Annotated in this window: 44 protein-coding genes and 1 pseudogene (1 of these 45 running past the window's edge); 22 read left to right on the top strand and 23 right to left on the bottom strand. The window is 59.8% G+C overall.

All coding sequences use genetic code 11. The annotated features are described in order from the left end of the window. The 9 genes from gltB to QK293_RS19320 form a co-directional block, all read right to left on the bottom strand. Positions 1–2,266 carry the 5' portion of a glutamate synthase large subunit gene (gene gltB, locus QK293_RS19280; RefSeq protein ID WP_282379895.1) on the bottom strand. 2,180 nt of this gene lie to the left of the window's left edge, so 2,266 of the gene's 4,446 nt are visible here — the first part of the coding sequence; its start codon is at positions 2,264–2,266; its stop codon lies off the left edge, out of view. Between the two features lie 508 nt (positions 2,267–2,774). Further along, the gene (locus QK293_RS19285; RefSeq protein ID WP_282379897.1) at positions 2,775–4,358 is read right to left on the bottom strand and encodes an AAA family ATPase; all 1,584 of its coding nucleotides are present in this window, start codon (positions 4,356–4,358) and stop codon (positions 2,775–2,777) included. Positions 4,359–4,368: 10 nt separating this feature from the next. Next, positions 4,369–5,469, bottom strand: coding sequence for a 3-dehydroquinate synthase (gene aroB, locus QK293_RS19290; protein ID WP_282379899.1), 1,101 nt, complete (start codon positions 5,467–5,469; stop codon positions 4,369–4,371). A gap of 151 nt (positions 5,470–5,620) precedes the next feature. After that, positions 5,621–6,139, bottom strand: a complete 519-nt coding sequence (gene aroK / locus QK293_RS19295; RefSeq protein WP_010464421.1) for a shikimate kinase AroK — start codon at positions 6,137–6,139, stop codon at positions 5,621–5,623. Between the two features lie 4 nt (positions 6,140–6,143). Continuing rightward, positions 6,144–8,231 carry a type IV pilus secretin PilQ gene (gene pilQ, locus QK293_RS19300; protein WP_282379908.1) on the bottom strand — a complete coding sequence of 696 codons (2,088 nt, stop codon included), beginning with the start codon at positions 8,229–8,231 and terminating at the stop codon, positions 6,144–6,146. A 13-nt stretch (positions 8,232–8,244) separates the two neighbouring features. Next, positions 8,245–8,772 (bottom strand): pilus assembly protein PilP, encoded by a 528-nt coding sequence (locus QK293_RS19305; protein ID WP_282379910.1) that lies wholly within the window; start codon positions 8,770–8,772, stop codon positions 8,245–8,247. Next, positions 8,769–9,392 carry a type 4a pilus biogenesis protein PilO gene (gene pilO / locus QK293_RS19310; RefSeq protein WP_282379912.1) on the bottom strand — a complete coding sequence of 208 codons (624 nt, stop codon included), beginning with the start codon at positions 9,390–9,392 and terminating at the stop codon, positions 8,769–8,771. Before pilO ends, QK293_RS19305 begins: the two co-directional genes overlap by 4 nt. After that, positions 9,389–9,955: a PilN domain-containing protein gene (locus QK293_RS19315; RefSeq protein WP_282379914.1), complete on the bottom strand. Its 567-nt coding sequence runs from the start codon at positions 9,953–9,955 to the stop codon at positions 9,389–9,391. The genes pilO and QK293_RS19315 overlap by 4 nt, the downstream gene beginning before the upstream one ends. Then, entirely contained in the window at positions 9,955–11,019 is a 1,065-nt protein-coding gene (locus QK293_RS19320) for a pilus assembly protein PilM (RefSeq protein ID WP_282379916.1), read from the bottom strand. Before QK293_RS19320 ends, QK293_RS19315 begins: the two co-directional genes overlap by 1 nt. A 214-nt stretch (positions 11,020–11,233) precedes the next feature. On the opposite strand from QK293_RS19320, the gene QK293_RS19325 reads away from it, so the two are divergent. Next, positions 11,234–13,678 (top strand): penicillin-binding protein 1A, encoded by a 2,445-nt coding sequence (locus QK293_RS19325; RefSeq protein ID WP_282379918.1) that lies wholly within the window; start codon positions 11,234–11,236, stop codon positions 13,676–13,678. Between the two features lie 204 nt (positions 13,679–13,882). Here QK293_RS19325 and QK293_RS19330 read toward each other — a convergent pair whose 3' ends face one another. The 3 genes from QK293_RS19330 to rpmE form a co-directional block, all read right to left on the bottom strand. Next, a complete protein-coding gene (locus QK293_RS19330; protein ID WP_282379920.1) occupies positions 13,883–15,151 on the bottom strand; it encodes a malic enzyme-like NAD(P)-binding protein in 1,269 nt (422 codons plus the stop codon). Positions 15,152–15,334: 183 nt separating this feature from the next. Next, complete coding sequence (locus tag QK293_RS19335; RefSeq protein WP_282379921.1) at positions 15,335–16,135, bottom strand: thermonuclease family protein; 801 nt, start codon at positions 16,133–16,135, stop codon at positions 15,335–15,337. Between the two features lie 14 nt (positions 16,136–16,149). Further along, positions 16,150–16,383 (bottom strand): 50S ribosomal protein L31, encoded by a 234-nt coding sequence (gene rpmE, locus QK293_RS19340; protein ID WP_282379923.1) that lies wholly within the window; start codon positions 16,381–16,383, stop codon positions 16,150–16,152. Between the two features lie 170 nt (positions 16,384–16,553). On the opposite strand from rpmE, the gene QK293_RS19345 reads away from it, so the two are divergent. From QK293_RS19345 to QK293_RS19390, 10 genes are all read left to right on the top strand, one after another. Continuing rightward, complete coding sequence (locus QK293_RS19345; RefSeq protein ID WP_282379924.1) at positions 16,554–18,773, top strand: primosomal protein N'; 2,220 nt, start codon at positions 16,554–16,556, stop codon at positions 18,771–18,773. A gap of 265 nt (positions 18,774–19,038) precedes the next feature. Beyond that, positions 19,039–20,775 (top strand): arginine--tRNA ligase, encoded by a 1,737-nt coding sequence (gene argS / locus QK293_RS19350; RefSeq protein WP_282379926.1) that lies wholly within the window; start codon positions 19,039–19,041, stop codon positions 20,773–20,775. A gap of 1 nt (position 20,776) precedes the next feature. Then, complete coding sequence (locus QK293_RS19355) at positions 20,777–21,484, top strand: SPOR domain-containing protein (protein ID WP_282379929.1); 708 nt, start codon at positions 20,777–20,779, stop codon at positions 21,482–21,484. 231 nt (positions 21,485–21,715) lie between these two features. After that, entirely contained in the window at positions 21,716–22,246 is a 531-nt protein-coding gene (gene hslV, locus QK293_RS19360; protein ID WP_007899242.1) for an ATP-dependent protease subunit HslV, read from the top strand. 55 nt (positions 22,247–22,301) lie between these two features. Then, positions 22,302–23,642, top strand: coding sequence for an ATP-dependent protease ATPase subunit HslU (gene hslU, locus QK293_RS19365; RefSeq protein WP_282379934.1), 1,341 nt, complete (start codon positions 22,302–22,304; stop codon positions 23,640–23,642). A gap of 45 nt (positions 23,643–23,687) precedes the next feature. Further along, on the top strand, positions 23,688–24,068 hold the full coding sequence (locus QK293_RS19370) for a DUF971 domain-containing protein (protein ID WP_282379936.1): 381 nt from the start codon (positions 23,688–23,690) through the stop codon (positions 24,066–24,068). A 259-nt stretch (positions 24,069–24,327) separates the two neighbouring features. Then, positions 24,328–26,007, top strand: a complete 1,680-nt coding sequence (gene phaC, locus QK293_RS19375) for a class II poly(R)-hydroxyalkanoic acid synthase (RefSeq protein ID WP_282379939.1) — start codon at positions 24,328–24,330, stop codon at positions 26,005–26,007. 155 nt (positions 26,008–26,162) lie between these two features. Next, the gene (gene phaZ / locus QK293_RS19380; RefSeq protein ID WP_282379941.1) at positions 26,163–27,008 is read left to right on the top strand and encodes a poly(3-hydroxyalkanoate) depolymerase; all 846 of its coding nucleotides are present in this window, start codon (positions 26,163–26,165) and stop codon (positions 27,006–27,008) included. A gap of 139 nt (positions 27,009–27,147) precedes the next feature. Then, the gene (phaC, locus tag QK293_RS19385; RefSeq protein ID WP_282379942.1) at positions 27,148–28,830 is read left to right on the top strand and encodes a class II poly(R)-hydroxyalkanoic acid synthase; all 1,683 of its coding nucleotides are present in this window, start codon (positions 27,148–27,150) and stop codon (positions 28,828–28,830) included. Between the two features lie 27 nt (positions 28,831–28,857). Next, positions 28,858–29,478 (top strand): TetR/AcrR family transcriptional regulator, encoded by a 621-nt coding sequence (locus QK293_RS19390; protein ID WP_282379943.1) that lies wholly within the window; start codon positions 28,858–28,860, stop codon positions 29,476–29,478. Between the two features lie 102 nt (positions 29,479–29,580). Here the strand turns inward: QK293_RS19390 and QK293_RS19395 are convergent, their stop codons facing one another. The 3 genes from QK293_RS19395 to QK293_RS19405 form a co-directional block, all read right to left on the bottom strand. Then, on the bottom strand, positions 29,581–30,354 hold the full coding sequence (locus QK293_RS19395) for a phasin family protein (RefSeq protein ID WP_282379944.1): 774 nt from the start codon (positions 30,352–30,354) through the stop codon (positions 29,581–29,583). 10 nt (positions 30,355–30,364) lie between these two features. Next, complete coding sequence (locus QK293_RS19400) at positions 30,365–30,787, bottom strand: phasin family protein (protein WP_282379945.1); 423 nt, start codon at positions 30,785–30,787, stop codon at positions 30,365–30,367. A 146-nt stretch (positions 30,788–30,933) separates the two neighbouring features. Then, positions 30,934–31,209, bottom strand: coding sequence for a polyhydroxyalkanoic acid system family protein (locus tag QK293_RS19405; protein WP_282379946.1), 276 nt, complete (start codon positions 31,207–31,209; stop codon positions 30,934–30,936). Between the two features lie 155 nt (positions 31,210–31,364). Between QK293_RS19405 and ubiE the strand changes: the two genes are divergently transcribed. The 10 genes from ubiE (at position 31,365) to QK293_RS19455 (ending at position 39,574) form a co-directional block, all read left to right on the top strand. After that, positions 31,365–32,135, top strand: a complete 771-nt coding sequence (gene ubiE / locus QK293_RS19410) for a bifunctional demethylmenaquinone methyltransferase/2-methoxy-6-polyprenyl-1,4-benzoquinol methylase UbiE (RefSeq protein ID WP_007948968.1) — start codon at positions 31,365–31,367, stop codon at positions 32,133–32,135. Continuing rightward, complete coding sequence (locus QK293_RS19415; RefSeq protein WP_282379947.1) at positions 32,135–32,758, top strand: SCP2 domain-containing protein; 624 nt, start codon at positions 32,135–32,137, stop codon at positions 32,756–32,758. The genes ubiE and QK293_RS19415 overlap by 1 nt, the downstream gene beginning before the upstream one ends. Beyond that, positions 32,755–34,359, top strand: coding sequence for a ubiquinone biosynthesis regulatory protein kinase UbiB (gene ubiB / locus QK293_RS19420; RefSeq protein ID WP_282379948.1), 1,605 nt, complete (start codon positions 32,755–32,757; stop codon positions 34,357–34,359). The genes QK293_RS19415 and ubiB overlap by 4 nt, the downstream gene beginning before the upstream one ends. Before the next feature lie 90 nt (positions 34,360–34,449). Then, entirely contained in the window at positions 34,450–34,851 is a 402-nt protein-coding gene (hisI, locus tag QK293_RS19425; RefSeq protein ID WP_150796910.1) for a phosphoribosyl-AMP cyclohydrolase, read from the top strand. Further along, the gene (locus QK293_RS19430; protein ID WP_008047820.1) at positions 34,844–35,176 is read left to right on the top strand and encodes a phosphoribosyl-ATP diphosphatase; all 333 of its coding nucleotides are present in this window, start codon (positions 34,844–34,846) and stop codon (positions 35,174–35,176) included. Before hisI ends, QK293_RS19430 begins: the two co-directional genes overlap by 8 nt. A 24-nt stretch (positions 35,177–35,200) precedes the next feature. Next, entirely contained in the window at positions 35,201–35,479 is a 279-nt protein-coding gene (locus tag QK293_RS19435) for a twin-arginine translocase TatA/TatE family subunit (RefSeq protein WP_282379949.1), read from the top strand. 10 nt (positions 35,480–35,489) lie between these two features. After that, positions 35,490–35,912 carry a Sec-independent protein translocase protein TatB gene (gene tatB / locus QK293_RS19440; RefSeq protein WP_282379950.1) on the top strand — a complete coding sequence of 141 codons (423 nt, stop codon included), beginning with the start codon at positions 35,490–35,492 and terminating at the stop codon, positions 35,910–35,912. Then, positions 35,891–36,703, top strand: a complete 813-nt coding sequence (tatC, locus tag QK293_RS19445; RefSeq protein ID WP_282379966.1) for a twin-arginine translocase subunit TatC — start codon at positions 35,891–35,893, stop codon at positions 36,701–36,703. Before tatB ends, tatC begins: the two co-directional genes overlap by 22 nt. Beyond that, entirely contained in the window at positions 36,700–37,407 is a 708-nt protein-coding gene (locus tag QK293_RS19450) for a 16S rRNA (uracil(1498)-N(3))-methyltransferase (protein WP_282379951.1), read from the top strand. Before tatC ends, QK293_RS19450 begins: the two co-directional genes overlap by 4 nt. Before the next feature lie 250 nt (positions 37,408–37,657). Then, a complete protein-coding gene (locus QK293_RS19455) occupies positions 37,658–39,574 on the top strand; it encodes a methyl-accepting chemotaxis protein (protein ID WP_282379952.1) in 1,917 nt (638 codons plus the stop codon). Between the two features lie 51 nt (positions 39,575–39,625). Here QK293_RS19455 and mdoH read toward each other — a convergent pair whose 3' ends face one another. The 4 genes from mdoH to pip form a co-directional block, all read right to left on the bottom strand. Beyond that, the gene (gene mdoH, locus QK293_RS19460) at positions 39,626–42,196 is read right to left on the bottom strand and encodes a glucans biosynthesis glucosyltransferase MdoH (RefSeq protein ID WP_282379953.1); all 2,571 of its coding nucleotides are present in this window, start codon (positions 42,194–42,196) and stop codon (positions 39,626–39,628) included. After that, the gene (locus QK293_RS19465; protein WP_282379954.1) at positions 42,189–44,012 is read right to left on the bottom strand and encodes a glucan biosynthesis protein; all 1,824 of its coding nucleotides are present in this window, start codon (positions 44,010–44,012) and stop codon (positions 42,189–42,191) included. Before QK293_RS19465 ends, mdoH begins: the two co-directional genes overlap by 8 nt. 321 nt (positions 44,013–44,333) lie before the next feature. After that, positions 44,334–44,771, bottom strand: a complete 438-nt coding sequence (dtd, locus tag QK293_RS19470) for a D-aminoacyl-tRNA deacylase (RefSeq protein ID WP_282379955.1) — start codon at positions 44,769–44,771, stop codon at positions 44,334–44,336. After that, complete coding sequence (gene pip, locus QK293_RS19475; RefSeq protein ID WP_282379956.1) at positions 44,768–45,739, bottom strand: prolyl aminopeptidase; 972 nt, start codon at positions 45,737–45,739, stop codon at positions 44,768–44,770. Before pip ends, dtd begins: the two co-directional genes overlap by 4 nt. Positions 45,740–46,254: 515 nt before the next feature. Here pip and QK293_RS19480 point away from each other — a divergent pair. After that, positions 46,255–46,647 carry a DUF6124 family protein gene (locus tag QK293_RS19480; protein WP_282379957.1) on the top strand — a complete coding sequence of 131 codons (393 nt, stop codon included), beginning with the start codon at positions 46,255–46,257 and terminating at the stop codon, positions 46,645–46,647. 100 nt (positions 46,648–46,747) lie between these two features. Here QK293_RS19480 and QK293_RS19485 read toward each other — a convergent pair whose 3' ends face one another. The 4 genes and pseudogenes from QK293_RS19485 to QK293_RS19500 all read right to left on the bottom strand — a co-directional run. Continuing rightward, a complete protein-coding gene (locus QK293_RS19485) occupies positions 46,748–47,878 on the bottom strand; it encodes a hypothetical protein (protein ID WP_282379958.1) in 1,131 nt (376 codons plus the stop codon). Beyond that, complete coding sequence (locus tag QK293_RS19490; RefSeq protein ID WP_282379960.1) at positions 47,862–48,068, bottom strand: hypothetical protein; 207 nt, start codon at positions 48,066–48,068, stop codon at positions 47,862–47,864. The genes QK293_RS19485 and QK293_RS19490 overlap by 17 nt, the downstream gene beginning before the upstream one ends. Before the next feature lie 26 nt (positions 48,069–48,094). Next, complete coding sequence (locus QK293_RS19495; protein ID WP_282379962.1) at positions 48,095–48,844, bottom strand: hypothetical protein; 750 nt, start codon at positions 48,842–48,844, stop codon at positions 48,095–48,097. 364 nt (positions 48,845–49,208) lie between these two features. After that, a pseudogene (locus tag QK293_RS19500) lies at positions 49,209–51,325 on the bottom strand (hypothetical protein); the annotation flags it as partial.

Genomic DNA, 51,325 nt, shown 5'->3' on the forward strand with positions numbered 1-51,325 from the left:
AACGCGCACCTTTGATGCGGCTCGGTACGCCACGGAAGCTCAGCTCGCAGACTTCTTCAGACAGGCCGATGGCTTCGAACAGCTGCGCACCGCGGTACGACGTAATGGTCGAGATGCCCATCTTCGACAGGATCTTCAGCAGGCCTTTGGTGATGCCTTTGCGGTAGTTCTTGAACACCTCGTAGAGGTCGCCCAGTACTTCACCGGTACGGATCAGGTCGCCCAGCACTTCGTAGGCCAGGAACGGATAGACCGCCGAGGCGCCGAAACCGATCAACACCGCGAAGTGGTGCGGGTCGCGAGCCGTCGCGGTTTCCACGAGGATGTTGGAGTCGCAACGCAGGCCTTTTTCGGTCAGGCGGTGGTGCACCGCGCCGGTGGCCAGGGACGCGTGGATCGGCAACTTGCCCGGGGCAATGTGACGGTCACTCAGCACGACCTGGGTACGACCGGAGCGCACAGCCTCTTCAGCCTGATCGGCGACGTTGCGGATCGCCGCTTCGAGGCCGACGCTTTCGTCGTAGTTGAGGTCGATGATCGCGCGCTCGAAGCCCGGACGATCGAGGTTCATCAGCGAGCGCCACTTGGCCGGGGAAATGACCGGCGAGCTGAGGATCACGCGTGAGGCGTGTTCCGGCGACTCCTGGAAGATGTTGCGCTCGGCACCGAGGCAGATCTCCAGCGACATGACGATGGCTTCACGCAGCGGGTCGATCGGCGGGTTGGTGACCTGCGCGAACTGCTGGCGGAAATAGTCGTACGGCGTGCGCACACGCTGGGACAGCACGGCCATCGGCGTATCGTCGCCCATCGAGCCGACGGCTTCGTAGCCTTGCTCGCCAAGCGGACGCAGCACTTGGTCACGTTCTTCGAAAGTGACCTGGTACATCTTCATGTATTGCTTGAGCTGGTCGACGTCATAGAAAGCCGAACCATGGTCGTTGTCTTCCATGGTCGCCTGGATGCGCAGGGCGTTCTTGCGCAGCCATTGCTTGTACGGATGACGCGACTTCAGGCGGTTGTCGATGGCGTCGGTGTCGAGGATCTGACCGGTTTCGGTGTCCACGGCAAAAATCTGTCCCGGCCCGACGCGGCCCTTGGCGATCACGTCTTCAGGCTGGTAGTTCCAGACACCGATTTCAGACGCCAGGGTGATGAAACCGTTCTTGGTGGTGACCCAGCGCGCCGGACGCAGACCGTTACGGTCGAGCAGGCACACCGCGTAACGACCGTCGGTCATTACCACGCCGGCCGGGCCGTCCCACGGTTCCATGTGCATCGAGTTGTATTCGTAGAACGCACGCAGATCCGGGTCCATGGTTTCGACGTTCTGCCACGCAGGCGGAATGATCATCCGCACGCCACGGAACAGGTCGATGCCACCGGTAACCATCAGCTCAAGCATGTTGTCCATGCTGGAGGAGTCGGAACCAACGCGGTTGACCAGCGGGCCGAGTTCTTCCAGGTCCATCAAGTCGTTGGTGAACTTGGTGCGACGGGCCACGGCCCAGTTGCGGTTGCCGGTGATGGTGTTGATCTCGCCGTTGTGGGCGAGGAAGCGGAACGGCTGAGCCAGCGGCCATTTCGGCAGGGTGTTGGTGGAGAAGCGCTGGTGGAACACGCAGATCGAAGTTTGCAGGCGCTCATCGCTAAGGTCTGGATAGAAGGCGGTGAGATCCGCCGGCATCATCAGGCCTTTATAAATGATGGTCTTGTGCGAAAAGCTGCAGATGTAGTGATCGGCGTCGGCGGCGTTGGCCACGGACGAGCGACGACGAGAGGTGAACAGCTTGATCGCCATGTCCTGATCGCTCAGGCCTTCACCGCCGATGTACACCTGCTCGATCTGCGGCAGGCGCTCGAGGGCCAGGCGGCCGAGGACGCTGGTGTCGATCGGCACTTTGCGCCAGCCGACCAGTTGCAGACCGGCGGCCAGGATCTCGCGGTTCATGTTCTCGCGAGCGGCCTCGGCTTTAACCGGGTCCTGGTTGAAGAAGACCATGCCCACAGCGTATTGCTTGGGCAGTTCGACACCGAAGGTTTCCTGGGCGATCGCACGCAGGAATACATCCGGCTTTTGAATCAGCAGACCGCAACCGTCACCGGTCTTGCCGTCGGCGTTGATCCCACCGCGGTGGGTCATGCAGGTCAGGGCCTCGATGGCCGTTTGCAAAAGGGTATGACTGGGCTCGCCCTGCATATGGGCTATCAGGCCGAAACCGCAGTTATCCTTGAATTCATCTGGTTGGTACAGACCTGCTTTCATAGACACTTTCTCACCAGGCTGCCTCTTAACGAGGCAAATTTCTTTTCAATTCAACCACTTGCCATCCACGCCGAACGTTCGTCAGCTTTGCGGGGGCAAAAGGGAGGTCATTGTACACACCGACACAGAGGCTCACAAATTTGACGACGAAATGTCGCAAATCTATGTCGCATTTGTGAAAGGTTTAAAGCGATCTGCTGTGCTAGTCAAAACATTTTTAATGTTGACCGCAACGACTCAAAGACTACTGTGACGCAGACACCACAAGGCACGCGACCGAGGGTCTGTTGGTGCTTGCTGACGAACCGCGTTGTGATGCCAACGTGTGCGAGGCAAGGCGCGGGATGCCGCCAAGGGTGGTCCCCTTGGCAAATCCCGCAACGCAGCTTCGCACATGTTGGCGCGCAACGCGGTCGTCGGCAAGCGCCAACAGACCCTCTGAGGCGGCATGCGCTTGTAGAAATTTTGAGGTGCCGGGAGAGGCGGCCTGGGTAAGGCCGCCGAATCTTCAGCGAGTTGTTGCCAGTTCCTGTTGGACGCTGGCGACAGTGCGAGGCCAAGGTTTACCAGCCTGAACCTTCGCTGGCAAGGCCTTGATGGCGGTAAGGGCGGCATCGCGGTTGGCGAAGCTACCGTAAGTGATGACGTAAAGCGGCTTGCCGTTGAGGACTTTCTTGAAGTAACGGTACTCGCCGCCCTGCTCCTTGACGAAGGATTGCGCGGCCGCTTCAGAGCTGGTGCCAAGGATCTGCACCACGTAGTTACCCGGTGCTTGCCCTGCGTACCAGGTGCCACCGGCGGCCTTGGCCACGGTGGTTGGTTTCTCGGCGGGTTTGGTCACCGGCGCTGGCTTAACCACTGGCGCAGGCTTCACGGCAGGCACCGGGGCTGGCTTGGCCGTAGCGACCTGAGTCGGCGCAGGCACAGGCTTGGCGGCTGGCGTCGGTGCAGGACCGGCCGACAGACCTGCTGGAGGCGCGGTGGTGGTCACGGTTGGCGGCGTAGCGCTGGAACCTTCGACCGGCACGCCGTCGTCGCCTTCGGAGATGCCGCCGGCGGCTTCGGCCAGCGGACCGCGCATGACCGGCTGCGAGTTGCCGACCAGCGGCAATGGCATCGGTTGCGAGTTACCGGCGAATTCGACGGCTGGCGCGCCGCCGCTGTTAGGTTGTGGCGTGCCCTGGCCGAGCGGCAGTTGCGCCTGTTCGTTGGCAGGTGCACCCGTGGTCGGTGCTTTGCTGCGACCCGGCATCAACCAGGCGGCGGCTACCGCGACCACGACGACGGCGGAAATCGCCAATACGTGTTTCTTCGGCATGTTGAACCCCATACTTGGACGCTTGACCGCTGAGCGGCTGGCAATCATGGCTTCGATCATTGCATCGCGGGCGACCTGGTTGATGGTGCCAGGCCAACCGTCGGAGCTTTCGTGAATATCAGAGATCTGATCTGCGGTAAAAAGTTCGATGCCCCGACCGGCACCTTCGAGCCGCTGATCCAGATATTCGCGGGTTTCTTCTTCGGTGTAAGGCTGCAACTCGATGACGTGGAAACGCTCTTCCTCGAGGCTCAGCGCCTCCAGTTGAGCAATCAGCGACGACTCACCGAACAGGAACACATGCGGACGACCTTCCGGTGCACCGGCGGCCAGGGCCATCAAGGCTTCCAGCGCGGACTCGTCGAGTTGCTCGGCGTCATCCACCAGCAAATAGACTTCCTGCCCCGTGAGCGCAAGTTGCACCACTTGAGCCAGAATCGCGCCGATCTCGACCTGGGCCACGTTCAGCGCCTGAGCAACCTGACGCAGCAAACCCGCCGCATCGCCGGCACCACGGGCAGAAACCACCACGCTCTGCACCGATTGTTTGTTGGTGCTGGCCACCAGGGCCTGGCGCAACAGCGTCTTGCCACTGCCTTGCGGGCCCGTGACGACCAGCAGCAACTGGCTGTAGCGTGCCAGGTGATGCAGTTGTCCCAGCACCGGTTTGCGCTGGGCCGGGAAGAATTTGAAGCCAGGCACCCGTGGAGCAAAAGGGTCATGACTCAACTGGTAATGGCCGAGGAAAGCCTCGTCGGCGTGCAAACTAGTCATCGGGATCTTATTAACCTTTAAGCTGAGCCAGAGCGCGGTAATCCGCTCCCAGCGTGGCCTGTAAAACCTCTTTCGGATAATCGTCGGTCACCACCGCTTCGCCCATGTGGCGCAGCAGCACCAGGCGCAAACGACCGTCGATCACTTTCTTGTCAATTGCCATGTGTTCGAGAAAATCGACTTCAGTCATCTCTTCAGGCGGGATGACCGGCAGGCCGGCACGCTGGAACAGACGAATGCCGCGATCGCGCTCTTGCTCGCTGATCCAGCCCAGGCGCGCGGACATTTCCAAGGCCATTACGGTGCCAGCAGCGACCGCTTCACCATGCAACCACACACCATAGCCCATATGGGTTTCGATGGCGTGGCCGAAGGTGTGACCCAGATTGAGCGTGGCGCGAACACCGGTCTCCCGTTCGTCGGCACCGACCACCGCAGCCTTGGCCGCGCAAGAGCGCTCGATGGCGTAAGTCAGGGCGACCTGGTCCAGGGCGCGCAGGCGATCGACGTTTTCTTCAAGCCAGGTCAGGAACGGCTCGTCGCAGATCAGCCCGTACTTGATCACCTCGGCAAGCCCGGCGGACAGTTCGCGGGCCGGCAGGGTATTGAGGGTAGCGGTATCAATCAGCACCACATTCGGCTGATAGAAAGCGCCGACCATGTTCTTGCCCAGGGGATGGTTGATCCCGGTCTTGCCACCCACCGAAGAGTCGACTTGCGACAGCAGCGTGGTCGGGACCTGGATGAAATCGACACCACGCTGGTAGCAGGCGGCAGCAAAACCGGCCATGTCACCAATCACGCCACCACCAAGAGCGATCACCGTGGTACGGCGGTCGTGCCGTGCGGTCAGCAGACCGTCGAAAATCAGTTGCAGGGTTTCCCAGGTCTTGAAGGCTTCGCCGTCGGGCAGCACCACGGAAACCACCGAGAACTGTGCGAGGCTACGGGTCAGACGCTCGAGATAGAGCGGCGCAACGGTCTCGTTGGAGATGATCGCCACTTGCCGTCCGCGGATATGCGGGGCCAATAGCTCAGGCTGATCCAACAAATCTTCGCCAATATGAATCGGGTAGCTGCGCTCGCCTAGATCGACCTTGAGTGTCTGCATGTGTCCCCACAGTGAAGATGGAATCAGGCGTCCTGCCTTGAGTTAACGAATGTCCACGGCGTCGGCTGGTGTGACGCCGTTCGGTAGCCATCCGCCACAACCTTGAGCGGCTGTGGCAGGACGCCGAGGATAGCGCATTTCGCGCTACGCATTAACGGGGAGGTAGCTGCTGCAAGCGCTCGAGAATATCGAGTACCACCATTCGCGGCGGCCGCTCATCGGTTTCCACCACCAGATCGGCGATTTCCCGATAAAGCGGATCGCGAATCGCCAGCAGATCCCGAAGGGTCTTGGCCGGATCGGCAGTGCGCAACAGTGGTCGATTGCGATCGCGAGAAGTGCGGCCCACCTGCTGCTCGACTGACGCATGCAGATAGACCACCCGACCCCCGGCGTGCAGCGCCCGACGATTGGCCTCGCGCATCACCGCGCCGCCACCAGTCGCCAGCACCACGCCATCGCACCCGCACAGCTCGGCAATCATCGCCTGCTCGCGGTCACGAAAACCCGGTTCGCCTTCCTTATCGAAAATCCACGGGATATTGGCGCCCGTGCGCAATTCAATTTCCTTATCGGAATCTTTGAACGGCAGGCGTAGCTCTTTGGCCAGCAACCGGCCGATGGTGCTTTTTCCAGCCCCCATCGGTCCAACAAGAATCAAATTTCGCACAGAATCAATGACTCACAGCAATCGCCTGGTTATTCATGATACGCGGAGTGAGAAATACCAGCAGCTCGGATTTTTTCTCCGAAACCACGTCACGCCGGAAAAGGCGGCCAAGATACGGCACATCACCGAGAAATGGCACCTTATCTACAACCTTGCTCTGAGTATTTGAGAAAACTCCGCCAATCACGATGGTCTCGCCGTCGTTGACCAGGACCTTGGCATTGACCTCGTTTTTCTTGATGGGCGGTACATCCTGCACCTTGTTCAGGTAGTCCGGTTCATCTTTGGTAACCTTGACCTCCATGATGATCCGGTTGTCCGGGGTGATCTGCGGCGTCACCTCCAGAGACAGCGAGGCTTCCTTGAACGACACCGAGGTCGCGCCGCTGGAGCTGGCTTCCTGGTAGGGAATCTCCGTGCCCTTGAGGATTTTCGCGGTTTCCTTGTCCGACGTGACCACTTTGGGCTGCGAGACGATTTCGCCGTTGCCGGTTTTCTCCATGGCCGTCAGCTCAAGATCGAGCAGTACATTGTCGGTGATGAACGCGATGCCGAGCCCCGAGGTATTGGAGGCGGCGCCCAGGTCGACGAACGGCGAGTTGGTGCTGGTGCTGCCGGGCGTACCGATGGTCGACGAAGCGTTAGCCCCGTTGCTGACGCCTGAGGCGTTCCAGTTGCCCTTGTTCTGCAACGAACCGCCCCAACGCACACCGAGGCTTTTGTCATAGTCGACGTTGGCTTCGACGATACGCGCCTCGATCATCACCTGACGCACCGGGATATCCAGTTGCGCGACGATACGGCGGAGTTCGTCAAGGCGATCCTGGGTCTGGTAGGCAATGATGTTGTTGGTCCGCTCATCAACCGTGATCGAGCCCCGCTCATCGGCCTTTGCCTCGGCACTGGTCACCGACTGGAACAGCTTGGCGATATCGGCAGCTTTGGCGTAGTTGACCTGCAACAGTTCCCGACGCAGGGGCGCCAGGTCGGCAATCTGCTTCTGCGACTCAAGCTCCTGGCGCTCGCGAGCGGCGATTTCATCGGCCGGCGCCACGAGTAAAACGTTACCGATCTTGCGTTTATCCAGACCCTTGGTTTTCAACACCAGATCCAGTGCCTGATCCCACGGTACGTTCTGCAAACGCAGCGTGATGCCGCCCTGCACGGTGTCGCTGGCGACCAGATTGAGATTGGTGAAATCGGCGATCAGTTGCAGCACCGAACGCACATCGATGTCCTGGAAATTCAACGAGAGTTTTTCACCGGTGTAGGCAAAACGTTCAGTGTTGCGCTTCTGCAAGTCATCGACGGTCATCGGCCGGATGCTGACGGTCAGCTTGTTGTCGGTCTGGTAAGTCGAATAATCGAATGCGCCGCTGGGCTCAATGCTGATCGTGGCCCGATCACCGGTAGCGCTGGCGTTGACGAACTGCACCGGCGTGGCGAAATCCTTGACGTCCAGACGTACACGCAACGGCTCAGGCAATTGGGTCCTGGCGAAACCGAGGATGATCTTGCCGTCGCGCTCCTGAATGTCCGGGGCGATAGAAGGATCCGACAGATCGATGACCACATTGCCTTCGCCCTGAGTGCCGCGCTGGAAATCCACACCCCGAATGGCCTTGCCTACCGGCGCATAGGCTTTCGCCGGGGCGGGCGTTGCAGTCGCGGCGCGCTGCGTTTTTGGCGCTGGGCTGGAGGCCGTTTTGTTGGCTCCTTGCCCGACCACCACAAACAGATTGTTGCCTTCGACCCGTGCGTTATACGGGGTCAACTGGGTCAGATTGATGATCAGTCGCGTACGGTCCTTGGCTTCCACCACCGTGGCGCTGCGGGCATTCCCACCGCCCAGGTCACGATTTTTGCTTTTTAGCTGACTGACTACGCCGGGCAGATCCAGCGCAATCCGAGCCGGTTGTTCCGTGGTGTAACCGTGGGGCGGCGGTGGCGGCCCATCGAACGACAACTTCAACTCGATGCGGTCCCCCGGCAGCGCTGCAACATCCAGCGCTTTGAGGTTAGCCGCTTGTACCATCGGCGACAGCAACGCTATCCATAGCGAAATACCGAAGGTTGAGAAAATCCTGTTCATTATTCGAGTTCCACTATGAGTGCTCTTTCAAAGGGATGGTCCGCGGCCGCTCCAGCCAGGCGCCTTGGCCGTCGGGAACGATTTCGACCACATCGACCTGCGAGCCGCTGATAGCGACGATCCGCCCATCGTTACGCCCCAGGTAATCGCCGACTTTCAACCGATGCACCCCACCCGCCCCGCGCACCAGCGCAAAGGAGCCGGTCGCATTAGCGATCGTACCGACCATTTCAAACTGCTCGATGTTGAAACCTTCGAGGTATTGCTTGACCCGATCAGGGTCAGGTTTGACGTTGCGTGAGCCGTGCTTCTGGCCGGCCAGGTCGACCCTTATCTGTCGGGAAAACGGACTTCGCAGGTTGGCGGCGTTGTACGTGAATGTTGGGTAAGACCGAAATGTCGGTGTTGGTTCAATCTTGCCGGGCGCACGCAAACGCATTTCATTCATGTAGGCGTCCAGGTCGCTGAAGTCACTGTCGCTGCCACAACCGGCCAGGCCGGCGACCAACACAACCATCGAAAAGCAACGAATCGGGCTCATTTTTGCAGCCCCTTGTCGTTGTAGCGGTAGGTCTTGGCAAGAATGCTCATGCGCAACTTCGGACCACCTTCCGGGTTAGCCGGCGCAAGGTCGAAGTCATGCAAGGTGACGATCCGTGGCAGCCCGGCCACGCCGCTGACGAAGGTGGCCAGGTCGTGATAGGCACCGGTGACGGTGATCTGGATCGGCAGCTCGATGTAGAACGGCTGCGTGACCTCTGGCAGCAGTTTGATCTCTTCGAATTCCAGGCCACTGCCCAGGCCGGTGCGAGTGATGTCCTCCAGCAGACCAGGCACTTCGGTGTCACTGGGCAATTGCCGCAGCAGCACGCCAAAGGAGTTCTCCATTTGCTTCATCTGCTGGGTATACAGCTCGAGATTCGCCGCCATGTGGGCTTTGTTGGCGAATTGCTCCTTGAGGGTCGACTCTTCCTCGCGCTTGAGATTGAGATGGCTCTGAAGGTCGCTGACGGAAAAACTGTAGCCCAGTGAAAGCACCAGGACCATCAGCAGAATACCCGCCAGCGCCTTGATGGCTGGCGGCCAGGAACCCATGTTATTGGTGTCCAGGTCGTTGATGTCGATCTTGCGCAGCCCCTCAAACCATTCAGACGGAGTCATTGACCGCCCTCCGCAGCGGCTGGCTGAGTCTGACGAACGGTTAATTGAAAGACGTTGGCCTGGTCCAGCTGACTAGCAGTGGTCGCTTTGACTTCCGTCAGGGTCGGCACATTGAACCAGTCCGACGCATCCAGATTACGCATCAGATCCGAAACACGATGGTTGGAGTCTGCGGCGCCGGTAATGGACAGGGTTTTGCCAGCCATTTTCACTTCGGTGAAATACACTCCGTCCGGCAAGGTACGCGCTAACTGATCGAAGATCCGCCCGCTGATCGGACGGTTGCCTTGCAGGTCCTGGATGATGCGCATGCGCTCGACCAGTTGCTGGCGACGGGCCTTCAAATCGCTGATCTGTTTAATCCGCTCGTCGACCACAGCAATCTGTTTTCCGATGTAGTCATTACGAGCAACTTGCCGATCGATGGCGCCATTGATGGCCTGGTTTGCGATCAACACCGCGCCCACTGCCCCCACCATCACACCGACCAGCGCCAGCAAAAAGCGTTTGCGGCGCGCTTCACGCTGCTCTTCACGCCAAGGTAAAAGATTGATCCGTGCCATCAGTCGAAACTCCTGAGGGCCAGCCCGCAAGCGATCATCAGTGCCGGCGCATCGCTGGCCAGGGCACCGGCGTTGACCTTACTGCTCAGGGCCATGTTGGAGAATGGGTTGGCTACTTGCGTCGGCGTGCCCAATCGCTGCTCGATCAACCGATCCAGCCCCGAGACCGACGCGGTACCTCCGGCCAGCAGGATGTGATCAACCGAGTTGTACTGACCGGAGGCGAAGAAAAACTGCAACGAACGCGACACCTGCTGCACCAGCGCATCGCGAAACGGCTGCAACACCTCGTTGACGTAATCGTCCGGCAAACCGCCCTGCTTCTTCGCCAACCCGGCCTGCTCGAGCGTCAGCCCATAACGTCGCTGGATTTCCTCCGTCAGTTGACGACCGCCGAACAATTGTTCGCGGGTGTAAATGATTCGTCCGTTGTGCAGCACGCTCAGGGTGGTCATGGTCGCGCCGATGTCGACCACCGCTACCGTCAGACTCTCCTGAGAAGCAGCCAGTTGCCCCGCCAGTAATCCGAAAGAACGCTCCAGCGCATAGGCCTCGACGTCAACCACGCGCGCCGTCAGGCCGGCCAGAGCCAGGGCCGCTTCCCGGACCTCGACGTTTTCCTTGCGACAGGCCGCCAGCAGCACATTGACTCGCTCGGGGTTGCGCGCGGAAACACCCTGGACCTCAAAGTCGATGGCCACTTCGTCCAATGGATAAGGGATGTACTGATCGGCCTCGATCTTCAGCTGGTTTTCCATCTCGTCGTCGGAAAGACCGGCATCCATCTCGATGGTCTTGGTGATCACCGCCGAACCGGCCACGGCCACGGCCACGTTCTTGAGGCTGGTTCTGGCCTTGACTAGTACGCGCGCGAGTGCCAGCCCCACGCCTTCGAGCTCGGCGATATTTTTCTCGACCACCGCATTGGCGGGCAAAGGCTCCACCGCATAGGTCTCGACCCGATAACGGTCGCCCTGGCGGCTTAGCTCCAGAAGCTTTACCGACGTGGAGCTGATGTCGATCCCCAGAAGCGTATTGGCCTTTTTATTGAAGAGTCCTAGCACTACCAATTCCCTATGACTATCCGTGTCTTACGGACTCTGTAATATCAGTTGCGTTCAAACCACCCGTCTTGACAGCAGCGCAAATGACGCCCTCGACGGAAAAATGCTTATAATGCCCAGCGTTTTTTTCCGGTTTTTACTTCAAGCGCGGGTCGTTCCCTGTTATCCGAACCCTGATGCCTCATTCATTCTTTGCCCTGGATGTCCAAAAGCCTTGATTCGTCTGCTGAAATTTTTCGGATGGTCCATCGTCGCCGTTTTCTGCGGACTGCTCCTCGGTCTTAGCGGCGCGTTTCTCTACCTTAGTCCGGGATTACCGTCCGTGGAGGCGCTGAGAAGCATTCAGTTGCAGATCCCTTTGCGGGTGTACAGCAGCGACAACAAGTTGATCGCAGAATTTGGCGAAATGCGCCGTACACCGATCCGTTTCGCCGACATTCCCCCCAATTTCATTAATGCGTTACTAAGTGCTGAAGACGACAACTTCGCCAACCACTACGGCGTCGACCCTGGCAGCTTGATGCGCGCGGCCACCCAGTTGGTAAAAAGCGGACACATTCAGTCCGGCGGCAGCACCATCACCATGCAGGTGGCGAAGAACTTCTTCCTGACCAGCGAACGCAGTTTCTCGCGCAAGACCACCGAAATTCTCCTCGCCCTGCAGATCGAACGGCAGCTGACCAAGGACGAGATCCTTGAGTTATACGTCAATAAAATTTATCTGGGTAACCGCGCGTATGGCATCGAGGCGGCGGCGCAGGTCTATTACGGCAAATCGATTCGTGACGTCAGCCTCGCGCAGATGGCGATGATCGCCGGTCTGCCAAAGGCCCCTTCGCGTTTTAACCCGCTGGCCAACCCGGCCCGCAGCAAGGAACGTCGCGACTGGATCCTTGGACGCATGTACAAGCTCGGCAAGATCACCGAAGCCGACTACACCATGGCGATCAACGAGCCGCTGAACGCCAGCTATCACGTGCCGACCCCGGAAGTGAACGCGCCGTACATTGCTGAAATGGCCCGCGCCGAAATGGTCGGCCGTTATGGCAGCGATGCGTATACCGAAGGTTTCCGCGTCACCACCACAGTGCCGAGCAACCTGCAGGAAATGGCCAACACCGCGGTCCACGAAGGTTTGATGTCCTACGACCAGCGTCATGGTTATCGCGGCCCGGAGTCGCGCCTGCCGGGCAAGACTCGCGAGGCCTGGACAACCGAGTTGACCAAACAGCGCACCATCAGCAGCCTTGAGCCTGCCATCGTCACCCAGGTCGACAAGACGGGCCTACAGGTGCTGACCCGTACCGGTGACGAACACGTCGGTTGGGACAGCATGAAATGGGCGCGTCCGTTCCTGAACACCAACAGCATGGGTGCCAATCCGAAGCAGCCGTCGGACGTCGCCCAGGTCGGCGACCTGATTCGGGTACAGCGTCAGCCAGACAATTCGCTGAAATTCAGCCAGATCCCGCAGGCTCAGGGCGCACTGGTTTCCCTCGACCCGCAGAATGGCGCCATTCGTTCCCTGGTCGGCGGTTTCGCCTTTGAACAGAGCAACTACAACCGCGCCATGCAGGCCAAGCGCCAACCGGGCTCGAGCTTCAAGCCGTTCGTCTACAGTGCCGCGCTGGATAACGGCTACACCGCCGCCAGCCTGGTGAACGATGCACCGATCGTGTTCGTTGACGAGTACCTGGACAAAGTCTGGCGTCCGAAGAACGACACCAACACCTTCCTCGGCCCGATCCGTATGCGTGAAGCGCTCTACAAGTCGCGCAACCTGGTGTCGATCCGCTTGCTGCAGGCGCTGGGCGTCGACCGCACCATTGATTACATCAGCAAGTTCGGCTTCAACAAGCAGGACTTGCCACGCAACTTGTCCCTGGCCCTGGGCACCGCGACACTGACGCCAATGGAAATCGCCACGGGCTGGAGCACCTTCGCCAATGGCGGCTACAAGATCACTCCCTACATCATCGACAAGATCGAAAGCCGCAATGGCGACACGCTGTTCGTCGCCAACCCGCCGAGCGTCCCGAAAGGCGACGTCGCCACCGACGGCATCGCCGCCCCTGTCGCGGCCAACGCCTTCACCGTCAACGCAACCCCGGGCGAAACCCTGACTGCCCAGCCAGCACCACAAACGCCGGCCGTGGCCGAGCGCATCGTCGATGGCCGCACCACGTACATCCTCAACAGCATGCTCGAGGACGTGATCAAACTCGGCACCGGTCGCCGCGCCCTCGCCTTGGGCCGCACCGACATCGCGGGCAAGACCGGTACCACCAACGAATCCAAGGACGCCTGGTTTTCGGGTTACAACGCCGATTATGTAACGACCGTCTGGACCGGTTTCGACCAGCCTGAAAGCCTGGGTCGCAAGGAGTTCGGCGGCACCGTCGCCCTGCCGATCTGGATGAGTTACATGGGCGCCGCACTCAAAGACATGCCGCCCCATACGCAGCAAGAGCCCGAAGGCATCCTCAGCCTGCGAGTCGACCCGGTCAGCGGCCGTGCAGCCACCCCAGGCACGCCAGGCGCCTACTTCGAGCTGTTCAAGGCTGAAGACACGCCGCCGTCGGCGAATGAGCTGGGTAACGGCACTGCGCCGGGCAGCCCACTGCCAGCGGATGAAGCGGCGCCGATCGATTTGTTCTGATCGTGTAGCAACACTTTTTCGTTACTGATCGTTCCCACGCTCTGCGTGGGAACGCAGCCCGGGACGCTCCGCGTCCCTTCCCACAGCCGAACGCGGAGCGTCCGTAGAGGCATTCCCACGCAGAGCGTGGGAACGATCATCGACGGTAATAAAAAAGCCCCGACTCACAAGAGCCGGGGCTTTCTGTTGAAGCGCTACAACGACTTAGCCGTTGAACACGTCATCCACGCTTTTCAGCGGGTAGTTCTTCGGATACGGCAGGGTCGCTACGCCGGTCTCGATCGCGGCCTTGGCCACAGCATCGGAGATCAGGGTGATCAGACGCGCATCCATTGGTTTCGGAATGATGTACTCACGACCGAATTCCAGTTTGATGCCGCCGTAGGCGTCGCACACTTCCTGAGGAACCGGCAGCTTGGCCAGTTCACGCAGGGCGTTGGCGGCAGCCACTTTCATTTCTTCGTTGATGCGCTTGGCGCGAACGTCCAGGGCACCGCGGAAGATGAACGGGAAGCCCAGCACGTTGTTAACCTGGTTCGGGTAGTCCGAACGGCCGGTGGCCATGATCACGTCGTCACGGGTGGCGTGAGCCAGTTCCGGGGAAATTTCCGGATCAGGGTTTGAGCACGCGAACACGATCGGGTTGGCTGCCATGGATTTCAGGCCTTCAGCGCTCAGCAGGTTCGGGCCGGACAGGCCCACGAACACGTCTGCATCGGTCAGGGCGTCAGCCAGGGTGCGCTTGTCGGTCGCGTGAGCGAAGACAGCCTTGTACTGGTTCAGGTCGTCACGGCCGGAGTGGATCACACCGGTACGGTCAACCATGAAGATGTTTTCGATGTTGGCGCCCATGCTCACCAGCAATTTCATGCAGGAGATGGCGGCCGCACCGGCGCCCAGGCAGACGATCTTGGCGTCAGCGAGGGTTTTGCCAGCGATTTCCAGGGCGTTGATCATGCCGGCCGCCGTAACGATCGCGGTGCCGTGCTGGTCATCGTGGAATACCGGAATGTCGCACTGCTCGATCAGAGCGCGTTCGATCTCAAAGCACTCAGGTGCCTTGATGTCTTCCAGGTTGATGCCACCGAAGGTGATGGAGATGCGCTTGACAGTGTCGATGAAGGCTTGCGGGCTTTCGGAATCGACTTCGATGTCGAATACGTCAATGCCGGCGAAGCGCTTGAACAGCACGCCTTTACCTTCCATCACTGGCTTGGAAGCCAATGGGCCGAGGTTACCCAGGCCGAGAATTGCGGTGCCATCGGAAATGACTGCAACCAGGTTGCCCTTGCCGGTGTACTTGTAGGCCAGTTCAGGATCGCGGGCGATTTCGCGTACTGGTTCGGCTACGCCGGGGCTGTAGGCCAGCGACAGGTCGCGGGCGGTAGCGGTGGCCTTGGTGAGCTCGACACTCAGCTTCCCTGGACGAGGATAGGCGTGATATTCGAGAGCGGCAGTTTTCAAATCAGACATGTGGGCATTCCGCTTTTTACTGTTGGACAGACGGACCGCCGAGGATACGCGTGTCGCAAAGTCCCCACAAGACTGACCGGTCACCCCTGTCAAGCGCCCGGCCCTACGACTTTGGACCAAGAGCCGCGGAATACAAGGGATGAACTGTTCACAATCTACGAAACAAATGTCTACAGTTTTTTCTCATGGCGCCGCTTGCAGCATCGCCGGGTCGGTCAATGGCAGAAGCCAGCGCGCCTGCCCTTGTTTAAGTCCACCGCGCCGCGAACGGTCCAGCACCCAGCCACGCGCCTCAATCTGCCTGCCCTTCAGCCGCTCAAGCGTCGCAACATCGAACTGTTCCAACATATTGGGTGCAACGCGCAATACAACCGACTCCTGCAACTCGATCCAAACCCCACCGCGATTGCGCTGAACCTTGCTCACACGACCGCTGAGCACAGCAAAACCAGACGTGCTGATCTGCTCTGCCTTGAGCACAGGGGATTGGCGCCACAACCCGAGTCCGGCCTGACGGGCACTGTGTTCCGCCGCTTGCTGGCAGTCGACCAGATCGACATTCGGCGCGACCGCCACCTGAAAACCGAGCCCCTCAGCGAGCAACTGCGCTTCGAGGTTGGCGCCATCGGCGCCATAGACATGGGCCAGCGTGCGACCGTAATGATCTTTGCTCTCTTTGCCCGGCAGTAAACCGACCCGCCCATCGCTGGCGGCCACCAGAGCTTCCAGGCGTCGGCGCGCCGTCACCGCGAAGGGCTCGTCGGAGCGGCCTTTCTTGCCCAGCTCCGGCGTATTCAAACCGATCATGCGCACGCTGCGGCCATCGTTCAGGCGCAGCGTGTCACCATCCACCACCCGCTGCACCGCGACGGATGTCAACCCGCTCGGCGCCGGGCAGAAGGCCTGGGCACCGGACAGCCAAATCGCGGACACAAAAAAGGCGCCCGCAAGGGACGCCTTTTTCATCAGCAAGGTAAAGCCCATCGGGCTTTGCAACCTTACTCTGCAGCAGCAGGAGCTTTGGCTTTGCCAAAAGCACCAAAACGGTCTGCGAAGCGCTGTACACGGCCGCCAGTATCCAGAGTCTTCTGCTTACCGGTGTAGAACGGGTGGCACTCGTTGCATACGTCAGTACCCAGTGGCTTGCACAGGTTCGAACGAGTTTCGAACTTGTTGCCGCAGCTGCAAGTTACTGCAATGGTTTCGTACGCTGGATGGATATCGGCTTTCATGGTGTATTCCTCAGGCTAGCGTGCCGCCACTCAACACTATTGTTGAATACCGCACGTAATTAGGCCGCGGATTCTACCAGACCTTTGCAATCACGCAAGCTGTCGCTTCTACCGACCGTCTGCTAGGCTCCCGGCCTTCTTCACCGTCCCATCATCGAGTAAACCATCGCGTGCCCGACGCCATTTTGCGCCTCGCCCTGCCTTCGCCCCTGCGCCGCCTGTTCGATTACCGTGCCCCGGCCGGGGTCCTGCGCGCCCAGTTGCAACCGGGCATGCGCCTGCGGGTGCCGTTCGGCCGGAGGGAGATGATCGGGATTCTGGTGGAGGTCACCGACACCAGCGAAGTCCCGGCAGAGAAGCTCAAACCGGCTCTGGCCTTGCTCGATGCCACGCCGCCGCTGCCGCCGGCGCTGTTCAAACTGTGCCTGTGGACGTCTCAGTATTATCAGCACAGTCTCGGTGACACCTTGAGCTGGGCGCTGCCGGTGTTGCTGCGCCAGGGCGAACTGGCCGAAGCACGGCAGGAGCGCTTCTGGTCCGCCGCGCCGGGCGCCCGCCTTGATGACCCGCGCATCGCTCGCGCCCCGCGTCAACGTGAGGCCCTGGCAACACTGGCCCAGCATCCACACGGCGTCGCCCATCAGTTGTTGAGCAAACTGATGCTGAGCAAGGACAGCCTGGACTTGCTGCTGGCCAAGGATCTGGTGCAAGTCGACATCCGCAAGCACGCGCCCGGCGCCCGCCACGAACACTGGCTGGCGCAGCCGGAACTGCCACTCAACCCCGAGCAGCGCGCGGCCTATGAAGCCATTCGTGCGGGGTTCGACAGTTATCACGCGTTCCTGCTGGCCGGCGTCACCGGCAGCGGCAAGACCGAAGTCTATTTGCAGTTGATCCGCGAAACCCTTGAGGCCGGCAAACAAGCACTGGTGCTGATCCCGGAGATCAACCTCGGCCCGCAGACCCTGGCGCGCTTCGAGCAGCGTTTCAATGCGCGCATCGCGCTGATCCACTCGGCGGTCAATGATCGAGAACGCCTCGAAGCCTGGCTCGCCGCCCGGGACGGTGACGCCGACATTATTATCGGCACCCGTTCGGCGCTGTTCACGCCGATGAAGAACCCCGGCCTGATCATCATCGATGAAGAGCACGACGGCTCCTATAAACAGCAGGAAGGCTTGCGCTATCACGCCCGCGACCTGGCATTGGTCCGCGCCCGCCAGGAAAACATCCCGATTGTCCTAGGTTCCGCCACGCCTTCGCTGGAAAGCCTGCACAACGCCTACACCGGCCGTTATGGCCTCCTGCGATTAAACGAGCGTGCCGGTGGCGCCAAACAGCCGCGATTTCTGCGCCTGGACGTAAAAAGCCGCCCGCTGGACAGCGGCATTTCCGGGCCGATGCAGCAAGCCATCGGTCAGACACTGGCCGCGGGCCAACAAGTATTGGTGTTCCTTAACCGTCGCGGTTTTGCGCCGACCTTGCTGTGTCACGACTGCGGCTGGATGTCCGAGTGCCAGCGCTGCGATGCGCGCATGACCGTGCACCAGCGCTCCGGTGAGTTGCGCTGCCACCATTGCGGCTACGTCGAACGCGTGCCCCGGCATTGCCCGAAATGCGGCAAGGTCGATTTGCGGCCAGTGGGCGCCGGCACCGAGCGCGCCGAAGAGCGATTGGGGATTTTGTTTCCGGATGTCCCGGTGCTGCGGGTCGACCGCGACAGCACCTCGCGCAAGGACGCGATGAATCAGCTGTTCGCGACCATCCAGAAGGGCCAACCGTGCATTCTGGTCGGCACGCAGATGCTTGCCAAAGGGCATCACTTCCCACGGGTGACCCTGGTGTCGATTCTTGATGCCGATGGCGGGCTGTTTTCCGGCGACTTCCGCGCCAGCGAGCGCATGGCGCAGCTGATCGTCCAGGTTGCCGGGCGTGCGGGACGCGCTGAAGAACCGGGCAAGGTGATTATCCAGACGCACCTGGCCGACCATCCGCTGCTGGTGCAATTGACTGAACAGGGTTACTTCGCCTTTGCCGAACAGGCCTTGAGCGAACGCCGCTCGGCGGGTCTACCGCCGTTTGCGCACCTGGCATTGCTGCGGGCTGAAGCGCACAAACCGGGGCAAGCCGAAGGTTTTCTCGATGAGGCATGTAGCGAGGCCGAGCGCTTGCTGGCCGAGCAGAATTTGACCGGGATTGAACTGCTCGGGCCGGTGCCGGCACCGATGGAACGCCGGGCCGGGCGATATCGTGCGCAGTTGTTGCTGCAAGCGACGGCTCGGGCGCCGCTGCATCGGTTGTTGAGCAGCTGGTTGCTGGAGCTGGAACAGATGCCGAGCGGGCGGGCGGTGCGTTGGTCGCTGGATGTTGATCCAGTCGATTTGTATTGATTGAAGATGGCCTTCGCGGGCAAGTCGGATCGCCGCACCGCTCGCTTCTACAGGGTTCGGGTTGTACGCAACATCAGCGAACGACGTAAATCCGTAGGAGCGAGCGGTGCGGCGACCCGACTTGCCCGCGAAGGCGGTCTATTTGTCACCACATATCCATAACCTGCCCACTATAGTTGGCAAGCCCGTCTTCGCAACGGATAATGCCCAGTTTTTCCACCAGCGCATCGAAGCGCCGCCGCGCTTGCGGTCGAAAGAGAACACCATGAAAGACACCATTCGCCAGCTGATCCAACAAGCCATCACCCAACTCGTCAACGAAGGTGTGTTGCCTGAAGGCCTGTCGCCGGCGATCCAGGTGGAAAACTCCCGTGACAAGACTCACGGCGATTTCGCCAGCAACATCGCGATGATGCTGGCCAAACCGGCCGGCATGAAGCCCCGTGATCTGGCAGAGAAAATCATCGCTGCATTGCCGGCTGACGAAAACGTCACCAAGACTGAAATCGCCGGTCCCGGCTTCCTGAATTTCTTCCAGAACACCCAAGCCCTGGCCACCCGACTGGACGCCGCCCTGGCCGACGCCCACATCGGCGTGCACAAGGCCGGCCCGGTGCAGCGCACCGTCGTCGACCTGTCGGCACCGAACCTGGCCAAAGAGATGCACGTCGGCCACTTGCGCTCGACCATCATCGGCGATGGCGTGGCCCGCGTTCTGGAATTCCTCGGCGACGAAGTCATCCGCCAGAACCACGTCGGCGACTGGGGCACCCAGTTCGGCATGCTGATGGCGTATCTGCAGGAAAACCCGATCACCAGCGATGAGCTGTCGGACCTGGAAAACTTCTACCGCGCCGCCAAGCAACGCTTCGACGAATCCGAAGAGTTCGCCGACCGCGCCCGTGGTCTGGTGGTCAAATTGCAGGCCGGCGACCCGGACTGCCTGGCGCTGTGGACCAAGTTCAAAGACATCTCCCTGTCGCACTGCCAGAAAATCTATGAACTGCTGAACGTCAAACTGACCATGGCTGACGTGATGGGCGAAAGCGCCTACAACGACGACCTGATCAACGTGGTCAACGACCTCAAGGCCGCCGGACTGCTGGTCGAAAGTAACGGCGCTCAGTGCGTGTTCCTCGACGAGTTCAAGAATGCCGACGGCGACCCGCTGCCGGTGATCATCGTCAAGGCCGACGGCGGCTACCTCTACGCCACCACCGACCTGGCGGCCGTGCGTTACCGCAGCGGCAAGTTGAAGGCTGATCGCGCGCTGTACTTCGTCGACCAGCGCCAGGCCCTGCACTTCCAGCAAGTGTTCCAGGTCGCGCGCCAGGCCGGCTTCGTGACGCACCCGATGGAAATGGAACACATGGGCTTCGGCACCATGAACGGCGCCGATGGCCGTCCGTTCAAGACCCGTGATGGCGGCACCGTGAAGCTGATCGACCTGCTGACCGAAGCCCAGGAACGTGCCTACACCTTGGTGAAGGACAAGAACCCGGAGCTGGCCGAAGCCGAATTGCGCAACATCGCCAAGGTCGTGGGCATTGGCGCGGTTAAATACGCCGACCTGTCCAAGCATCGCACCAGCGACTACAGCTTCAACTTCGACCTGATGCTGAACTTCGAAGGCAACACCGCGCCTTACTTGCTGTACGCCTACACCCGCGTGGCCGGTGTGTTCCGCAAACTTGGCAAGGACTTCAGCGAAGTCGAAGGCCAGATCGTCCTCGAAGCGGCGCACGAACACGAGCTGGCGGCGAAGCTCGCGCAGTTCGGCGAAGTGCTGAACAACGTTTGCGACAAGGGCACGCCGCACATCCTCTGCACCTACCTGTACGATGTCGCCGGTCTGTTCTCCAGTTTCTACGAGAACTGCCCGATCCTCAGTGCCGACACTCCGGCGCAAATGCAGAGCCGTCTGCGCCTCGCCGCGCTGACCGGCCGCACTCTCAAGCAAGGCCTGGAACTCTTGGGTCTGGAAACTCTGGAGCGTATGTAAGTTGGCTGCCAAGAAAAAACCTGCACCCAAGCGTGGCGCCAGCCGTTACCAAGCTCCTGCAAAGCAACCGATCCCGGGCTGGTTGTGGATGGCCATCGGCCTGACGGTCGGCGCATTCATTGTGTTCCTGATGAAGCTGGAGCCAGGCAAGGGCAGCGAGAGCGTCAAGCGCGAGAAAATCGAGCAGCAGAAAGCCAGCAAGATCGCCGAAGCCAACAAGACCCCGCCGAGCCCGACGCAACCGGTGAAGCCGAAGTACGACTTCTACACCTTGCTGCCGGAATCGGAAGTCATCGTACCGCCAGATGCCGTGCCGGAGAAAACCCTGCCAACGCCGCAAGTGCCGGCCATTCCGACGACGCCGGTCACGCCAGAGCAAGCGGCGAAGATCGATACCGCGCGGGCTCAGGCCGCACTGGCCGGGATCACTCCGCCACCAGCACCACCGGTGTCCAAAGCGGCGCCAGTGACCAAGTTCTTCCTGCAGGCCGGTTCGTTCCGCAAGGAGGCAGACGCGGACAAAGTTCGGGCGCAGATCATTTTGCTGGGTCAGGCGGTAGCGGTCGAATCCGGCACGGTGAAGGACGAGACCTGGTATCGAGTATTGGTCGGACCGTTCAGCAACCGCGAACAGCTGACTACTGCCCAGAAACAACTGGCTGGAAGCGGGTTCAGCAACCTGTTGTTACAACAGCGTCAGAGTCGCTGATTTCGCCAGGAACACTGCGTCATCGTTCTTCGCGGGCAAGCCTCGCTCCTACAGGATTACGTAAATCTCTGTAGGAGCGAGGCTTGCCCGCGAAGGCACCCGAATAGACAACACCCCCATCCCCGCCGTACACCGCTCGTCCCCTCTCCCGCCCCGCAGTTGAAAAACGCTCTACCACCCCCATATGAGTTGGCATAAGGCATTTTCGCCCCGCTGCGTGGAGACTCTCCCTTGACCACCATCGTTTCAGTTCGCCGCCACGGCAAAGTCGTCATGGGCGGTGACGGCCAGGTTTCTCTCGGCAATACCGTGATGAAAGGCAACGCGAAGAAAGTTCGCCGCCTGTACCACGGCCAGGTAATCGCCGGTTTTGCCGGGGCTACTGCTGACGCCTTCACCCTCTTCGAGCGATTCGAAGGCCAGCTTGAGAAACATCAAGGCCACCTGGTTCGCGCCGCTGTCGAACTCGCCAAAGAATGGCGCACTGACCGCTCCCTCAGCCGCCTCGAAGCCATGCTTGCGGTCGCGAACAAAGATGCCTCTCTGATCATCACCGGCAACGGCGACGTGGTCGAGCCTGAAGAAGGTCTGATCGCCATGGGCTCCGGTGGCGGTTACGCCCAGGCCGCCGCCAGCGCGCTGCTGAAGAAAACCGATCTGTCGGCCCGCGAAATCGTCGAAACCGCCCTCGGCATCGCCGGCGACATCTGTGTGTTCACCAACCATACCTTCACCATTGAGGAGCAGGACCTCGCTGAGTAAGCCTGTTTTGGCCACCACGCCACGGCTCACTTTTACTTGAGGACCGCCAATTACTATGTCCATGACTCCCCGTGAAATCGTCCACGAACTCAATCGCCATATCATCGGCCAGGACGATGCCAAGCGCGCCGTCGCCATCGCGCTGCGTAACCGCTGGCGCCGGATGCAGCTGCCTGAAGAGCTGCGCGTTGAAGTGACCCCCAAGAACATCCTGATGATCGGCCCGACCGGTGTCGGTAAAACCGAGATTGCTCGTCGCCTGGCGAAACTGGCCAACGCGCCCTTCATCAAGGTCGAAGCGACCAAGTTCACCGAAGTCGGTTATGTCGGCCGCGACGTTGAATCGATCATTCGTGACCTGGCTGACGCGGCGATCAAACTGTTGCGCGAACAGGAAATGACCAAGGTTCGCCACCGCGCCGAAGACGCCGCCGAAGAACGCATCCTCGACGCCCTGCTGCCACCGGCACGCATGGGCTTCAGCAACGACGACGCCGCACCGTCGGCTGACTCCAACACCCGTCAGCTGTTCCGCAAGCGCCTGCGCGAAGGTCAGCTGGATGACAAGGAGATCGAAATCGAAGTCGCCGAAGTGACCGGCGTCGATATCTCCGCGCCACCGGGCATGGAGGAGATGACCAACCAGCTGCAGAGCCTGTTCGCCAACATGGGCAAGGGCAAAAAGAAAAGCCGCAAGATCAAGGTCAAGGAAGCGCTGAAACTGGTGCGTGACGAAGAGGCCGGTCGTCTGGTCAACGAAGAAGAGTTGAAGGCCAAGGCGCTGGAAGCCGTCGAGCAGCACGGCATCGTGTTCATCGACGAAATCGACAAGGTCGCCAAGCGTGGCAACTCCGGTGGCATCGACGTGTCCCGTGAAGGTGTACAGCGCGACCTGCTGCCGCTGATCGAAGGCTGCACCGTCAACACCAAACTGGGCATGGTCAAGACCGACCATATCCTGTTCATCGCGTCCGGTGCGTTCCACCTCAGCAAGCCGAGCGATCTGGTACCTGAGCTGCAAGGCCGTCTGCCCATTCGTGTCGAACTCAAGCCGCTGACGCCTGAAGATTTCGAGCGCATTCTCAGCGAACCGCATGCGTCGCTCACCGAGCAGTATTGCGCACTGCTGAAAACCGAAGGCCTGGTTATCGAGTTCCAGCCGGACGGTATCAAGCGTATTGCCGAGATCGCCTGGCAGGTCAACGAGAAGACCGAGAATATCGGTGCCCGTCGCCTGCACACGCTGCTTGAGCGTCTGCTCGAAGAGGTGTCGTTCAGCGCCGGTGATCTGGCCAGTGCCCACGACGACAAAGCGATCGTGATCGACGCCGATTACGTCAACAGCCACTTGGGCGAATTGGCGCAGAACGAAGACCTGTCCCGTTATATCCTGTAGATCTCATTCTCTACATGGCAGGGCCGCTTGCGGCCCTGAACCAAAATGACGACCCCACTCCCCACCGATATCAAACTGCACAAAGCCTCGAAAACCCTGTCGCTGAAATACGCGTCCGGCGAGGAATATCACCTGCCTGCCGAGTTCCTGCGCGTGCACTCTCCTTCCGCCGAAGTCCAGGGCCACGGCAAACCTATCCTGCAATTTGGCAAGATCGGCGTAGGCCTGACCAAGGTCGAACCGGCCGGTCAGTACGCACTGAAATTGACCTTCGACGACGGCCACGACAGCGGCCTGTTCACCTGGGAATATCTGTACCAGTTGGGCGTGCGCCAAGAGGATCTCTGGAACGATTATCTTGCCGAGCTCAAAGCCGCCGGAAAAACCCGCGATCCGAACCAATCCATCGTCAAGCTGATGCTCTAAATCGGGCCTCTCGCTCTTTAGAGGGCATTTTCTAATTCCATCTGTTTGAATGCTCCGCTTCCGGGTCGACGATTGGCCTGCTTGCGAAAAAAATTAAACTCGGGTAACCAATGGAACTGGCAAGTTCCCTGCAGTGCTCTCTGCGATAAAAAAGCAGCGATGCAGTATTAACGGTCAACCGAGCAGTAGTACCTGGCATTTGCCGTGTGAATGCACAGCTGGGACCAGGTACTCGCCTCAGGACAATGGAGCGTCGTAGATGAGTAACAAGAATAACGATGACTTGAAGTATCAAGCCTCGGAAAACACCTTGGGGCTGAATCCTGTCGTTGGGCTGCGTGGAAAGGATCTACTGGCTTCTGCTCGAATGGTGCTAAGGCAGGCCATCCGACAACCGATTCACAGCGCCAGGCATGTCGCCCAATTCGGTCTTGAACTAAAGAACGTGTTGTTCGGCAAATCCGAGCTTCTACCGACAAGCGATGACCGTCGCTTCGCCGATCCGGCCTGGAGCCAGAACCCGCTCTACAAACGTTATTTGCAAACTTACCTGGCGTGGCGCAAGGAACTCCACGACTGGATCGGCGACAGCAACCTCTCGCCCAAGGACGTCGCACGCGGGCATTTCGTGATCAACCTCATGACCGAAGCCATGGCCCCGACCAACAGTGCGGCCAACCCGGCGGCGGTCAAACGCTTCTTCGAAACCGGCGGCAAAAGCTTGCTCGACGGCCTGGCCCATCTGGCCAAGGACCTGGTGCACAACGGCGGTATGCCGAGCCAGGTCAACATGGGCGCGTTCGAGGTCGGCAAGAGCCTGGGCGTCACCGAAGGCGCGGTGGTGTTTCGCAATGACGTGCTGGAGTTGATCCACTATCGGCCGACCACCGAGCAGGTGTACGAGCGCCCACTGCTGGTGGTGCCCCCACAGATCAACAAGTTCTATATTTTCGACCTGAGCCCGGACAAGAGCCTGGCGCGTTTCTGCCTGCGCAACAATGTGCAAACGTTCATTGTCAGCTGGCGCAACCCGACCAAGGAGCAGCGCGAATGGGGTCTGTCGACCTACATCGAAGCGCTCAAGGAAGCGGTCGACGTGGTCACCGCGATCACCGGCAGCAAAGATGTGAACATGCTCGGCGCCTGCTCCGGTGGCATCACCTGCACCGCCCTGCTGGGCCACTACGCCGCGATCGGTGAGAACAAGGTCAACGCCCTGACGCTGCTGGTCAGCGTGCTGGACACCACTCTGGACAGCGACGTGGCACTGTTCGTCGACGAGCAGACCCTCGAATCCGCCAAGCGTCACTCCTATCAGGCCGGTGTCCTGGAAGGCCGCGACATGGCAAAAGTCTTCGCCTGGATGCGCCCCAACGACCTGATCTGGAACTACTGGGTCAACAACTACCTGCTGGGCAACGAACCGCCGGTTTTCGACATCCTGTTCTGGAACAACGACACCACAAGGTTGCCCGCAGCGTTCCACGGCGACCTGATCGAGTTGTTCAAAACCAACCCTCTGATCCGTCCTGATGCACTGGAAGTGTGCGGCACACCGATCGATCTGAAGCAGGTCACTGCCGACATTTTCTCCCTGGCCGGCACCAACGACCACATCACCCCGTGGAAGTCCTGCTACAAGTCGGCGCAACTGTTCGGTGGCAAGGTCGAATTCGTGCTGTCCAGCAGCGGGCATATCCAGAGCATTCTGAATCCGCCGGGCAATCCGAAATCGCGCTACATGACCAGCACCGAGATGCCGGTCAAGGCCGAGGAGTGGCAAGAAAATTCCACCAAACACACTGATTCCTGGTGGCTGCACTGGCAGGCATGGCAAGCCGAGCGTTCGGGCAAGCTGAAGAAGTCTCCGGGCAGTTTGGGCAACAAGGCTTATCCGGCGGGCGAAGCTGCGCCGGGCACCTATGTGCATGAGCGGTAACTGACACACCTCGCGCCCCTGTAGGAGCGAAGCTTGCTCGCGAAAGCGGTCATTCACTCAACATAGATGTCGACTGATCTGACGCGTTCGCGAGCAAGCTTCGCTCCTACAGGGATCGAGGATGAATTTGAGAAATGACCCACAGGGCTTGAAGCATGCCGCAACAATTCATATTTCGTACCGTCGACCTGAATGGCCAGACCCTCCGCACGGCGGTACGCCCCGGCAAGCCTCACTTGACGCCCTTGCTGATTTTCAACGGCATCGGCGCCAATTTGGAGCTGGTGTTTCCGTTCGTCGCGGCGCTGGATCCGGACCTGGAAGTCATTGCCTTCGACGTCCCTGGTGTCGGCGGTTCATCGACGCCGAATCGACCGTATCGCTTTCCGGGCCTGGCGAAACTCACGGCGCGGATGCTCGACTATCTCGACTACGGCCGAGTCAATGTAATCGGCGTTTCCTGGGGGGGGGCCCTCGCCCAGCAGTTCGCTTACGACTATCCCGAGCGCTGCAAGAAACTCGTTCTGGCGGCCACGGCGGCCGGCACGGTGATGATACCGGGCAAGCCGAAAGTCCTGTGGATGATGGCCAGCCCGCGACGCTATATCCAGCCGTCTCATGTGATTCGCATTGCGCCGATGATCTACGGCGGTGCGTTCCGGCGCGATCCGACGCTCGCCGCGAGCCACGCTGCGAAGGTCCGCTCGGCCGGCAAACTCGGTTACTACTGGCAACTGTTCGCCGGCCTCGGATGGACCAGCATTCACTGGCTGCACAAGATCCACCAGCCGACTCTGGTGCTGGCCGGCGACGACGATCCGCTGATCCCGCTGATTAACATGCGCGTGCTGGCCTGGCGGATTCCCAATGCCCAGCTGCACATCATCGATGACGGGCATCTGTTCCTGATCACCCGCGCCGAAGCGGTGGCACCGATCATTATGAAATTCCTCGAGGAGGAGCGGCAGCGCGCCGTGATGCATCCGCATCCGGCGCCATAGGGCGGTTGATCGGCCCCGGTTTTTGTTAACGAAAAAAGGCTCGGCAGGACGCCGCGCCGCGCAACAACCCGTAACAGCGTCTATGGTGTTCTGGTTCGGTGTATCTGTATTTGGCCTGAAGACGAAGGAGTGTTGATTCATGCGCGAAAAACCAGCGAGGGACTTTTTACCCACTCCCGCCGCGTTCATCAATGCACAGAGTGCGATTACCGGCGTGCGCGGTCGGGATTTGTTGTCGACCCTGCGCAGTGTTGCCGCCCATGGCTTGCGCCACCCGGTGCACAGCGCCCGACACGCCTTGAAACTGGGCGGTCAACTGGGCCGCGTGCTGCTGGGCGAAACCCTGTATGCGACCAATCCGCAGGACAAACGCTTCGCCGACCCGGCGTGGAGCCTCAACCCTTTTTATCGCCGCAGTTTGCAGGCCTACCTGACCTGGCAAAAGCAGGTCAAAAACTGGATCGACGAGAGCAACATGAGCCCGGACGATCGCGCCCGCGCCCACTTCGCGTTCGCCATGCTCAATGACGCCATGGCACCGTCCAACAGCCTGCTTAATCCGCTGGCGATCAAGGAGATCTTCAACTCCGGCGGCAACAGCCTGGTGCGAGGTATCAGCCACCTGGTCGACGACTTCCTGCACAACGATGGCTTGCCCAGACAAGTCACCAAGCAAGCTTTCGAGGTCGGCAAAACGGTCGCCACCACTACGGGCTCCGTGGTGTTTCGCAATGAGCTGCTGGAGCTGATCCAGTACAAGCCGATGAGCGAAAAGCAGTATTCCAAACCGCTGCTGGTGGTGCCGCCACAGATCAACAAGTACTACATTTTCGACCTGAGCCCCGGCAACAGCTTCGTCCAGTTCGCCCTGAAAAACGGTTTGCAGACCTTCATGATCAGTTGGCGCAATCCGGATGTACGTCATCGCGAATGGGGACTGTCGACGTACGTGGAAGCCGTGGAAGAAGCGATGAACGTCTGCCGGGCGATCACCGGTGCTCGCGAAGTCAATCTGATGGGCGCCTGCGCGGGCGGGCTGACCATTGCCGCGCTGCAAGGGCATTTGCAGGCCAAGCGGCAATTGCGGCGAGTGTCCAGCGCAACGTATCTGGTAAGCCTGCTCGACAGTCAGATGGACTCGCCTGCGGCCCTCTTCGCTGACGAACAGACCCTTGAGGCGGCCAAGCGTCGCTCCTATCAGAAAGGTGTGCTCGACGGCCGCGACATGGCCAAGGTCTTCGCCTGGATGCGCCCCAACGATCTGATCTGGAGCTATTTCGTTAACAATTACCTGTTGGGCAAGGAGCCGCCAGCGTTCGACATCCTCTACTGGAACAACGACAACACACGTTTGCCGGCAGCCCTCCATGGCGACTTGCTGGACTTCTTCAAACACAACCCGCTGAGTCATCCGGGTGGTCTGGAGGTGTGCGGCACGCCAATCGACTTGCAGAAAGTCACCGTCGACAGTTTCAGCGTCGCGGGCATCAACGACCACATCACCCCGTGGGATGCGGTGTATCGCTCGACCCTGCTGCTGGGTGGCGAGCGACGCTTCGTGCTCTCCAACAGCGGGCATGTGCAGAGCATTCTCAACCCGCCCTCCAACCCGAAAGCCAACTTCGTCGAAAGCACGAAACTGAGCAGTGACCCACGGGCCTGGTATTACGACGCCAAGCAAGTCGACGGCAGTTGGTGGACCCAGTGGCTGAGCTGGATTCAAGAACGTTCAGGCGCGCAAAAAGAAACCGACATCGCCCTCGGCAACTCGAACTATCCACCGATGGAGGCAGCACCCGGTACTTACGTGCGTGTGCGCTGACGTTCAACGAACCATTAAGAAGACTGGATGAAAACCCGCGACCGGATTCTCGAATGTGCTTTGCAGTTGTTCAATCAGAAGGGCGAACCGAACGTCTCCACCATGGAAGTGGCCAATGAAATGGGGATCAGCCCGGGCAACCTCTACTACCACTTCCACGGCAAGGAACCGCTGATTCTCGGGTTGTTCGAGCGCTTCCAGGTCGAACTGGCGCCCCTGCTTGATCCACCGGCCGATGTCGAGCTTGCACCGGAAGATTACTGGCTGTTCCTGCACCTGATCGTCGAACGCCTGGCCCACTACCGGTTTCTGTTCCAGGACCTGTCGAACCTCGCCGGGCGCTTGCCGAAACTGGCCAAGGGCATACGCAACCTGCTCAATGCGTTGAAGCGCACGCTGGCTTCGTTACTCGCTCGATTGAAGGCTCAGGGGCAATTGGTCAGCGAGACCCAGGCACTGGGACAACTGGTGGAGCAGATCACCATGACGCTGCTGTTCTCGCTGGACTACCAGCGGATTCTTGATCGTGAAGGTGAGGTGAGATTGGTGGTGTACCAGATCATGATGCTGGTGGCGCCGCATTTGTTGCCGCCGATCAAGGTGGCGACGGAGCAGTTGGCGTTGCAGTATCTGGAAGAACACGAGTAACCCTGCACACCGCTCCCACAGGGGTACTGCGGTGCTTTACGAATCGTGCACAAACAAAAACGCCCGACCTTAGCAGGCCGGGCGTTTTCTTGAGCCCTGAAATCAGGACTGACTGGTTGGCGTCGATGGAGCTGGCGCGACAGTCGGGGTTGCAGCAGGGGTTGGCGCAGCAGCGGAGTTCGATGCGCTGACCGGGGTTGCCGGTTTGGCGGCAGCTACTGCTGGTTTTGGTGCAGCGGCTTTCGGCGCTGCCGGTTTTTTCACTACTGGCTTCTTCGCTACGGCAGGTTTTGCCGCTGGCTTGGTTGCCGGTTTGGCCGCTGGCTTGGCTGCTGCAGGTTTCGCTGCGGCAGTTTTGGCCGCTGGTTTGGCAGCCGGTTTAGCGGCAGCCTTGGCCAGTGGTTTGGCAGCGGACTTCGCAGCAGGTTTGGCCGCCGCGGTTTTCGCCGCAACAGGCGCAACCTTCGCACCGGTCAGACGCTCGATCTGCTTGGTCAGGGTATCGACCTTGCTGTGCAGCGCTTTGACTTCATTACGGCTCGGTACACCCAGGCGCGAAATGGCGCTGTTCAGACGCTTGTCGAAAGCCCCTTCCAGCTCATCCCACTTGCCCAGTGCCCGATCTTTCACGCCGCTGATGCGCGACTTGGCCGACGAAGCAGAGTCCTTGGCCGCATCGACTTTCTTGCCGACAGCGCTCTTGGTGAGCTTCTCGGCTTTCTCGCCGTCTTTGACCAATGTATCGAAGAGCTTGCTGCCGTCAGTGTCGATCTTCGAATACACGCCTAAACCAGCCAGCCAGATTTTGCGGGAGTAGTCTTCGACTTTCCCGATCCACGAGCTGCCTTCTTTTTCAGTACTCTTTTTACCAGCCATCCCGTTCTCCTTAAGATTTACGCGCGACGCGTTCGAGCAATGCCGTCAGCTCATCGAGCTTGGCAGAGAGTGTCTCAACGTCATGTTTAGACGGAATGCCGATACGATTCAAGGTACTTGCGACACGCGAGTCAAAAGCCTTCTCGACCTTGTCGAGTTGAACTTCGACCTTACCTTTGAAAGTAGTGACTTCACTCTTGGCTTCGTCGATCTCGGCATTCGCTGCTTCAAGTTTCTCGGCAACTGCTTCTTTGCCTTTCTTTTCAACAGCTTGACCCGCGACGATCAACTCTTGAAAGTACTCGTTGCCCTCTTGGCCGACCTTGGTGTAGGCCCCCAGGCCTGCCAGCCAGATCTTGCGGGCGTAAGATTTAACGTCGCTCAGAGCAGTCGTCGAAGCGTCGATTTTTTTCTTCAAAATAACTTTGGCCATGGTGCACCTCACGCGCAGAAGGTTTGAGGAACTGCCCGCGAAAGAGTCGGGCTCAGGCACAAAGTAGTGAGAATAATTAGAAACAGCACCCTAACAACTGACACAAACCCTTGGGCCGGGCCTGTGATCAATGGTGTGGTTCGACGTTATGCCAACGCTTTATCGAGGGCCTTCTCGATTTCCGATTTGATGGTGCCGCTCATGGCCGACATCAACAGGCCAAGTTCGACATCGACCTTGATCGAATTCTCGCCTACATACACCGCGCCTTTCACACCGGAACGCTTGAGGTTCAGGGTGTCGCCAGACCATTGCGGCTCCAGGCCATATTGATCGGACAGTTTCTGCGCCAACTTGTCAGCCTTCTCGCGGGCCGCTTCCTTACCCAGGCCGTGGGCACGCTCAACACTAATACGGGCCATCAATTGACTCCTGCTTTATGGATACTTTCCTGAAGCATCTTGACCGCTACTGCGGCAAAACGTCCCGGCGGTTACCTATCTTACCTTCAGCCTTGCCAAGACAAAGCAGGCCACCGGGATTAGAATGTCCCGCATTCTCTTCTGGTGACAGCGATATGACTGATCAGCGCAAAGGCAGCGATGCCGAACCCACCACTCACTTCGGTTTCAAAAACGTTCCAGAAAGCCAAAAAGCGGAAAAAGTCGCTGAGGTTTTCCACTCGGTAGCCGCCAAGTACGACTTGATGAACGACCTCCTGTCGGGCGGCATGCACCGTCTGTGGAAGCGTTTCGCGATCGAGCTGTCGGGCGTTCGCACCGGTAACCGCGTGCTGGACATCGCCGGCGGCACGGGCGATCTGACCAAGAAGTTCTCGCACCTCGTTGGCCCGACCGGTCAGGTCGTGTTGGCCGACATCAACGAATCCATGCTCAAGGTCGGTCGTGACCGCCTGCTGGATCTGGGTGTGGCTGGCAACGTCGAATTCGTCCAGGCCGATGCTGAAAAGCTGCCATTCCCGGACAACCATTTCGACTGCGTGACCATCGCGTTCGGCCTGCGCAACGTTACCCATAAAGAAGACGCCTTGCGCTCGATGCTGCGCGTGCTGAAACCGGGCGGCCGTCTGCTGGTGCTGGAGTTCTCCAAACCGACCAACGCGCTGATGTCCAAAGCCTACGACGCCTACTCGTTCGCCTTCATGCCGCTGATGGGCAAGCTGATCACCAACGACTCGGAAAGCTATCGCTACCTGGCCGAATCGATCCGCATGCACCCGAATCAGGAAACCCTGAAGTCGATGATGGTCGAGGCCGGTTTCGACCGCGTGACCTACCACAACATGACCGCAGGCATCGTCGCCCTGCACCGCGGCATCAAACCCTGATGTTGCTGGCCGGCCTGCTCGCCAGCGTTGAACTCGGTCTGAACCGGGTGCTGCGTCTCGACAGCACGGCGCTGCCGCGGCTGGCACATCTGAGTGGCAAGGTGATTGCCGTCGACTGCCGCAGCCCGGCGCTGCAAGTGTTTATCCTGCCCAGCGACGAAGGCTTGATGTTGGCTTCCCACTGGGAAGCCGACGCCGACTGCACCCTGCGTGCACCGGCCTCCGGCCTGCTGAAACTGGCAATGAGCAAGGACAAGACTTCGGTCCTGCATGCTCCTGAAGTCGAACTCGACGGCGACAGCGGCGTGCTGCTGGAACTGGCGGCGATCCTTCAGGACCTTGAGCTGGACTGGGAGTACGAGCTCGCACGCGTGCTGGGACCTGTCGCCACGCAACTGCTCGGCGGTCACCTGCGCAGCCGTACACGCTTTTATCAGCAAGGGTTCGCCAGCCTGAACCAGAATCTTGGCGAGTACCTGGCCGAAGAATCGCGCACCCTCGTCGGCCAGCGCGAAGCCCAAGCCCGTTTCAGTGAACTGGACCAGATCAAGCTCGATCTGGAACGTCTCGAGGCGCGCTTCGAGCGCCTTTTCCGATCCCTCGACCCAAGCGATAACGCATGAAGCTGCTTGCCGTCCGCCGTTTGTTGCGCATCCAGCGCGTTGTGATTCGCTACCGCCTCGATGACCTGTTGTTCGCCCTGCCATTGCCGTGGTTTTTGCTGGCGCTGCGCTACGCCTTGCCGTGGCGCTGGTTCCCGCGCAAGACGCTCGACCTGAGCCGTGGCGCGCGATTGCGTCTGGCGCTGCAGGACCTGGGACCAATTTTCATCAAGTTCGGCCAAATCCTGTCCACCCGCCGCGATCTGCTGCCGGAAGACATCGCTGATGAGCTGATGAAGCTGCAGGACCGCGTGCCGCCGTTCGACTCGCAAGTGTCGATCAAGCTGATTGAAGAGCAGCTCGGCAAAAGGATCAGTGAAGTCTTCAGCCGTTTCGACGTCGAACCGCTCGCCTCGGCCTCGGTGGCGCAGGTGCATGCCGCGCAACTGAAAACCGGTGAAGAAGTGGTGGTCAAAGTCATCCGCCCGGGTCTGAAACCGATCATCGCGCAGGACCTGGCGTGGCTGTTCATCCTCGCCCGCGCCGCCGAAAAGCTCTCGGCCGACGCGCGTCTGCTGCACCCGGTGGACGTGGTACTGGACTACGAAAAAACCATCTACGACGAGCTCGACCTGCTGCGTGAGGCCGCCAACTCCAGCCAGTTGAGGCGTAACTTCGACGGCTCGCCGCTGCTCTACGTACCGCAAGTCTATTGGGACTGGTGCCGGCCGAAAGTGCTGGTGATGGAACGCATCTACGGCATTCAGGTTACCGACCTGGCGACCCTGGCCGACCAGCGCACCGACATGAAAATGCTCGCCGAACGTGGCGTTGAAATCTTTTTCACCCAGGTGTTCCGCGACAGCTTCTTCCACGCCGACATGCACCCCGGCAACATCTTCGTCAGCACCGTGACCCCGTGGAGCCCGCAGTACATCGCAGTCGACTGCGGCATCGTCGGCAGCCTGACGCCGGAAGACCAGGATTACCTGGCGCGCAACCTGTTCGCGTTCTTCAAGCGTGATTACCGTCGTGTCGCGCAGCTGCACATCGATTCGGGCTGGGTGCCGGCGGAAACCAAACTCAACGAATTCGAGGCGGCGATCCGCACCGTGTGCGAGCCAATCTTCGAAAAACCGTTAAAAGATATTTCCTTCGGTCAGGTGCTGATGCGCCTGTTCCAGACCGCTCGGCGCTTCAACATGGAAGTGCAGCCGCAGCTCGTGCTGCTGCAAAAAACCCTGTTGAACATCGAAGGCCTGGGCCGTCAGTTGTACCCGGACCTCGATTTGTGGAACACCGCCCAGCCGTTCCTCGAACGCTGGATGCGTGAGCGGGTCAGCCCCAAAACCTTGCTCGGCAACGTGCAGAGCCAGTTCGAACAACTGCCGCACCTGGCCAACATGGCCCGTGACCTGCTCGAGCGCGTGTCCCAGCCCCATGCCTACGACCCGCCGCCACCGTGGCACCGGCGCAAGGACGATTGGCTCTTGCGACTGCTCGGCTGTGCGCACCTCGCCGGCGGCACAATACTCGCTGCCGGGGGGCCGCTGAACGAACTGGGTCATTGGCCGGCCGGTATCATGGTGGCCGTCGGTTTGTATCTGGTCGTTCGCCGATAGCCAGAGCACCCACACGCTGGCACACTGTTTCAACGCTGAATTTCACGTAGGCTTCTATTCATGAAGTGTGGGCCTGCATCGGAGTCGAAGATGAAAAACTGGCTGGACGAGATCAAGTGGGACGCTGATGGCCTGGTGCCGGCGATTGCCCAGGATCACAAGACCGGGCGCGTCCTGATGATGGCCTGGATGAACCGTGAAGCGCTGGAACTGACCGCTGCCGAGAACCGCGCCATTTACTGGTCACGCTCGCGTGGCAAACTGTGGCGCAAGGGCGAAGAGTCCGGCCACGTGCAGACCCTGCATGAGATGCGCCTGGACTGTGACGCCGACGTCATCATCCTGATGGTCGAGCAGATCGGCGACATCGCCTGTCATACCGGCCGTCAGAGCTGCTTCTACCGCGTCTTCGAGAATGGCGACTGGACAACCGTCGACCCGGTTCTGAAAGACCCGCACGCTATCTATTCCGCAGGACACACCCATGAGTGACACTCTGACCCGTCTGGCCGAGGTACTGGAAGAGCGCAAAGGCGCCGCTGCCGACAGCTCGTATGTCGCCAGCCTGTACCACAAGGGCCTGAACAAGATTCTGGAAAAAGTCGGCGAAGAGTCGGTCGAAACCATCATTGCCGCCAAGGATGCCGCCATCAGCGGTGACTGCAGCGATGTGATCTACGAAACCGCCGATTTGTGGTTCCACAGCATGGTCATGCTTGCCCAACTGGGGCAGCATCCACAGGCTGTGCTCGATGAACTGGACCGTCGTTTCGGTCTGTCCGGACACGCCGAGAAAGCCTCGCGTCCGTCCGCCTGAACACTATTAGAGAGGAGCAGCAACATGGGCATTTTTGACTGGAAACACTGGATCGTCATCCTGATTGTTGTCGTGCTGGTATTCGGCACCAAAAAACTGAAAAACCTCGGCACTGACGTGGGTGAGTCGATCAAGGGCTTTCGCAAAGCCATGAACGATGAAGACAAGCCAGTTGACCCGACGGTAACACCGGCCCAACCGGTTCCACCCGCTCAGCCACAGACCACACAGTCCGTGAACCCGCCGCACACCATCGACGTGCAGGCGCAAAAAGTCGAAGAGCCGATCCGCAAAGACATGTGAGCACTGACTAATGTTTGGTATCAGCTTCCCTGAACTGCTGCTCGTCGGCCTTGTGGCCCTGCTGGTGCTGGGCCCCGAGCGTCTGCCAGGTGCTGCGCGCACCGCCGGCCTGTGGGTCGGTCGTCTGAAGCGCAGCTTCAACGCGATCAAACAGGAAGTTGAACGTGAAATCGGTGCCGACGAGATTCGTCGGCAACTGCACAACGAGCACATTCTGTCGCTGGAGCAGGAGGCGCGGAAGATTTTCACGCCGACTCAGCAGGAGCCGACGCCGGTTCAGCCGGTTGAACCTGTGGTGGAGCAGACGATTCATGCTCCAGCCGCCGAGCCTGCGCCTGTTGTCGCAGCGCCTCCAGTAGAACCTGTTACGCCTGCGGCTGCGCCTGTTGCGCCGGCCCCTCATGACCCAACATTGCCGCCGCGAGCCCCATGAGCGATCTCCCCGAAAATGACCAGCACATGCCGCTGGTTTCGCACCTCACCGAGTTGCGTACTCGCCTGCTGCGTTGCGTAGCAGCGATCTTTATCATCTTCGCCGGGTTGTTTGCCTTCACCCAGCAGATTTATACCTTCGTCTCCACGCCGCTGCGTCAGTACCTGCCAGTGGGCGCGACGATGATCGCCACCGACGTGTCGTCACCGTTCCTGACGCCGCTGAAGCTGACCATGATGGTTTCGCTGTTCCTCGCGATCCCGGTGATCCTGCATCAGATCTGGGGCTTCATCGCGCCAGGTCTGTACAAGCATGAGAAACGCATTGCGGTGCCGCTGCTGATGTCCAGCATCCTCCTGTTCTACACCGGCATGGCGTTCGCCTATTACCTGGTGTTCCCGTTGATCTTCCAATTCTTCGCCGCAGCCACCCCGGCCGGTGTGGAAATGATGACCGACATCGCCAGCTACCTCGATTTCGTAATGACGCTGTTCTTTGCCTTCGGCGTGGCGTTCGAGATCCCGGTGGCCGTGGTGCTGCTGGTATGGATCGGCGTGGTCGACGTTAAGTACCTGAAGAAGATCCGCCCGTATGTGGTCATCGGCTGCTTCGTGGTCGGCATGATCCTGACGCCGCCGGACATCTTCTCGCAGACGCTGTTGGCCGTACCGATGTGGCTGCTGTTCGAAATCGGCATCCTGTTCGGCAGCCTGATCAGCAAGCGCGGCGAGCACCCGGACGACCAACCGGCCGACGATAACAACGACCAGCCGCCAGCGACTCAACCGTGAACCTGCTGCTTCTCGAAGAAGCCGATTTCATTGCGGCCGACCGGGTGATCCTGCGCGATCGCCGGTTGACTCACATGCAGGAAGTCCACCGCTCCGTTGTCGGCGACAGCCTGCGGGTCGGGCGCATCGGCGGACTGATGGGCTCGGCCGAGTTGCTGCGTCTGGACGCCGATGAAGCCGAGCTGCGCGTCACTCTCGACCAGCCGCCACCGGCCAAGCTGCCGCTGACCCTGGTGCTGGCCCTGCCACGGCCGAAAATGCTCCGTAGGGTGTTTCAGACCGTGGCGGCCATGGGAGTGCCACGAATCGTGCTGGTGAACAGCTATCGCGTCGAGAAGAGCTTCTGGCAAACCCCGTTCCTGGAGCCCGACGCAATTCGCGAGCAACTGATCCTCGGCCTAGAACAGGCCCGGGACAGCGTGCTGCCGGAAATCGTTATCGAAAAACGCTTCAAGCCGTTCGTCGAGGACCGTCTGCCGGCGATCACCGATGGCACCCTCGGCCTGGTCGGCCACCCCGGCAATTACCCGCCCTGCCCCCGTGGCCTGGACGAACCGGTGACCCTGGCCATCGGCCCCGAAGGCGGCTGGATTCCGTACGAAATCGACCTGCTGGGCAAGGCCGGCCTGCAACCGGTGCAGCTCGGCGACCGCATCCTGCGGGTCGAAACCGCCGTCACTGCGCTGCTCGCACGCCTGTTCTAAGGCTAAACACTACCTGTAGCAGCTGGCGAAGCCTGCGTTCGGCTGCGAAGCAGTCGTCAAACAGTTACACGCGACCAACCTGAAAGACCTGGTGCCGGATTTCACGACTGCTTCGCAGCCGAACGCAGGCTTCGCCAGCTGCACAGGGAACGCGTTCACCGGAGGTCTGTGCCCACAGCGCCTATAGAATCTCACCTGCCTGCCGATACAGTCTCCATAAAACCAACGAATGGTTCCAGGGAGTTGCAGCATGTACCGATGGATAGCCGAGAAACTGGGGAACGTCAGCGTCAATCGCAAACTGGGTATCGGCTTCGGTCTGGTGCTGCTTCTTACCTTATTGATCACTTTCACCGGCTGGACCGGGCTGAGCGGCGTGATGAGTCGCGGCGATAAGCTGGGGTTTATTGCCAGCCTCAATGACCTGGCCAAAGACCTGCGCCTGGCCCGCCTGGATTACGAAATACGTCGTGGCGAACAAGGCCCCGGTGCGGTCAACGACCTGCTTGGCCAACTCGATACCGGCCTGAAAACCGCGCGCACATTGATCGAACAACCGGCCGACATGGCCATGATCGACCAACAACTGGCCGCCGTCGGTGAGTACAAACACGCCTTCACCGCCATGACCCAGGCCGGAGTCATCCGCGAAGACGCCCGCGGCAAACTCGGCGCCACCGCCGACAACGCCGTAGCCCGTGTCGCCGAAGTCGAAAAATCCATGCTGCAAGGTGACAGCGTCGCCGATTTCAACAGCGTGATCGACCTGAGCAAGCTGATCCAGCAAGCGCGCTTCCAGGTTCGCGGTTATACCTACAGCGGCAAAACCGAGGCCGAGCAACCCGCTCTGGACGCCATCGACAACGCGCTGAAAAACCTCGAAAGCCTGCCCTCCAAGCTGCCGGAACAGCACATTGCCCACCTGCAGCACGCTACGGATTCGCTGAAAGCCTACCGCGCCGCCGTCAGCCAGTTCCGCGACTCTCAGGTCGCCAGCGCCGCAGCCCTCAAACGCATGGCCGATCAAGGCCAGATCCTGCGCGACACCAGCAAAAAACTCACCGTGTCGCAAACCATCGTCCGTGACACCGACGCCGCGCACGCCAAAAATCTGCTGCTGATGGCCACCGTCCTGGCGCTCGCCTTCGGCCTGCTTGCCGCTTGGGCCATCACGCGTCAGATCGTGATTCCCCTGAGCCAGACCCTCAAAGTGGCGGAGCGCGTTGCTGCTGGCGACCTGACCCAGAACCTTATCTCTGAGCGTCAGGACGAACTCGGCCAGCTACAGCGCGCCATGCAGAGCATGACCCTGGGCCTGCGCGAGTTGATCGGTGGCATCAGTAACGGCGTCACGCAAATCGCCAGCGCCGCTGAAGAGCTGTCGGCCGTCACTGAGCAGACCCGCGCCGGGGTCAACAGCCAGAAGATCGAGACCGACCAAGTGGCCACCGCCATGAACGAAATGACCGCCACCGTGCAGGAAGTCGCGCGTAACGCCGAAGAAGCGTCCGAAGCCGCCGTCGCCGCCGACCAGCAGGCCCGCGAAGGTGACAAAGTGGTCGGCGAAGCCATCGCCCAGATCGAGCGCCTGGCCAAAGAAGTCGGCAACTCCACCGAGGCCATGGCTCATCTCAAACGCGAAAGCGACAAGATCGGCAGCGTGCTCGACGTGATCAAATCCGTGGCCCAGCAAACCAACCTGCTGGCCCTCAACGCCGCCATCGAGGCCGCCCGTGCCGGCGAGGCCGGACGTGGTTTTGCGGTGGTCGCCGACGAAGTCCGCAGCCTGGCCCAGCGCACCCAGAAGTCCACCGAAGAAATCGAAGAGCTGATCGTCGGCCTGCAAACCGGTACTCAGCAAGTGGCGACCATCATGGACAACAGCCGCAGCCTGACCGACAGCAGCGTCGAACTGACCCGCCGCGCCGGTGGCTCACTGGAAAGCATCACCCGCACCGTCTCGGCGATTCAGTCGATGAACCAGCAGATTGCTGCAGCCGCCGAACAGCAGAGCGCGGTGGCCGAAGAGATCAACCGCAGCGTGCTGAACGTGCGCGACGTATCCGAGCAGACCTCGGCAGCCAGTGAAGAGACCGCGGCCTCCAGCGTCGAGCTGGCGCGGCTGGGGACGCATCTGCAGACGCTGGTGGGCAGGTTCAAGGTTTAATCGGCCGGGCTGATCAGCGTAAAAAAAACCCCGCTTTCGCGGGGTTTTTCGTTAGGCCAACTGAGGTTGCACGCTCAGCGGCTTGAGCGGCAACAGCGGCGCATGGGGATCGGCCTTCACCGATTTACGCCACGCCTCCAGCCACGCGGGGTGACCTTCGTTCCAGATCTGCTCATGCAGACGACCCAATGCCACCGGGTCACTGAGCAGTTCCACGCGCTCATTGTTGTTCAGACCTTCAGGCCCGGCTTTCAGCGCATGACGAACCCGTTCGATCCGCAGCCACTCGATCGGTTCGGCCTGACGGTGACGGGACGTCGCCAGCGAGCACGCCAAAGCGTTCTGCTGTGGGTCGACCACTGCCCGGATGAAGCCGTCGTTCAGTGCATGCCAACGGTTTTCGTGGGTGTACTGGTCGGTAGCCAGCAATGCCTGTGGCGGATTGTATTCCTCAGGGATCAGGAACAGGCTTTCGTCACGGGACTTGAGGCCCAGGCCGACTCGACTGGAGATCACCGACACCGGAATCGACAGCATCAACGAACCGACGATCGGCACCAGCCACCAGAGAAAGCTCGGGTTCAGCCAGATCACCAGCAGGGCCCAGAAGAAGCCCAGCAAAGTTTGCGGGCCATGGCGTTTTACCGCTTCGCTCCAGGGCGTGGAATCGTCGTCACGTTGTGGCGAGTTCCAGGTCGCGGCCCAACCAAGGAACGCGGCGAGGACGAAACGGGTGTGGAAAATCATCCGCACCGGCGCCAGCAGCATGGAGAACAGCATCTCCAGCAGCATCGACAGGGTCACCTTGAACTTGCCACCGAACTCTTTCGCGCCCTTGGCCCAGATCAGGATGATGCTCAACAACTTCGGCAGGAACAGCAGCACGACGGTGGTCGAGAACAGCGCGATCGCCTTGTCCGGGTGCCATTGTGGCCACAGCGGATAGAGCTGACGTGGCTCAAGGAAGTACTGCGGCTCCATCAGCGTGTTGACCGCCAGCAGCGCCGTCGACAGCACGAGGAAGAAGAACCACAACGGCGCCGACAAGTAAGACATCACGCCCGTCAGGAACACTGCACGGTGCACCGGGTGCATACCCTTGACCAGGAACAGCCGGAAGTTCATCAGGTTGCCGTGACACCAGCGACGGTCACGCTTGAGTTCGTCCAGCAGGTTCGGCGGTAATTCTTCGTAGCTGCCCGGCAAGTCATAGGCAATCCACACGCCCCAGCCGGCACGGCGCATGAGCGCAGCTTCGACGAAGTCGTGGGACAGAATTGCACCGGCAAACGCGCCTTTACCCGGCAACGGCGCCAAGGCGCAGTGCTCAATGAACGGCTTCATGCGGATGATCGCGTTGTGGCCCCAGTAATGGGATTCGCCCAACTGCCAGAAGTGCAGACCGGCGGTAAACAGCGGACCGTACACACGGGTCGCAAACTGCTGCATGCGTGCATACAGCGTGTCCATGCCCGAAGCGCGCGGCGCGGTCTGGATGATCCCGGCGTCCGGCGTGGCTTCCATCAAGCGCACCAGACTGGTCAGGCAGTCACCGCTCATCACAGAGTCCGCGTCGAGCACGACCATGTACTTGTAGTCACCGCCCCAACGACGGCAGAAGTCGTCGAGGTTGCCGCTTTTACGTTTAACGCGACGGCGACGGCGGCGATAGAAAATCTTGCCGAAGCCCTTGGCTTCACGGCAGACGTCCAGCCAGGCTTGTTGCTCGGCAACGCAGATATCGGCATCGTTGCTGTCGCTGAGGACAAAGAAGTCGAAGCGATCCAGGTTACCCGTGGCCGCAACCGACTCGAAGGTCGCCCGCAAACCGGCAAACACCCGTGGCACGTCTTCGTTGCAGATCGGCATCACCAGTGCGGTGCGAGCGTCCCTGGGGATCGGCTCGTTGCCGGCGCTTTTACCGGAAATGCGGTATTTGTCGTGACCGGTGAGCAGCTCCAGAAAGCCCATCAACGCGGTCCAGAAACCGGCCGATACCCAGCAGAACAGAATCCCGAACAGAATCAGGATGCTGGTTTGCAGTGCATAGGGCAGGACTTGCGTGACGGTTTGCAGGAACGGCTGATGCAGGACTTCGTTCAGGTCGACGAACGACCAGCCCTGGTAAGGCATGATGCCTTTCATGTACCAGCCAGCAACGATGGTCTGACCGAGCATCAATACCAGCAGAATGTAGCGGCGGATCGAACCGACAGTGCGCCAGCGAGCCGCTGGCAGCACGTTCTCGTCTTTCGGCGGGGCCGGTGGATTCTTGCGACCGGTCAGACGCCGCCAGCCCCGCACCAGAATGTTGGTGCGCCACGGCTCGGGCACGACTTTGGTCCGGCGGATCGGCGGTGTTGCCCGGAGGCAAACCCGACCGCTGGCGTCGAGCACCAGCATTTCCGCTTCTTCCAGTTCTTCAGCGGTGTTCAGGGTCAGACGACGGCCCACCGAGGCTTGCGCAGCCTCGGTCGGTGCATCGAACGTCGAGGACGACAGACGCTGGTGCAGCTCGCTGAAAGACTTGCAGCCCGCGAGTTCCGCGCGCTGCTCGTCGGTCATTGGCAGATGCGCCAGATACTCGGCAAGAGTCTCTGGCTGTACTTGAGAATTACTCATCGGCAGGCAACTGGTAGCTCCAGGTCTCGGTCAGGACTTCTTCAGTCGGTGCCGATTCCGGTGTGGCTGGGGCCGCGTCGGCAGCGACTGGCTGCTTGGCGTCTTTGTTGTCCTTGTCCTTGGAATCTACGGCCGGCTTGGCCTCGGCTTGTTTGGCTTCAGCTTGCTTGGCTTCCTTGGCTTCCTTATCCATCTTCTCTTGTTGCTTGGCGGCAACCTTGTCGGCCTTGGCGACGGAAGAATTGGACGCGGGTAGCGATATTTTGGCCAGGTCGGCAGTCACGATGTTCTTGACCAGTGCAGCACGCATCTCGGTAGGTTTGCCCGGATCCTTGATTTTCATCCGCAGGGTCAGGCGCCAGCCCTTGGTTTCAGGGTTGTAACGTACGCTGTTCTCGACCAGCTCGGCATTCTCGCCAACGCTGACCTGGCTGCGAACGTCCGCAGTTTCCGGCAGTGCTGCAAGGGACGGACCTTCGAAGTCCACTAGATAGGCAACGCTGCCGTCCGGCTGACGGATCAGATTGGACTGTTTCACGTCACCCGTGGAGCGCAGGGTTTGTTGGACCCAGGCGCTGTCCGGTGCGTGAAGTGCGGCTTCGTCGATGGTCCAGTGCATGCGATAAGCGACGTCTAGCGGCTGGCCAGGCTCAGGCAGCTTTTCCGGACTCCAGAACGCAACGATATTGTCGTTGGTTTCATCGGCAGTCGGAATCTCGACCAGATCGACGGACCCCTTGCCCCAATCGCCTTCTGGTTCGATCCAGGCACTTGGACGCTTGTCGTAGCGGTCGTCGAGGTCTTCATAGTGGCTGAAGTCGCGGCCACGTTGCAGCAAGCCGAAGCCACGCGGGTTCTCGATGGCGAAGTTGCTCACCGACAGGTGTTTCGGGTTATTCAGTGGACGCCAGATCCACTCGCCATTGCCGGCATGGATCGACAGACCGCTGGAGTCGTGCAGTTCGCGACGGTAGTTGAGCACTTTCGACGGCTGATTGGCGCCGAACAGGAACATGCTGGTCAGCGGCGCAACGCCAAGCTTGGTGACTTTGTCACGCAGGAACATTTTGGCCTTGACGTCGACAACGGTGTCGCTGCCCGGACGCAGGGTCAGGCGATACGCACCAGTCGCCCGTGGCGAATCCAGCAGAGCAAAGATCACCAGGTGCTTGTCACCGGGTTTTGGCTGTTGAATCCAGAACTCGGTGAAACGCGGGAATTCTTCGCCGGACGGCAAAGCGGTATCAATGGCCATGCCGCGAGCGGACAAGCCATAGGTGTGACCCTTGCCGACAACGCGGAAATAACTCGCGCCGAGCATGGTCATGATTTCGTCTTGCTTGTCGGCCTTGTTGACCGGGTACAGCACACGGAAACCGGCATAACCCAGTTGTTCGGTGGCTTTAGGATCGAACTTTACGTCGCCAAAATCGAACCGACTTGGGTCGTATTTGATCTCTTCGACCGTGTTAGCCGTGACTTCGTTGATTTTCACCGGCGTATCGAAATGCATACCCTGGTGATAGAACGACAGCTTGAACGGGGTTTTCTGATCGGCCCACTCGGCTTTTTCGGTCAGAAAGCGAATTTTTTGATAGTCCGCGAATTTCATCTCGCGGAACTCGTTCGGCAGGTTACTGCGCGGAGCTTCGTATTTCTGCCCGGCCAGCTCTTTTGCCTTGACTGATACATCATCCAGATTGAATGCCCAAAGCTGACCGGCGCTGAGCAGGCAGAGCAGTGCAGAGCCCGCGACCAGAGCGCTTCGTAACCGTTTGGCAGACAATTTTGGTGCATTACAGGGACTAACAATCACGAGCAACCCTCGCCGAAAACAGATCAAAAAACCAACGGCCAGTTAAAGTGCCTGTGCGGGGTGCGGTGTGGAAAAACCGACCCTACAGACCACTCTTGCCAAGTTGGCGAGCATTATTCCGACTCCGATGGGACTAAATGATTCCCCAAACGGTCCAGGACAAGTCTCTACCTAAGTCAAAATGGACCAACGAACGCTGATCCCCGTAGCGCGCGATTATCTAGTAGGCCGCGTTACAACGCATCAGGGGCAACAAAGTATTTATCGCGAAAAACGCCTGTTTTCAGTCGAAAAGCCCTTAAAAAGATGTTTCAAGCGCTTTCAGGTCTGTAACAGGAAGGTTACCGGGCCATCGTTGACCAGGTGCACCTGCATATCCGCGCCGAATCTACCTGATGCCACAGTGCCATGCACCTGTTTCGCTTTCCCTAATAGATAGTCAAAAAGCGCCTCGCCCAGCGCCGGAGGGGCAGCGGTCGAAAAACTCGGACGTAACCCGTTCCTGGTATCGGCGGCCAGGGTGAACTGTGAGACCAGCAGCAACCCGCCACCGACATCCGCCAGGGACAGATTCATCTTGCCCTCGGCGTCACTGAACACACGATAGTTAAGCAGCTTATGCAGAAGTTTGTCGGCGCTGGCCCGTGTATCCTCAGGCTCTACCGCGACCAACACCAGCAAACCCTGATCGACGGCACCCACCACCTCCCCCGCTACCTCGACTCGCGCGCCACGCACACGTTGCAGCAGGCCCTTCATGCTTCTTCAGGGGCCAGGTCGAGCAGACGCCGGGCCATCTGATCGGCGGCGCGAACCAGTGCATCAGTAATGCCCGGTTCGGAGGCGGCATGGCCAGCATCGCGGATGACCTGCAACTCACTGTTCGGCCAGTTCTGGTGCAATTCCCAGGCGTTATCCAACGGGCAGATCACGTCGTAGCGACCATGGACGATCACGCCGGGCAAATGAGCGATCTTGCCCATGTCGCGGATCAGCTGGTTCGGCTCAAGGAACGCATTGTTGGTGAAGTAGTGACATTCGATACGGGCAATCGACAGCGCGCGCTGAGGCTCGGAGAAGCGATCGACCACCAGCGGGTTCGGGCGCAGGGTGGCGGTCCGGCCTTCCCACGTGGACCAGGCTTTGGCCGCATGCATCTGGGCGATCTGATCGTTGCCGGTCAGGCGTTTGTGGAAAGCCGACAGCAAGTCGTCGCGCTCGTCCAGCGGGATGGGCGCGATGTAGTCCTGCCAGTAATCGGGGAACAGACGACTGGCGCCGCACTGGTAGAACCATTCGATTTCCTGCGGGCGGCAGAGAAAAATCCCGCGCAGAATCAGACCGTGCACACGCTCCGGGTGAGTTTGTGCGTAGGCAAGCGCCAGGGTCGAACCCCACGAACCGCCGAACAACACCCATTTATCAATGCCAAGGTGCTGGCGAATCCGCTCAAGGTCGGCAACCAGATCCCAGGTGGTGTTGTTTTCCAGGTTTGCGTGGGGCGTGGAGCGACCGCAACCGCGCTGGTCGAAGGTCACAATGCGATACAAGTTCGGATCGAAATACCGACGGCTCTGGGCATCGCACCCGGCGCCGGGGCCGCCGTGAATGAACACCACCGGCAAACCTTCCGGCGAACCGCTTTCGTCGACATACAGCGTGTGGGTTTTATCGACGACCAGATCGTGCCGGGCGTGGGGTTTGATCTGCGGGTACAAAGTCTGCATTGCGCGCTCCGTATGGGGTCGAGGTCATCCCTGGGGGGACTTCTATTATTCTGCCGTCCGGCATCATAAACCCGAATTACGCCAATGAGCATGCCTTGCAGAGTCAGAGTTTTTCAGCCGGTTTTTTCAGACTCGTTCTTGCCAACATTTCGGTAGTTAAACACCGCTAGACAGCGTTTGTTTAAAACACCTCAAGGTTACTTCCTGCAAGCTACAACCCCTTGCGTCGTTGCCTACGGCTACGCCAGAATCCGCCGGCTTGTGCGCGTTGGGGTCGGTCGGTAACTTGGTTCCTGTCACTGTCCATCAGTGATCGGGTTTAGCAGTCCGTCTTGACGAAGCGCATCTGCATCCAGACAGTCAGGTCATTTCATGCCTGCACTTTATGGTAGCTGTGCGCAGGGCGCCCTCGGGCGCGCCGGATTCGTCTCCACCGGTCTGCTAACCTGCGCACAGCTGCCACCCTGCGTTTAGCAGCGATTCGGTGACGGCTCCACGTTGTTGGAGAATTGAATATGTTCAAGGTCACACCAAACCCACCGGATACCGATCCGGTCTCCCCATACGAACCTGATTCAAACAAACTCAACGAAGCCGCCGAGCGCGCCCTCGACCATCACTTCCCGCCAGCCGACCCCAAACCACCAAAACGCAACGGCCAGCTCTTCAGCGTCTGCCCGGACATCAACCCTGAAACCCTTCTCGCCAATGCCTCGGAAGATTTGCTGTCCATCAGCGCCATCGCCGCCAACCTCGCCGACGATGTGGACGGTTCCCGCCGCTCCGTAGCCTTGGCGCTCAGCCGCATGGCTGACGGCGTGCATTTGTTGGTGGAGCGAACGCTGGATCATCTGGATGAACCCGAGATGGCGGCGATTTTCGCCAAGCAACAAAATCGAGTCAGCTGATTCGTCAGGCATAAAAAAATGGGCACCCAACCTCGTTGGCGTGCCCATTTTTTATCCCGCTCACCCGCTACGCGGGAAGTCGGTGCTTATTACGGACAGCTCATGCGCGACCTTTGTCCGTCGGATTCAAGCGCTGAACCTCGGCAAAGATCTCGGTAATCGGGCGTCGCGGTTGGCGTTTGTGCAGGGCGCGGACCTGATCGCTCAGGCGCAGCAGTTCTTCGCTCGGCTTGGCCCATTGTTCCTTCGACAGCGGCGCGGACCATTGGCGCATCACTTCGGGCAAGGCGTGCGGGGCCATTTTCTGAAGGCGGCGGACTTCCCATTCGGTCAGGTGGTTGGGAATCGTCCACAGCGTCATCACGTGGTACAGGTACCAGAAGAAGCCGGACACTCGACCACGTTGGCCGTCGCGGATTTGCTGATGCATACGCGCGCGGGCGTTGTGGAAGGTGTGCAGGCCTTCGTGGGGCGGGTCGTTCGGGCCTTGCAGGTCTAGCGGATCCTGGATGGATTTGAGGTCGTGGATTTCGTATTCCATGTAGCCGCGGATGGCTTCCCAGTGGCTGATGGCCAGGGAAAGACCGAAGCAAGGGAATTCGACGCTGGTCAGCGTCTCGCCGTGCTGGAAGCCGATGCCCATGCCGTACTGGCGGTGGATGCCGTACTGGGTGGAGCCTTGGGCTTCGATGACCCAGGCGGATAGGGATTCCCAAGGGACGAAGAGCGGTTCGGTGGCGTTTTCGGGCATGAAGCAGACTTCGCGGCGTTGGCGGTTGAAACGGGTGGGGATGATGGCCGCGCGTTTGTTGTGATAGTGGAGCCAAGTGCAGAGGAGGATGGCTAAGGCGGAGAAGCCGGTAACTAAGGCATATCCATAGATGGCGAAGAATAAATCAATAACAAATTCCCATGTATATGCGAAGTCATATCCGAACATAAGGCCCACGCAGCCAATTGCTGGCGGGATTAGGAACGCGATCATGAAGGCTCCGCTGAAGGGCCCGCCTAATATGAGCTGCCATGAAAACACTTGGGGCGATCCCAAGCCAAAATCCATATACACCTCATTTAGCTCCCCGATATGCGGACCATGCGGCGGCATCGGTGTCGGCAACGGCAAAGGCGCGAGATAGGTAATTCTTCCGCTTGGAAACGGCTCGACATCGCCTGCATTTCGAGGTTGATCAAGATGCGGCGCACACATGGGAATATCAATCTTGGTGGGCATGGTCGGCCAACTCCAGCAAATGGGTTTCAACCAGCAACAGGGGCGGATGCTCGGTGACGGATTGACGGGGCAACGAAGGGAAACGCCCCTCAGCACGGGGGTTAAGGCGAATGACGTCAGTCAGCGATTCCCACACCCCCTTGGTGTTCAAGGTCTGTATGCAGACGGCCAGCTCCAGTGTTTCGGACATCGGAGCAAATACATTGAAAAAACAACTCATGCGCGACGTTTGTCGGTCGGATTCAAACGCTGTACCTCGGCAAAAATCTCGGTGATCGGGCGTCGCGGCTGACGTTTGTGCAGGGCGCGGACCTGTGCGCTCAGGCGCAGAAGTTCTTCGCTCGGCTTCGCCCATTGTTCCTTCGACAGAGGTTCCGACCATTGGCGCATCGCCTCGGGCAACACCAGTTGGCCCTTTTTCTGGAGGCGGCGGATTTCCCATTCGGTCAGGTGGTTGGGAATCGTCCACAGGGTCATGACGTGGTACAGGTACCAGAAAAACCCGGACACTCGACCCCGTTGACCGTCACGGATTTGCTGGTGCAGGCGCGCACGGGCGTTGTGGAAGGTGTGCAGGCCTTCGTGGGGCGGGTCGTTTGGGCCTTGCAGGTCTAGCGGGTCCTGAATGGATTTGAGGTCGTGGATTTCGTATTCCATGTAACCGCGGATGGCTTCCCAGTGGCTGATGGCCAGGGAAAGACCGAAGCAGGGAAACTCGACGCTGGTCAGGGTCTCGCCGTGCTGGAAACCTATGCCCATGCCATATTGGCGGTGGATGCCGTATTGGGTGGCGCCTTGGGCTTCGATGACCCAGGCCGAGAGGGATTCCCAGGGGACGAAAAGGGGTTCGGTGGCGTCTTCGGGCATGAAGCAGACTTCGCGGCGTTGGCGGTTGAAACGGGTGGGGATGATGTGGAGGCGTTTTTTGTGGTTGTGGTGCCACACACCGAGGCCGATGAGCAGCATTAAAAAACCGCCCTGTATGGCTGGTCCGTACGCCTCATTGAATACTCCTTTTATGGCATGAGTAATATCGTCCCAGCCCATGCCGAACAAAAAAAACATGAAGCCGCCAAATAGAGGTATTAAGAATGCAACCGAGAAGGCAACACTGAATGGTCCCCCTAATGTCATCTGCCACATAAAGACTTGCGGTGATCCCAGCCCAAAGTCCATGTACACCTCATTGAGTTCCCCGATATGCGGGCCATGCGGCGGCAGCGGTGTCGGCAATGGCAACGGCGCGAGATAGGTGATCCTTCCGCTGGGAAACGGCTCGACATCGCCGGCTTTGCGGGATTGCTCAAGGTGCGGTGCAGGCAGGGAGCTATCAATCTTGGTGGGCATGGTCGGCCAGTTCCAGCAGATGGGTTTCAACCAGCAACAACGGTGGATGCTCGGTAACGGATTGACGAGGTAACGCAGGGAAATGACCCTTACCGCGCGGGTTGAGGTGAATAACGTCAGTCAGCGATTCCCACACCCCCTTGGCGTTCAAGGTCTGAATACAGACGGCCAGCTCCAGTGTTTCGGAAGCCGGGGTAAATTCGCTGTCAGGATCCACGGGATATTGCAGGCACAGCACCAGCCGATCGGGTCCTGTTTGTACGATGCGCAGGCTGGCTGTGATTTCATCGCTGATAACGTCCTTGCGCTCTCTCGGCGTGCCACGGCTGTGGAGAGGAATGGCAATGCGGTGGGCGCCGATCCCCAGGCGATGAGCCGGTTGTCCACTCAACGGTGGCTGGAAATCGCTGAGCTTGAGCCTTGGCAGCACCAAGTGAATGTCGCTGGGTTTGGCTTTTAGCAGCAAGTTTTTCAGCCACGAATCATGCTCGTTCGGACCCAGTTGCGTATACGGGGCGTTCAGCAAATAGGCCAGATAACGCTGATATTCATCCAGGGCATGGTCGCCGCGATGATCGGTGTCCAAGCTCCAGGGTGTGGTTTTCAGCCATCTATCATGGGCACTGATGTTGTAACGGTTGTACAGCCAGGTTCCGCCCAACTCCAAAATGGTGAACAGGGCACCGGCCAGATTGAACCGGAAGAACACGGTGGACAAACGGGTACCAGCCGCGGCCCAAGCAGCCGTTCTTGCTGCAGCGTTTCTGGCAATCGCTACGCTATACCCCGCGTGTAAGGTATGACCTAAGCCATAGGCATTGACGGTCGTCATGCCGGCCGCGCCCGCTGCAGCGAGCGCTGCACTATTCTGCGCAGCAGCATTCCCACTACGCGTCGCCTGTTGCCAATTCTGCTGTTGGGTATTGAGACTAACCACTGAAGAGATAAAACCGAAGCCGTAGGTGAAAATGCCCAGTCCAACATGCAGCTTGCCCATCTGCACATGCAAATTTTGCAAGGCGTGGTGTTGAAGACCCGCGACGAGCGCAGCGCTACGTGCCTTTAACGCTGTATCGGCGAGACTTTGGGCCGCAGTGAATCCCGCCGCTCCGGTAGCCATCGCTGCATTAAAAAAGGGCATCCAGACTCGCTTGTTCTTGGATTGGTTGGTCAGTTCCCTTATGACCGAAACCAAATTCACCCCCTGCACCAAAAACACCAACAACCCCATCCCCTCGCTCCGAATCAACTTCCCATTCGGCACGCCTTGAACCCCCAACCGAATGTCCTTCAACACACTCCGCACCTCCAACTGCTGCGCCGGCGGAAACACCAGCGTCACCCCCGCCCGAGCCGGCGTCGCGCCGTACAGGCGCGCCGACTGATCCGGCAGCTCCGCAATCGGGCTCAGCGCCCCGGCCAACCGGCCTTCGAGCTGCGTCAACTGCCCACGCACCCGCACGATCTCGCCCTGCAACTCCACCGCCCGTGGCGTCTTGTGCCCCTGGCGGTTTTTGTTGTGGGTGAGCTGGTTACGTTCACGAGTCAGGGCTTTCAGGTAATCGCGTTCCCTGAGCAGTTCCTTGAGGTTGGTTTGCAGCGCCGCGTGTTCCGCCGGGCTGGCGACAGTAAAGGTCACCCCGGTGGTTTTCGCCGCATCGAGGATCCGCCCCGACAAGGCCTTGGGCAGGCGGCTGAACAACTCGTCAAGGTCGGGGATTTTCTCTCCCGCCAGATCGAACCCTTCCAGCGCCCGGCTCAGACCCAGGTTCAGCGCCGGGCTGAGGCTGTGCTGCGCTGCGTCCGCGACGGCGCGGGTATGTTCGGGCAGGTCGTCGAGGGCCGGCAGGTGCGCTTGTTCGATTTTCTGCAGCTCGCCCAGCCAGTGCGGCAGGTTGTTGAACACCCCCATGCCGGCGTTGAACAGCGTGGCGTATTGCGCGGCCCGTTCTGGCTGAAGACGCAGGGGCAAGGTGTAGAACAGTGGCCGGGTCAGTTCAGGGTGTTTCTCCAGATAACCGAGGAGGATTTCGCTCGCGTGGTCACTGCGGCAGATGTCCTTGAGGCAGGCGTATTCGGCGGTGAAGGCCTGGTGGAGTT

Origin of the sequence: Pseudomonas sp. AL03 (genome assembly GCF_029960815.1) — a bacterium.
Classification (GTDB): domain Bacteria; phylum Pseudomonadota; class Gammaproteobacteria; order Pseudomonadales; family Pseudomonadaceae; genus Aquipseudomonas.

Excerpts from the sequence above, each read along its gene's own strand:
- mdoH (WP_282379953.1), bottom strand. The coding sequence starts at position 42,196 with ATGAGTAATTCTCAAGTACAGCCAGAGACTCTTGCCGAGTATCTGGCG.
- aroB (WP_282379899.1), bottom strand. The coding sequence starts at position 5,469 with ATGCAGACACTCAAGGTCGATCTAGGCGAGCGCAGCTACCCGATTCAT.
- ubiB (WP_282379948.1), top strand. The coding sequence starts at position 32,755 with ATGAAGCTGCTTGCCGTCCGCCGTTTGTTGCGCATCCAGCGCGTTGTG.
- tatB (WP_282379950.1), top strand. The coding sequence starts at position 35,490 with ATGTTTGGTATCAGCTTCCCTGAACTGCTGCTCGTCGGCCTTGTGGCC.
- QK293_RS19315 (WP_282379914.1), bottom strand. The coding sequence starts at position 9,955 with ATGGCACGGATCAATCTTTTACCTTGGCGTGAAGAGCAGCGTGAAGCG.
- QK293_RS19370 (WP_282379936.1), top strand. The coding sequence starts at position 23,688 with ATGACGACCCCACTCCCCACCGATATCAAACTGCACAAAGCCTCGAAA.
- QK293_RS19330 (WP_282379920.1), bottom strand. The coding sequence starts at position 15,151 with ATGTCTGATTTGAAAACTGCCGCTCTCGAATATCACGCCTATCCTCGT.
- pilQ (WP_282379908.1), bottom strand. The coding sequence starts at position 8,231 with ATGAACAGGATTTTCTCAACCTTCGGTATTTCGCTATGGATAGCGTTG.
- argS (WP_282379926.1), top strand. The coding sequence starts at position 19,039 with ATGAAAGACACCATTCGCCAGCTGATCCAACAAGCCATCACCCAACTC.
- QK293_RS19390 (WP_282379943.1), top strand. The coding sequence starts at position 28,858 with ATGAAAACCCGCGACCGGATTCTCGAATGTGCTTTGCAGTTGTTCAAT.
- QK293_RS19490 (WP_282379960.1), bottom strand. The coding sequence starts at position 48,068 with ATGTCCGAAACACTGGAGCTGGCCGTCTGCATACAGACCTTGAACACC.
- hslU (WP_282379934.1), top strand. The coding sequence starts at position 22,302 with ATGTCCATGACTCCCCGTGAAATCGTCCACGAACTCAATCGCCATATC.
- QK293_RS19495 (WP_282379962.1), bottom strand. The coding sequence starts at position 48,844 with ATGCTGCTCATCGGCCTCGGTGTGTGGCACCACAACCACAAAAAACGC.
- dtd (WP_282379955.1), bottom strand. The coding sequence starts at position 44,771 with ATGAAGGGCCTGCTGCAACGTGTGCGTGGCGCGCGAGTCGAGGTAGCG.
- QK293_RS19430 (WP_008047820.1), top strand. The coding sequence starts at position 34,844 with ATGAGTGACACTCTGACCCGTCTGGCCGAGGTACTGGAAGAGCGCAAA.
- QK293_RS19480 (WP_282379957.1), top strand. The coding sequence starts at position 46,255 with ATGTTCAAGGTCACACCAAACCCACCGGATACCGATCCGGTCTCCCCA.
- QK293_RS19485 (WP_282379958.1), bottom strand. The coding sequence starts at position 47,878 with ATGCCCACCAAGATTGATATTCCCATGTGTGCGCCGCATCTTGATCAA.
- QK293_RS19335 (WP_282379921.1), bottom strand. The coding sequence starts at position 16,135 with ATGGGCTTTACCTTGCTGATGAAAAAGGCGTCCCTTGCGGGCGCCTTT.
- QK293_RS19435 (WP_282379949.1), top strand. The coding sequence starts at position 35,201 with ATGGGCATTTTTGACTGGAAACACTGGATCGTCATCCTGATTGTTGTC.
- QK293_RS19395 (WP_282379944.1), bottom strand. The coding sequence starts at position 30,354 with ATGGCTGGTAAAAAGAGTACTGAAAAAGAAGGCAGCTCGTGGATCGGG.
- QK293_RS19405 (WP_282379946.1), bottom strand. The coding sequence starts at position 31,209 with ATGGCCCGTATTAGTGTTGAGCGTGCCCACGGCCTGGGTAAGGAAGCG.
- pilO (WP_282379912.1), bottom strand. The coding sequence starts at position 9,392 with ATGACTCCGTCTGAATGGTTTGAGGGGCTGCGCAAGATCGACATCAAC.
- QK293_RS19415 (WP_282379947.1), top strand. The coding sequence starts at position 32,135 with ATGTTGCTGGCCGGCCTGCTCGCCAGCGTTGAACTCGGTCTGAACCGG.
- pip (WP_282379956.1), bottom strand. The coding sequence starts at position 45,739 with ATGCAGACTTTGTACCCGCAGATCAAACCCCACGCCCGGCACGATCTG.
- phaC (WP_282379942.1), top strand. The coding sequence starts at position 27,148 with ATGCGCGAAAAACCAGCGAGGGACTTTTTACCCACTCCCGCCGCGTTC.
- QK293_RS19305 (WP_282379910.1), bottom strand. The coding sequence starts at position 8,772 with ATGAGCCCGATTCGTTGCTTTTCGATGGTTGTGTTGGTCGCCGGCCTG.
- rpmE (WP_282379923.1), bottom strand. The coding sequence starts at position 16,383 with ATGAAAGCCGATATCCATCCAGCGTACGAAACCATTGCAGTAACTTGC.
- QK293_RS19285 (WP_282379897.1), bottom strand. The coding sequence starts at position 4,358 with ATGACTAGTTTGCACGCCGACGAGGCTTTCCTCGGCCATTACCAGTTG.
- phaC (WP_282379939.1), top strand. The coding sequence starts at position 24,328 with ATGAGTAACAAGAATAACGATGACTTGAAGTATCAAGCCTCGGAAAAC.
- ubiE (WP_007948968.1), top strand. The coding sequence starts at position 31,365 with ATGACTGATCAGCGCAAAGGCAGCGATGCCGAACCCACCACTCACTTC.
- hisI (WP_150796910.1), top strand. The coding sequence starts at position 34,450 with ATGAAAAACTGGCTGGACGAGATCAAGTGGGACGCTGATGGCCTGGTG.
- QK293_RS19455 (WP_282379952.1), top strand. The coding sequence starts at position 37,658 with ATGTACCGATGGATAGCCGAGAAACTGGGGAACGTCAGCGTCAATCGC.
- QK293_RS19400 (WP_282379945.1), bottom strand. The coding sequence starts at position 30,787 with ATGGCCAAAGTTATTTTGAAGAAAAAAATCGACGCTTCGACGACTGCT.
- phaZ (WP_282379941.1), top strand. The coding sequence starts at position 26,163 with ATGCCGCAACAATTCATATTTCGTACCGTCGACCTGAATGGCCAGACC.